General features: G+C 46.4%; 52 protein-coding genes and 2 other annotated features. Of the genes, 7 read left to right on the forward strand and 45 right to left on the reverse strand.

Going from position 1 to position 50686, the window contains the following annotated elements; translation table 11 throughout:
- Positions 1 to 204: 204 nt before the first annotated feature.
- The 34 genes from RTV33_RS04110 to RTV33_RS04275 all read right to left on the reverse strand — a co-directional run bounded on the left by RTV33_RS04110 (position 205) and on the right by RTV33_RS04275 (position 30996).
- Positions 205 to 780: a hypothetical protein gene (locus RTV33_RS04110; protein WP_312641840.1), complete on the reverse strand. Its 576-nt coding sequence runs from the start codon at positions 778 to 780 to the stop codon at positions 205 to 207.
- A gap of 28 nt (positions 781 to 808) precedes the next feature.
- Positions 809 to 1057, reverse strand: a complete 249-nt coding sequence (locus RTV33_RS04115; protein WP_312641842.1) for a TIGR03905 family TSCPD domain-containing protein — start codon at positions 1055 to 1057, stop codon at positions 809 to 811.
- 23 nt (positions 1058 to 1080) lie between these two features.
- Positions 1081 to 2250: an NADP-dependent malic enzyme gene (locus RTV33_RS04120; protein WP_312641844.1), complete on the reverse strand. Its 1170-nt coding sequence runs from the start codon at positions 2248 to 2250 to the stop codon at positions 1081 to 1083.
- 40 nt (positions 2251 to 2290) lie between these two features.
- Positions 2291 to 3127, reverse strand: coding sequence for a PHP domain-containing protein (locus RTV33_RS04125; RefSeq protein WP_312641847.1), 837 nt, complete (start codon positions 3125 to 3127; stop codon positions 2291 to 2293).
- 244 nt (positions 3128 to 3371) lie between these two features.
- On the reverse strand, positions 3372 to 4589 hold the full coding sequence (gene tyrS / locus RTV33_RS04130) for a tyrosine--tRNA ligase (protein ID WP_312641849.1): 1218 nt from the start codon (positions 4587 to 4589) through the stop codon (positions 3372 to 3374).
- 69 nt (positions 4590 to 4658) lie between these two features.
- Positions 4659 to 4892: a binding site (T-box leader), on the reverse strand.
- Positions 4893 to 4921: 29 nt separating this feature from the next.
- Positions 4922 to 6598: a DNA repair protein RecN gene (recN, locus tag RTV33_RS04135; protein WP_312641851.1), complete on the reverse strand. Its 1677-nt coding sequence runs from the start codon at positions 6596 to 6598 to the stop codon at positions 4922 to 4924.
- 8 nt (positions 6599 to 6606) lie between these two features.
- Positions 6607 to 7062: an arginine repressor gene (argR, locus tag RTV33_RS04140; RefSeq protein ID WP_312641853.1), complete on the reverse strand. Its 456-nt coding sequence runs from the start codon at positions 7060 to 7062 to the stop codon at positions 6607 to 6609.
- Positions 7043 to 7921: an NAD(+)/NADH kinase gene (locus RTV33_RS04145; protein WP_312641855.1), complete on the reverse strand. Its 879-nt coding sequence runs from the start codon at positions 7919 to 7921 to the stop codon at positions 7043 to 7045. The genes argR and RTV33_RS04145 overlap by 20 nt, the downstream gene beginning before the upstream one ends.
- 44 nt (positions 7922 to 7965) lie before the next feature.
- Complete coding sequence (locus RTV33_RS04150) at positions 7966 to 8769, reverse strand: TlyA family RNA methyltransferase (protein WP_312641857.1); 804 nt, start codon at positions 8767 to 8769, stop codon at positions 7966 to 7968.
- Between the two features lie 26 nt (positions 8770 to 8795).
- Positions 8796 to 10664 (reverse strand): 1-deoxy-D-xylulose-5-phosphate synthase, encoded by a 1869-nt coding sequence (gene dxs / locus RTV33_RS04155; RefSeq protein WP_312641859.1) that lies wholly within the window; start codon positions 10662 to 10664, stop codon positions 8796 to 8798.
- A gap of 52 nt (positions 10665 to 10716) precedes the next feature.
- On the reverse strand, positions 10717 to 11214 hold the full coding sequence (locus tag RTV33_RS04160; RefSeq protein ID WP_312641861.1) for a divergent PAP2 family protein: 498 nt from the start codon (positions 11212 to 11214) through the stop codon (positions 10717 to 10719).
- Between the two features lie 18 nt (positions 11215 to 11232).
- Positions 11233 to 12114: a farnesyl diphosphate synthase gene (locus RTV33_RS04165; RefSeq protein WP_312641863.1), complete on the reverse strand. Its 882-nt coding sequence runs from the start codon at positions 12112 to 12114 to the stop codon at positions 11233 to 11235.
- A 10-nt stretch (positions 12115 to 12124) separates the two neighbouring features.
- Positions 12125 to 12343, reverse strand: coding sequence for an exodeoxyribonuclease VII small subunit (xseB, locus tag RTV33_RS04170; RefSeq protein WP_312641865.1), 219 nt, complete (start codon positions 12341 to 12343; stop codon positions 12125 to 12127).
- A complete protein-coding gene (xseA, locus tag RTV33_RS04175) occupies positions 12340 to 13551 on the reverse strand; it encodes an exodeoxyribonuclease VII large subunit (protein WP_312641867.1) in 1212 nt (403 codons plus the stop codon). The genes xseB and xseA overlap by 4 nt, the downstream gene beginning before the upstream one ends.
- Entirely contained in the window at positions 13545 to 14492 is a 948-nt protein-coding gene (locus RTV33_RS04180; RefSeq protein ID WP_312641869.1) for a peptidase M22, read from the reverse strand. Before RTV33_RS04180 ends, xseA begins: the two co-directional genes overlap by 7 nt.
- A gap of 41 nt (positions 14493 to 14533) precedes the next feature.
- Positions 14534 to 14998: a transcription antitermination factor NusB gene (gene nusB / locus RTV33_RS04185; RefSeq protein WP_312641870.1), complete on the reverse strand. Its 465-nt coding sequence runs from the start codon at positions 14996 to 14998 to the stop codon at positions 14534 to 14536.
- 93 nt (positions 14999 to 15091) lie between these two features.
- Complete coding sequence (locus tag RTV33_RS04190; RefSeq protein WP_312641872.1) at positions 15092 to 15448, reverse strand: Asp23/Gls24 family envelope stress response protein; 357 nt, start codon at positions 15446 to 15448, stop codon at positions 15092 to 15094.
- Positions 15449 to 15589: 141 nt separating this feature from the next.
- On the reverse strand, positions 15590 to 16141 hold the full coding sequence (locus tag RTV33_RS04195; protein WP_312641874.1) for a SpoIIIAH-like family protein: 552 nt from the start codon (positions 16139 to 16141) through the stop codon (positions 15590 to 15592).
- A gap of 21 nt (positions 16142 to 16162) precedes the next feature.
- Complete coding sequence (locus tag RTV33_RS04200) at positions 16163 to 16750, reverse strand: stage III sporulation protein AG (protein ID WP_312641876.1); 588 nt, start codon at positions 16748 to 16750, stop codon at positions 16163 to 16165.
- On the reverse strand, positions 16725 to 17246 hold the full coding sequence (locus RTV33_RS04205) for a stage III sporulation protein AF (RefSeq protein ID WP_312641878.1): 522 nt from the start codon (positions 17244 to 17246) through the stop codon (positions 16725 to 16727). The genes RTV33_RS04200 and RTV33_RS04205 overlap by 26 nt, the downstream gene beginning before the upstream one ends.
- A 16-nt stretch (positions 17247 to 17262) precedes the next feature.
- The gene (locus RTV33_RS04210) at positions 17263 to 18402 is read right to left on the reverse strand and encodes a stage III sporulation protein AE (RefSeq protein WP_312641879.1); all 1140 of its coding nucleotides are present in this window, start codon (positions 18400 to 18402) and stop codon (positions 17263 to 17265) included.
- Positions 18403 to 18413: 11 nt separating this feature from the next.
- Complete coding sequence (locus tag RTV33_RS04215) at positions 18414 to 18803, reverse strand: SpoIIIAC/SpoIIIAD family protein (protein ID WP_312641880.1); 390 nt, start codon at positions 18801 to 18803, stop codon at positions 18414 to 18416.
- An 11-nt stretch (positions 18804 to 18814) separates the two neighbouring features.
- A complete protein-coding gene (gene spoIIIAC / locus RTV33_RS04220) occupies positions 18815 to 19009 on the reverse strand; it encodes a stage III sporulation protein AC (RefSeq protein ID WP_312641882.1) in 195 nt (64 codons plus the stop codon).
- 56 nt (positions 19010 to 19065) lie between these two features.
- On the reverse strand, positions 19066 to 19506 hold the full coding sequence (locus RTV33_RS04225; protein ID WP_312641884.1) for a stage III sporulation protein AB: 441 nt from the start codon (positions 19504 to 19506) through the stop codon (positions 19066 to 19068).
- Positions 19433 to 20515, reverse strand: coding sequence for a stage III sporulation protein AA (locus RTV33_RS04230; protein WP_312641886.1), 1083 nt, complete (start codon positions 20513 to 20515; stop codon positions 19433 to 19435). Before RTV33_RS04230 ends, RTV33_RS04225 begins: the two co-directional genes overlap by 74 nt.
- Before the next feature lie 110 nt (positions 20516 to 20625).
- Positions 20626 to 22068 carry an Asp-tRNA(Asn)/Glu-tRNA(Gln) amidotransferase subunit GatB gene (gene gatB / locus RTV33_RS04235; RefSeq protein ID WP_312641888.1) on the reverse strand — a complete coding sequence of 481 codons (1443 nt, stop codon included), beginning with the start codon at positions 22066 to 22068 and terminating at the stop codon, positions 20626 to 20628.
- 15 nt (positions 22069 to 22083) lie between these two features.
- Positions 22084 to 23544: an Asp-tRNA(Asn)/Glu-tRNA(Gln) amidotransferase subunit GatA gene (gene gatA / locus RTV33_RS04240; protein WP_312641890.1), complete on the reverse strand. Its 1461-nt coding sequence runs from the start codon at positions 23542 to 23544 to the stop codon at positions 22084 to 22086.
- Positions 23545 to 23558: 14 nt separating this feature from the next.
- Entirely contained in the window at positions 23559 to 23828 is a 270-nt protein-coding gene (gatC, locus tag RTV33_RS04245; protein ID WP_312641892.1) for an Asp-tRNA(Asn)/Glu-tRNA(Gln) amidotransferase subunit GatC, read from the reverse strand.
- Between the two features lie 51 nt (positions 23829 to 23879).
- Positions 23880 to 25859, reverse strand: coding sequence for an NAD-dependent DNA ligase LigA (ligA, locus tag RTV33_RS04250; protein ID WP_312641893.1), 1980 nt, complete (start codon positions 25857 to 25859; stop codon positions 23880 to 23882).
- 94 nt (positions 25860 to 25953) lie between these two features.
- A complete protein-coding gene (gene yunB, locus RTV33_RS04255) occupies positions 25954 to 26646 on the reverse strand; it encodes a sporulation protein YunB (RefSeq protein ID WP_312641895.1) in 693 nt (230 codons plus the stop codon).
- Positions 26647 to 26770: 124 nt separating this feature from the next.
- Positions 26771 to 27652: an MBL fold metallo-hydrolase gene (locus RTV33_RS04260; RefSeq protein ID WP_312641897.1), complete on the reverse strand. Its 882-nt coding sequence runs from the start codon at positions 27650 to 27652 to the stop codon at positions 26771 to 26773.
- Positions 27653 to 27757: 105 nt separating this feature from the next.
- On the reverse strand, positions 27758 to 29410 hold the full coding sequence (locus RTV33_RS04265) for an AMP-binding protein (RefSeq protein ID WP_396327218.1): 1653 nt from the start codon (positions 29408 to 29410) through the stop codon (positions 27758 to 27760).
- A 9-nt stretch (positions 29411 to 29419) separates the two neighbouring features.
- A complete protein-coding gene (locus RTV33_RS04270; protein ID WP_312641900.1) occupies positions 29420 to 29992 on the reverse strand; it encodes an XRE family transcriptional regulator in 573 nt (190 codons plus the stop codon).
- Between the two features lie 56 nt (positions 29993 to 30048).
- Positions 30049 to 30287, reverse strand: a binding site (T-box leader).
- Positions 30288 to 30336: 49 nt separating this feature from the next.
- Entirely contained in the window at positions 30337 to 30996 is a 660-nt protein-coding gene (locus RTV33_RS04275; RefSeq protein ID WP_312641902.1) for an HAD family hydrolase, read from the reverse strand.
- Positions 30997 to 31455: 459 nt separating this feature from the next.
- Here RTV33_RS04275 and RTV33_RS04280 point away from each other — a divergent pair, with 459 nt between their 5' ends.
- A complete protein-coding gene (locus RTV33_RS04280) occupies positions 31456 to 31671 on the forward strand; it encodes a hypothetical protein (RefSeq protein WP_312641904.1) in 216 nt (71 codons plus the stop codon).
- Positions 31672 to 31687: 16 nt separating this feature from the next.
- On the forward strand, positions 31688 to 34585 hold the full coding sequence (locus RTV33_RS04285; protein WP_312641906.1) for an N-acetylmuramoyl-L-alanine amidase: 2898 nt from the start codon (positions 31688 to 31690) through the stop codon (positions 34583 to 34585).
- Between the two features lie 75 nt (positions 34586 to 34660).
- On the opposite strand, the gene RTV33_RS04290 is transcribed toward RTV33_RS04285, so the two are convergent.
- The 8 genes from RTV33_RS04290 to RTV33_RS04325 form a co-directional block, all read right to left on the reverse strand.
- Complete coding sequence (locus RTV33_RS04290; protein ID WP_312641908.1) at positions 34661 to 35488, reverse strand: ABC transporter ATP-binding protein; 828 nt, start codon at positions 35486 to 35488, stop codon at positions 34661 to 34663.
- Positions 35489 to 35490: 2 nt separating this feature from the next.
- A complete protein-coding gene (locus RTV33_RS04295) occupies positions 35491 to 36348 on the reverse strand; it encodes an ABC transporter ATP-binding protein (protein ID WP_312641910.1) in 858 nt (285 codons plus the stop codon).
- The gene (locus RTV33_RS04300; RefSeq protein ID WP_312641912.1) at positions 36336 to 37142 is read right to left on the reverse strand and encodes an energy-coupling factor transporter transmembrane component T; all 807 of its coding nucleotides are present in this window, start codon (positions 37140 to 37142) and stop codon (positions 36336 to 36338) included. Before RTV33_RS04300 ends, RTV33_RS04295 begins: the two co-directional genes overlap by 13 nt.
- A 107-nt stretch (positions 37143 to 37249) precedes the next feature.
- Positions 37250 to 37873: an ECF transporter S component gene (locus tag RTV33_RS04305; protein ID WP_312641914.1), complete on the reverse strand. Its 624-nt coding sequence runs from the start codon at positions 37871 to 37873 to the stop codon at positions 37250 to 37252.
- A 112-nt stretch (positions 37874 to 37985) separates the two neighbouring features.
- Positions 37986 to 39158: an MFS transporter gene (locus RTV33_RS04310; protein ID WP_312641998.1), complete on the reverse strand. Its 1173-nt coding sequence runs from the start codon at positions 39156 to 39158 to the stop codon at positions 37986 to 37988.
- A 42-nt stretch (positions 39159 to 39200) separates the two neighbouring features.
- On the reverse strand, positions 39201 to 40148 hold the full coding sequence (locus tag RTV33_RS04315; protein WP_312641916.1) for a nucleoside hydrolase: 948 nt from the start codon (positions 40146 to 40148) through the stop codon (positions 39201 to 39203).
- 28 nt (positions 40149 to 40176) lie between these two features.
- Entirely contained in the window at positions 40177 to 40962 is a 786-nt protein-coding gene (gene udp, locus RTV33_RS04320; RefSeq protein ID WP_312641918.1) for a uridine phosphorylase, read from the reverse strand.
- Positions 40963 to 41007: 45 nt separating this feature from the next.
- Positions 41008 to 42081 carry a uroporphyrinogen decarboxylase family protein gene (locus tag RTV33_RS04325; protein WP_312641920.1) on the reverse strand — a complete coding sequence of 358 codons (1074 nt, stop codon included), beginning with the start codon at positions 42079 to 42081 and terminating at the stop codon, positions 41008 to 41010.
- Positions 42082 to 42518: 437 nt separating this feature from the next.
- On the opposite strand from RTV33_RS04325, the gene RTV33_RS04330 reads away from it, so the two are divergent.
- The 5 genes from RTV33_RS04330 to RTV33_RS04350 all read left to right on the forward strand — a co-directional run bounded on the left by RTV33_RS04330 (position 42519) and on the right by RTV33_RS04350 (position 46213).
- Positions 42519 to 43484, forward strand: a complete 966-nt coding sequence (locus RTV33_RS04330) for a sugar-binding domain-containing protein (protein ID WP_312641922.1) — start codon at positions 42519 to 42521, stop codon at positions 43482 to 43484.
- Between the two features lie 241 nt (positions 43485 to 43725).
- Entirely contained in the window at positions 43726 to 44232 is a 507-nt protein-coding gene (locus RTV33_RS04335) for an RNA polymerase sigma factor (protein WP_312641924.1), read from the forward strand.
- Entirely contained in the window at positions 44229 to 44699 is a 471-nt protein-coding gene (locus tag RTV33_RS04340) for a hypothetical protein (protein WP_312641926.1), read from the forward strand. The genes RTV33_RS04335 and RTV33_RS04340 overlap by 4 nt, the downstream gene beginning before the upstream one ends.
- Positions 44686 to 45246 (forward strand): hypothetical protein, encoded by a 561-nt coding sequence (locus RTV33_RS04345; protein ID WP_312641928.1) that lies wholly within the window; start codon positions 44686 to 44688, stop codon positions 45244 to 45246. The genes RTV33_RS04340 and RTV33_RS04345 overlap by 14 nt, the downstream gene beginning before the upstream one ends.
- A complete protein-coding gene (locus RTV33_RS04350; protein ID WP_312641930.1) occupies positions 45239 to 46213 on the forward strand; it encodes a hypothetical protein in 975 nt (324 codons plus the stop codon). The genes RTV33_RS04345 and RTV33_RS04350 overlap by 8 nt, the downstream gene beginning before the upstream one ends.
- Positions 46214 to 46323: 110 nt before the next feature.
- Here RTV33_RS04350 and RTV33_RS04355 read toward each other — a convergent pair whose 3' ends face one another.
- The 3 genes from RTV33_RS04355 to RTV33_RS04365 are packed head-to-tail and all read right to left on the reverse strand — an operon-like array spanning position 46324 to position 50343.
- On the reverse strand, positions 46324 to 48141 hold the full coding sequence (locus RTV33_RS04355; protein ID WP_396327217.1) for an ABC transporter ATP-binding protein: 1818 nt from the start codon (positions 48139 to 48141) through the stop codon (positions 46324 to 46326).
- Between the two features lies 1 nt (position 48142).
- Complete coding sequence (locus RTV33_RS04360) at positions 48143 to 49885, reverse strand: ABC transporter ATP-binding protein (RefSeq protein WP_312641934.1); 1743 nt, start codon at positions 49883 to 49885, stop codon at positions 48143 to 48145.
- Positions 49886 to 49896: 11 nt separating this feature from the next.
- The gene (locus tag RTV33_RS04365; protein WP_312641936.1) at positions 49897 to 50343 is read right to left on the reverse strand and encodes a MarR family transcriptional regulator; all 447 of its coding nucleotides are present in this window, start codon (positions 50341 to 50343) and stop codon (positions 49897 to 49899) included.
- Positions 50344 to 50686 lie beyond the last annotated feature (343 nt).

Genomic DNA, 50686 nt, shown 5'->3' on the forward strand with positions numbered 1-50686 from the left:
ACAATGACTGCGGTTGCGGCAACAACTGTGGCGGTTGCGGCGGTGGCTGCGGCTGCGGTGGTGGCTGTGGCGGTTGCAACAACAACTGTGGCAATGATTGCTGCTGATCCTAACTTAGATGCTACGACTAATGGATAAGTGACGAGCAAAAAAAAGAAAACCGGAGGGCAATCGCCCTTCGGTTTTCTTTTTCTACAGTAAGCGCTATTTTATAAATTTTGCATTTTGCAGCTCTTTGCTGCAAATATGAAAATAGGTGTTATAAAGGTCGTCACCAAGCCTTACCACCGCTGCATCCTGCTCCATATCACAGCCATCTGCAAAAGCGTTGCCAATGCAGGATTGCGACATTTTTTCGTCCCTGCTACACAACAGGTAAAGGGAAAATGCACCGCTTTCTACAATTGTCTGGTAGCTCTCAGGAGATTTTTCGCGAACCTGCTCATGAAAATAATTAAGGGCAGTCTGCGCCGTCACCGAATTGGGGCAACCATGCTCCAGCACCTTATCCACGATAAAGGCAAACAGCACCTGTGCATTGCTTTTGACAATTTCATTGGCAGCATATTTTTTACAGCAGTGTGCCGCAAGAATATCATCTGTTGTAAAAAGTAATTCGGAAAGACGCTTGCCGAGTGTATATGCTTTTTCAATGTTGCCGTTTTGTTTTTGCTCATTAAATTCCATTGCGGCAAGTTCGCCATCATCGAGTGCTTTTTCATTGACAACTCCTGCAATTTTAATATCACTATCCTCAAACAGTTTATTTTGATCGTTCAACACTGCAAACCCCTTCCTCTATTTAAACTTATTTTTGCTTGATTGCTTCCAGCGCACAGGCAAGCTGATCGGGACAGGATGTTGCTTTCATTCCACAGCAAATTCCTTTGAGCAGCACAATCACTTCATCGACGGGTCTGCCCTGAACGAGAGCTGAAACTCCTTTTGCATTGCCTGCACATCCACCTAAAAATTCCACTGATTTAATTATATTATCTTCCACATCCAGCTTAATGAGCTGACTGCACACTCCCTTTGGTCTGTATGTACTAATCATCAATAACTACCTTTCTATATCCTTTATATTCTCGCAATGCCTTCTTTCACTGCCTGTTCCGCCACGGCCTGTGCAACACCGGCTGCTGTTTTGGGGTCGAGCGGATCGGGTAAAATAAATTCTGCATTCAGCTTATCATCGGGTACCATAGCGGCAATGGCATATGCCGCAGCAACCTTCATACCCTCGGTAATGTCGCGCGCACGAACCTGTAATGCACCTTTGAATATTCCAGGGAACGCAAGCACATTGTTGATCTGATTGGGAAAATCGGAACGGCCGGTACCCACTACCGCCGCCCCGCCGCGTTTTGCCTCGTCCGGCATAATTTCAGGGGTGGGGTTTGCCAAGGCAAACACAATGCCGTTATTCATAGATGCAACCATATCGGCCGTAAGTAAACCGCCTCGCGACACACCAATGAAAACATCGGCATTGGCAACGATATCCTTTAAGGCACCCTGTTCCCCATTTTGATTAGTAATTTGTGACATTTCATTTTGTGCGGCATTTAGCCATGGGGCACCATTAAAGATGGCACCCTCTTTATCGCACATAACTACCTCGCCAAGATTTAATTGAATGAGCAGCTTTGCAATTGCAATACCGGCAGCACCTGCACCGTTTACAACAATTTTAATCTTCCCTATTTTTTTGCCTGTTACTTTAACCGCATTGATTAAAGCCGCTGCAACTACGATTGCGGTGCCGTGCTGATCATCGTGAAAAACGGGAATGTCACAGCGTTTCTTGAGTTTAGCCTCAACCTCAAAACAGCGGGGAGCAGCAATGTCCTCCAAATTGATGCCGCCAAAGCTTTTTGAAATGTTGGCAATTGTTTCTACAATTGTATCTACATCCTTGCTGTCTACGCAAATTGGGAATGCGTCAACGTCGGCAAATGCCTTAAATAATGCACATTTCCCCTCCATTACTGGCATTGCTGCAGAAGGGCCGATATCACCTAGGCCAAGCACCGCAGAACCATCCGTGATAACAGCCACAAGATTGTTTTTTCGGGTTAGTTCATATGCTTTTGTTTCATCCTGCGCAATTACAAGGCATGGCTCTGCTACGCCCGGGGTATATGCAAGAGAGAGATCCTCGCGCGAACGAATTGGCGCGCGGGAAATTACCTCAATTTTTCCGTTCCATTCATAATGCTTTTGCAGTGCTGCTTTTTTTACGTCCATGCTTAATTCCATCGCTCCTATTTATTTGCAGACCGATTGCCTAAACGCTCTGCTTTTTTTGCTTAAATATTTGGTTCAGGGTTTCATGCGGCGTTACACAGGTTGCAAGCGGGCTGTAGCTCTTCGTATAAAAGCCGTGAAAATCGGTTCCTCCAAACTTGAGTACACCGTATCGGTCAGCCAACTGTTCGAGCTTTTTCGTGTCTTCCTCGGTGTTTCTGGGATGATACACCTCGATACCGTCAAGTATTTCTTTTTCAAGCAGCTCATTGAGCAACTCTAAAGAATCGTATTCATGCGGATGTGCAAGCACGGCGATACCGCCTGCAAGGTGGATGAGATCCAAAACCTCATAGGTATCCGGATATTCGACATCAACACAAATTAAGCCTTTTTCGCTGTCGAACAACTGGGTAAACACGTCGCCGAAAATACGGTCGGTGTAACCGAGATCCATAAGTGCATTCATAATATGCTGCTTATAAATAGATTTGCTGCCTGCATAATAGCGTGCTACAAAATCAGCAGTGATGGGATAAAACCGTGAAACACGCTTTATCATTTCAAGCCCGGCTTTGGTGCGCCCATCCAAAATCTTGTTACACAAACCCTCTAACCGGTCGGGCTTTTGGGGCAGGTAGCACAGAATATGCACCTTACGCCCCCGCTGGTTATCGATGCAGGAAAACTCTACACCCGGTATCACATTAATGCCGTAGCGTTTGCCTAAAACCACTGCACGTGTAATCCCTGCCATGGTGTCATGATCGGTGATGGAAACAAAATCCAGCCCTGCACGTTTTGCAAAGTAGATAACATCCTCCAGCCCCATAGAACCATCGGACAACTTTGTGTGGCAATGTAAATCGCCTATCATGGTACTACACCCCTATTCTGTTTGACTTCTGACACAGGGCCGTTCTTGCGCCTTGGGCTGCAACGCGCAATTTTTCCCTTCCATTATACAACGTCTTAATATCTATATGCAACTAAAAATGTAGGAAGAACCTATGCAGGCAGGTTGTACGCAAACTTTGGCGTACCTCTTCCAACCAAATAAAATGTCCTTAAAAAGACGAAAACAGAACAAAAAGGGACGGAAAAATTTCCGTCCCTTTGCATTATAGCGTCACTTTATGAAACACTTTTTTGCCTTTTTTAATGATTTTATGGTTTGCATCAAACTCAGATACAGGAAATGTTATCATTGGATCGGAAACTTTTACATCATCAATCGAAATACCACCCTGCTGTACCAAGCGGCGCGCCTCTGCTTTGGAGGGGGCAAGACCGGTTTTCACAAGGAGATCCAGCATATTGATGCTGCCATCGGTAAAATCGTCTGTAGAAAGCTGTGTGGTGGGCATGTTCTCACTGTGTGCACCGGTACCGAATACAGCCCGAGCTGCTTCCAGTGCTTTGTCTGCATCTTCTTTGCTGTGAACCATCTTTGTCAGCTCGTAAGCAAGCAGTTCTTTTGCTTTGTTCAGTTCACTGCCCTGCCAGCTCTCCATTGCCTCAATTTCTTCAATGGGTACAAAAGTGAGCAGCTTTAAGCAGTTGATAACATCACCGTCATCGACATTTCTCCAGTATTGGAAGAAGTCGTACGGGGTGGTTTTTTCGGGGTTGAGCCAGATTGCACCGTTCTCGGTTTTACCCATTTTTTTGCCTTCTTTGGTGGTGAGCAAGGTAAAGGTCATACCGCACACCTCTGCCTGCTCTTTACGGCGAACAAGGTCAACACCGCCGAGAATATTGCTCCACTGGTCGTCTCCGCCAAGCTCCATACGGCAATTATGGGTTCTGTACAGGTGCAGAAAGTCGTAGCTTTGCATGATCATGTAGTTAAACTCAATAAATGACAGACCCACTGCAAGGCGGGATTTAAAGCATTCTGCGGTAAGCATTTTGTTCACCGAGAAGCAAGCACCCACATCGCGCAGCATTTCAAGGTATTTTAGCTCACACAGCCAGTCGCCGTTTTGCTCCACAATGGCATTGTCCATATCCACAAACTTAGACATCTGCTGCACAAAGCAATCTGCATTGTAGTCGATCTGTTCTTTGGTAAGCATGGGGCGCATATCGGTTTTGCCGGTAGGGTCGCCAACCATGGTAGTACCGGTACCCAAAAGCAGAATGGGCGTATGCCCGGCACGCTGCATATGCTGAATAACGATCAGCTGCAAAAAATGCCCCACATGCAGGCTGTCTGCCGTTGCATCAAAACCGATGTAAAAGGTTGTTTTTTCATTCTCCAGCATATCTTTAATTTTGTCTTCATGTGTCATTTGCGCAATTAGGCCACGGCGTTTTAGTTCTTCGAATACGGTCATTGATCTTTCTCCTTTAAATTTGTATATTGCTGCGGATATAAAGAAAAGCCCTCTATCCGCATACTGCAGATAGAGGGCGTCGTAAACGCTGTACCACCTCTAATTCGTTATGACCTCACGACCATAACCTCATCAGGTACTATCATACCTTAACGCTGTAACGGGCGCCCCCGACAAAAACTACTGCTCATTCGCCTTTGCAGCTCCGAGATGTATTCACCGCACCGCTCATGCTTTTTTGCACCAACCAAAAGCTCTCTGTAATGAACCTGCACGGCTACTCGTTCTCTTCATAGCCATTACTGGGACTATATCACATTAAAAAATATTTGTCAAGCCTGTTTTTCCGCCAGCCTGAGCATTTCTTCAGCATTTTTCAGTACCGTATCGGTGATATCGGCGCCGCCTATGATACGGGCTATTTCATGGATGCGCTCTGCTTTATCGAGCGAATGAACTTCGGTATATGTTCGGGCATTGCGTATGTTTTTTTCAATCAGCAGGTGATTGTCCGCATAGGATGCGACCTGAGCAAGATGAGTAACGCAGATAATTTGACGCCCCTTAGATACCTGCGCCAGCTTTTGCCCGATTTTCTGCGCAGCCCGCCCGCTTACGCCGGTGTCAATTTCATCAAAAATAAGCGTACCAACTTGATCTTTGTCTGCAATTACATTTTTAAGGCTAAGCATAATGCGTGAAAGCTCGCCGCCCGAGGCAATTTTAGAAAGCGGCTTTGGCGGCTCACCGGGGTTGGTAGAAATCATAAATTCCATATTGTCGATGCCATCTGCCGACAATGCACCAATCTCATTCTTTACCTCAAGGCGAACAAACGGCATATCCAAAAACTTCAGCTCTTCTCCTACAGCATCGGTAAACAGTATTGCTGCCTGTTGCCTACGCTCAGAAAGTTCCTCCGCCATTTTTTGCGCATTGTAGGTCACCTGTGCAAGCTGGGCGTTCAGTTTCTGCTGAAGCTCCTCAGAGTGGTTGATAGAGGAAAGCTCCTCGGTGGATTTTTCGAGATAACTGAGGATTTCCTCAACAGAAGAGCCATATTTGTGTTTCAGTTTATAAATAGTATCCAGACGCAGCTCAATGCGGTCGATATCTCCCTCATCAAAATCAAGGTCGGTGGTGTAGTTTCGAATATCCGAAGCATATTCACGCAGCTCATAGTAAATCTCGTCTACGCGTGCCGCCATCTCCTCAAGGTTGGTAAAATACCGGCCAGCCATAGCAATCGCGTCTTTTGCGGTACCCAGCATGGCAACAAGCCCTTCGCTTTCATCATCGCCATTGAGTGCGGCATCTGCCTGTGTAATGCTTTCAACTATTTTAGCAGAGTTTCCAATCCTCTTTTTTTGTACGATAAGCTCTTCTTCTTCACCAGGTTTGAGGTCTGCGTCGGAAATTTCATCAATTTGATAAGTTAGCAGGTCGATGCGATATGCTTTTTCCGCTTCATCAACATTCAGTTTTTCGAGTTGCTTTCTGATATCCTGCAGTTGTGCGTATTGCTGCCTGTAAGATGCGAGAAGATTTTCGGTATCGGCAAAGCTATCGATAAATTTGATGTGCTTGTCCGGCGCCATCAACGCCTGGTTGTCGTGCTGGCCATGAATGTTGATGAGTGTTTGCGCTACCTCCCGCAGAATAGAAACGGTGGCGGGCCTTCCGCCGATTTTACAGGTGTTTTTACCCTCGGCAGAAAACTCGCGCGAAAGCAAAAGCGAACCGTCTTCTTCTGGCTCATAGCCAAATTCGGCAAGCGCATCGACAGTGTCCTGCGATAAGCGATCGAACAGTGCGGTTACAATTGCCTTATCTGCACCGGTACGGATAAGGTCACGCGAGGTTCGAAAGCCCAAAACAGCGCTGATAGCATCGATTAGAATCGATTTACCGGCGCCTGTTTCACCCGTAAAGATATTGAACCCCGGCTGAAATTCAATCGAGGTCTTTTCAATTACGGCAATATTTTGAATGTAAAGTTGTGTCAGCATGATGTCACCTACCTTGCAATATAGGTCTGCAACTCTTGTACTAATTTTTGAGCGTCGGTAGTTTCACGGGTGAGAATGAAAAAAGTATCATCACCCGAAAGTGTACCAACAATATTATCCAGCTTAAGCAGGTCAAGTGCCGCACAAGCGGCATTTGCCATACCGGGGTGGCATTTTACCACAACAGTGTGCCCTGCATAATCCACCGAGATAACCGTCTCGGTAAAAATGGCGCGAAACCGTGTGGAAACATTGGCTGTTTTTTCAGGCGTGACAAAGGTATAGCGGTAGCGCCCATCGGAAGACAGTGTTTTAATCAACCGTAAATCCTTGATATCGCGAGAAACCGTTGCCTGCGTCACATGGTAGCCTTCCTTTTTCAAAAGGCGCAGAAGTTCATCCTGGGTATCAATAACATTATCGAGTATCAATTCCAGTATCTTTTCATGTCTCTTCGATTTCATTCTTCTGCCCTCTTCCCAGTATTTTCAAGTTTAGTATCTCATAAAAATCCCGTTCACCAAAGTTGATAAGCCTTACGGTAAGGTCTGATTTCTTAATAATTACCTGACTGTCCTGCCGTATTTTAATGGGACGCTCTCCATCCGCAGATAGGTACAGGTCATTTTGATTGTTGATGTATTTGGCATGCACGGTAAGTATCTTTTCGGGCGAAAAAAGTACCGAACGAGAAAACAGCGAATGGGGACAGATTGGCGTCATTGCAATGGAGTCAATGCTCGGGTCAACAATAGGCCCACCTGCGGACATTGCATATGCGGTAGAGCCTGTAGGAGTAGAAAAAATAACACCATCCGCACGGTATTCACTCACCAGCTTATCTGCGCAAACCACATCAATATCAACGATACGCGAGAACACACCCTTTGTAATGGCAATATCATTCAGTGCAACGCATACCAGCTGTTCGGAATCGGTTTGGATTTTCGCCTCAATCAGCATATGATTTTGAACGGTATATCTGCCTTCCGCCAAACGAGAGAGCTTATAAAGCTCATCGCACTCCAATTGTGCGAGAAAGCCCAGCCGCCCAACATTAATGCCCAGTATGGGCAGATTGTGTTTGATGCCGTACTTGGCGCTGTGGATGATGGTACCGTCACCGCCAATGGCAATGATAACATCCATATGACTGACAGCGTTAATAAACTCACAAAAAACGACGCGCTCACTGCGTACATACTGCCGATACGAGCTGTCGAGGTATGCCTCAATGCCGATTTTATACAGCACATCAAGAGTTTCGTTCAGGCACCTTACAGCATGTTCTTTTTGAAAGTTTGGAATAATAATTGCCTTCATCGTTGTTTCATTCCTTTGCCCCTAGTGCGGTATGATACCCGCCTTTATTGCAAGTTGCTATGAGAGCTTTCTACTGTATTTTGTATTGTCTCTTTGTCGACATTGTGAACGGAACCATCATCGTTTTTGATATAAAGCAGATATTCGATATTCCCCTCCGGTCCTGTGATGGGAGAGTAATCGACATCGAGCACCGAAAAGCCGATGGAGTAGGCAAAATCTGCAATTTTGGCAATGACCTCACAATGGATTTCAGGTTCTTTCACCACACCCTTTTTGCCCACTCTGCCTTTGCCTGCTTCAAACTGGGGCTTTACAAGGCAAACCATCTCACCGTTTTGTTTAAGCAAAGTTTTGGCGACCGGCAAAATCAGCCTTAGCGAGATAAACGACACGTCTACACTGGCAAAGTCGATTTTATCGGGTACCTCTTTCTCGGTAACATAGCGGAAATTGGTGCGCTCAAGGTTCACCACACGGTCGTCTGTTCGCAGCTTCCATGCCAGTTGCCCATAACCTACATCAATTGCATACACCTTAACTGCGCCATTTTGTAGCATGCAGTCGGTAAAGCCACCGGTTGATGCCCCGATATCCATACAGACAGCACCTTCAAGGTTGAGGCGGTAGCGCGGTATGGATTTTTCCAGCTTTAGCCCCCCGCGGCTAACATAGCGCATGGTTTCCCCGCGCAGTTCTATTTTATCGGTATCCGAAATTGCCATGCCGGGTTTATCCGCCTTTTGATTATTGACGTAGACAAGCCCTGACATAATCAGGCTTTTGGCTTTTTCTCGGCTGTCAATCAGCCCGTTTTCTGTGACTGCAATATCTAGTCTTTTTTTCACGTTATCCACCATATATCCAGAAATTTTTATTGCTCAGGGTACAGAGATGCGATCAAGTCGCAAAGGCTTTGTGCATCGAGCCCCAACTTTTTGAGCGAAGATACCACTGTTGCCTGCGGGACAAATTTTCCATCAACCGCTCTAACAGCATAACTGCCGCGGTAACCGCACCGTTGCAGGCGCAGCCCGAAATGCTCTGCAATTCCCCCCTGCAAAATGCCCTCCTCTGCAAAGAGAATAGCATCGTATTGAGAAGCAAGTTCAACACAAACCTCCTCAATAGGGTTAATCTTATTAAGCTTCATGAGTGCCACCGGTAAATCGCGCTGTGAAAGCATTTGCGCGGCATGATAAGCCTGTTCAAACTCCTTACCGTAGGAGATGACAAGGGTTTTTGCTTTACGTTCATCCAACAGGAGATAATCCTGCTCGGTAGAACTATTTTCAGGCAGTACAGGCTCTTTGCCGCGCGGGTAACGAAGCGCTACCGGCCCCTTGCATTCGTAGAGAGCCTTGCGTGTAAAATAACGCAGCTCGGCGTAAGTCGTCGGAGAATAAATGATCATGTTGGGGATATTTGATAGATACGCCGCGTCAAACAACCCCTGATGCGTTTCGCCGTCTTCGCCAACGATGCCAGCACGGTCTACTGCAAACAGCACATGCTGCTGTTCAATTGCGGTATCGTGCAGAATCTGGTCGTAGCCGCGCTGCAAAAAGGTGGAGTACACAGCAAAAACAGGCTTGAGCCCGTTGCGTGCAAGCCCTGCGGAAAAGGTGACACCATGCCCTTCTGCAATACCAATATCAAAAAAGCGTTGCGGAAAAGCAGTTGCAAATCCGGCAAGGCCTGTTCCGTATTTCATCGCGGCCGTGATTGCACAGATACTTTCATCCTGCTTTGCAAACTCGGTGAGTGCATCGCCAAAAACGGTGGAAAAGCTGTCTGCCGGGGCAATATCAGAGCTGCCTGTTTTTACATCAAACTTCGAAACGCCATGGTAGGCGCCGGGGTTTTCTTCAGCAAACGGGTAGCCTTTCCCTTTTTGTGTTTCAATATGCAGCAGCACAGGGCGGTTTAGGCTCTTGGCACGCTGCATTACCTCACACAAGTTTTTTATATCATGCCCGTTAACGGGGCCCAAATAGGCAAATCCAAAATCTTCAAACAAATTACTGTTGTACAGCATATCCTTCACTGCAGCCTTGGATGCGGCAGCCGCCTTGTGCAGCGAATTTCCAACCACAGGGATGGATTTTAACCCTTTTTCAATGATATCCTTCGCATCGAAGTATTCACGTTTCGAACGTATTTTGGCAAGATAACGGGCAAATGCCCCTACATTCTTGGAAATAGACATTTCATTGTCGTTGAGAATTACAATCATTCGGTCTTTATAGCGGCCGACATTGTTCATCGCCTCATAAACCATACCATTGGTAAAGGCACCGTCTCCGATTACGGAGATAACATGCCCTTCCTCATGCAAAAGTGTTTTGGCTCGCGCAAGCCCGCTTGCTACCGAAAGTGAGGTACTGCTGTGCCCCGCAAGAAAAACATCATGGATGCTTTCACCCGCTTTGGGAAAACCCGAAATCCCGTCCTCCTGGCGCAAGGTATCAAACCGGTCTCGGCGGCCGGTTAGCAGCTTGTGGGCATAGGCCTGATGGCCGACATCCCACATGATTTGATCGGTGGGCGACGAAAACACCTTGTGCAATGCAACGGTAATTTCAACAACGCCGAGATTGGACGCCAAATGCCCACCGGTTTGGGAAATGGTATGAATCAGCCGGCTGCGTATTTCTTCGCAAAGCTGTTCCATTTGAATATAGTTTAATTTTTTTACATCATAGGGGGAATGAATCCCGTCGAGAAGTGTTTGTTTTTGCAAGGCCAAATCTCCTTTTGCGGTTATGCAGCTCCCGTATAGGGGCATTGCCCTGTTAAACGGGGAATGAGATGGCAATCAGAATGCCGAGCAGTGCACCGCCTAAAACCTCTAAAGGGGTATGCCCGATGAACTCTTTCAGCGCTTTATCAGGGATGTCATCCACAATTTCTGCTGTCTTCTCATCGTCATTATCCTCATCGCCACTCCAATTCCATGACTTAAAACCGAATACAATTTTATTGAGTACCTTTGCCTGTTCACCCGCGGCGCGGCGAACACCCATTGCATCGTACATAACAATACCGGCAAGTGCCAGTGACAATGCAAACACCGATGAATCGAAGCCCAGTTTGCGCGCAAATGCAACCGTCAGCGAACAAACCAGCGCCGAATGTGAACTGGGCATTCCGCCCGCACCAACCAGACGCTCAGGTACAAACTTTTTGGTGGCGATAAGCGTAAACAGTGTTTTCAGAAACTGCGCTGAAATCCAGGCCAAAAACGCCACATTGATGTAATAGTTCCCGATAAATTGTCGAAGCACTCCCATAAGCTCATCCATTCTCTATCAGTTTTCTCTGACAGCCAGTCTGTCGGTCAGTTCATATAAAAATTCATCTTCCATGGTAAATTCATTTAAGATTTCCCTGGCCTCTTTGGTCAGACGCAGTGCCTTATTTCTTGCATATTCCAAATCATGCAGGGTGGCAAACGTCGTCTTTTCGCTCTGCACGTCACTGCCAATGGGTTTACCGAGGGTTTCTTGATCCCCTGCAACATCCAGTATATCATCAACAATCTGAAATGCCAACCCAATTTTTTCTGCATATCGGTGTGCAAGATTAATTTTTTCTTCACCAACGCCTGCGAGAATACAACCGATTTTTGCCGCCGCATTGATGAGCGCACCTGTTTTCATCGAATACATCTGCAAAAGATGCACTTCATCCACAGGTTTTCCCTCACCCTCAAGGTCGATTACCTGCCCACCTAGCATTCCACCCGTGCCTGCATTTTGCGCAAGTTCCAATGTGGCGCGCAGTGCGCATTCGGCAGGTGCCGTGCTGCCGGCAGCTGCTTCAAATGCTTTGGTCAGCAGCCCATCGCCTGCCAGCAGCGCAGTGGTTTCGCCAAATGCTTTCCAGCAGGAAGGTTTGCCACGGCGCAATTCATCATTGTCCATACAAGGTAAATCATCATGAATCAGCGAGTAGGCGTGAATCATCTCCAATGCGCAGGCAAACGGCATTGCAAGCTGTTCTGTGCCGCCGCATGCCTTGCAGAACTCTATTAAAAGAATCGCCCTCACCCGTTTGCCTGCGCCCAACGCACTGTAGCGCATAGCCGATATTACGCTTTGGTATGCGGTATCTGTTTCGTTTAGGTACCCGTCAAGCGCGCAATCGATTTGAGTGAGATAGCGTTTGTATTTTTCATCGTAACCGAGCATAGTTTTCCTCCTAGACCAGAGTATCTTCCCGCTTTATGAGAAGTTCTTTTGAGAGAATCTCCACCTTGAGTTGTGCGTCCTGCATTTTACCGTTGCACACGCGCACCAATGCAATTCCCTCTTCAAACAGTTTTAATGCTGCATCCAGCGGCAAACCGCCGTCATCCAGCTGTGTAACAATATTGTCAAGGCGCTCCAGCGCCTGCTCCAGTGCCAGTTCCTTTTTCATCTGTATTCCTCCGTAATTGCGGTAACCTGTGCCTGTAAACTGCCGCTTGCAAGCTGGATACGCAATTCATCGCCGATTGAAGCCTTGCTGCTATCGGTAAGCAGCTGATCGCCGTCAAATGCAATGGCATAGCCTCGCGCCAATACCTGAAGCGGGCTGAGTGAGCCAAGCAGCTTTGCCTGCTGCGAAAGTTTTTGCTGCTGCACGTTGAGGCGGTTCCGCATTGCCGTAAGCAGGTTTTGTCTGCTTTGGGTGAGATGATTCCGATACTGCTCTAACAGGTTTTGCGGGCTTTGCAGCGCCCTGTGGTGCCGGTAATATGCAAGCTTTGAATTCAGCACACCCAACTTGCTGTACATATTCTCAGTCAGCTTGCGCTGAATAGAATCCAGCCCGTACTGTACTTCTTGTAAATCAGGTGCGGCAAGTTCAGCCGCTGCCGAAGGTGTTGGTGCCCGCAGGTCGGCAACAAAGTCTACAATCGTAAAATCGGTTTCATGCCCCACCGCCGAGATGATAGGGATGTGCGACGCATAGATGGTACGCGCAAGCTGCTCGCTGTTGAAAGCCCATAAGTCCTCCGCCGAGCCGCCGCCCCTGCCAAGAATGATAACATCACAGGCATTGTTTTCATTCAAATACTGCAGTGCCTGAACCATGTCGCCAGCCGCATTTTCTCCCTGTACTAGTACGGGTGCAACTACAACCGTCGCGATGGGATAACGTCTGCCGAGAATATTGAGAATATCCTGCAGGGCAGCGCCTGTCTGCGAGGTAACCACACCAATCTTTTGCGGCATACGCGGTATAGGCTTTTTATGCTCGGGGCCAAACAGCCCCTCTTTGCCGAGCTTTTCTTTCAGCTGTTCATATGCCAGTGCCAGTGCGCCTGCACCATCCGGCTGAATATCGTAAACATACAGCTGGTAAATGCCGTCACGTTCAAAAACAGACACCGAGCAGGAAAGCAGTACCTTTTGCCCGTTCTGCGGACGAAATTTTAACTGCTGCGCATAGCTTTTGAACATGACTGCCTTTACAGACGCCCCGGCATCTTTGAGTGAAAAATAAAGATGACCCGAACTAAAATGGTCGGAAAGATTGGAAATTTCGCCCTTGATCATGAGGCTAGAAAGCTGCTTGTTATCGTCAAAAATTGCCTTGATGTAACGGTTTAGCTGAGAGACCGTAAGTATGTTGTTTAACATAGTCTTGACCCCTGTGCCTTGAGATAAGCAAGCAACGCGACACCCACAGCATTATCGGACGACAATTCGGGTGTTGCAAACACCCCCCCAAGCCATTGCGAAACGCGGCTGCGAATTAAACTGTTGCTGGTAACACCGCCCGCGTAAACACGGGGAATATCGCCGCTTTCAAGCATAACCGCCTCGCTCATCGCCTGAACCGTGGCACAAATGGTATCGAGGCAATATTTTGCAACCTCGTTTTTCTTAGCACCCTTTGCAAGCATGTCGCGGCACTGGTTTTCCACACCGGAAAGGCAACAGTTCATACCTTTAAGCTTGATACGGATCGGAAAATCAGTTTCACAGGTAAGCGCCAGCTTTTCCAGTTCTTTGCCCGCAGGAAAAGCAAGGCCGAGCATACCGCCCACACGGTCGACCACCTGCCCCGCATTGAGATCAAGTGTACCCGAGATCTGCTGAAGCTCCATAATGCGTTCACGGTGCGGCCTTACCAATAAGCCCTCGGTAGTGCCCCCCGAAAAATGAAACGCTACAAATTCACGTCTTAACAAATCAAGCCGGTTGGCAGAATAAAGCGCCGCCGCAACATGCCCTGCCTGATGAGAAAAGTCGTAAAGTGGTGCGCTGCTCTGGTTGGCAAGCACTTTGGCGAGCATTTCCCCTACAAGAAAGCAAGGCATATAAGAGCCCTCTACATCGCGCGGGCGGGCAGAGTAGCCTACGCCGTCAAATTTATACTGCTTGTCCCCCAACAGGCTGTTAATCACTTCAGGAAGCTGCTTTACATGGGCAAATACAGCGTCACTTTGGCGCAAGCCAAGCTCGCCTTCGCGTACAGGCAGCAGCTTACGGCTGTGTGTTACCGTATCGTTGGAGCTATCGTAAAGCGCAGTGGATGTAGTATAGTTGCTGGTGTCAATCCCTAAAAACAAGCCCATGAAACAAACCTCCGTTTCATTCAAATTGAAGTAAGCTGGTTTTATTCATCTAAAATTTTTTCCGCAATCTCCTGCGCTAGGGCATCTGCCGCAGCGTCGGCTTTATCGCTTGTTTTGCCGCGCACCACCGCACCCAGCACACCGTTGACAAAGGAGGAATCTTCGCCTGTGCCAAACTTTTTGGCGAGCTCAACCGCCTCGTTGATCGACACCTTGTCCGGAATCTCTTCAGAAAAAAGAAGCTCATAAATAGAAAGACGCAGTATCGAAAGCGCCACTCGGGAGATACGGTTCATCTTCCACTTGGTTGAATGCTTTTCAATCTGCTTGTCAATCTCGTCCACATGGGACGTCCATCCGGAAGCGAGCTGATGAGCAAACGAGTCGACCTCGATACTTCTTCCCTCGGCCGCATTTTTGATGATATCCTCAAGAGAATCATCCTTATTAAACGATTTTTCGAATATGAGTACGAATGCCTGTTCCCTGGCATCTCTACGTGTCATAGCTCTACCTCCGCGATTTTTATTTTTAAAGGTACAAAATATCCTTGTACGCAACAAAACACACCCTCCCATAAAGGAGGGTATGTTCCATTATTATTTGCCTTCAAATACAATTCCCGATACAAATACATTTACTTTCGATACAACAATACCGGTCATGGTTTGAACTGCTTCTTTGACGCTTTTCTGAATATTCTCAGATACCACGGGTATTTTTGCACCATATTTCAGATTAACATAAACGTCAATCATGGCAATATCATCATTGAGCAAGATACTGATTGATTTTGCATTGGAGCCTTTTACCAAAAATTTTTTAATTGTTGCAGGGCAGGTTGCCATGCCCGCAACACCGTCAATCTCTTTTGTGGCAACGCTCGCAATGGTGGCAATGACCTCCTGTGAAATCTTTAAACTGCCGATGGTCTCGTTTGCTTTTTTCTCTTCCACAACTTTGGCCTCCCTTTACTATATAAAGAATACACATTCATGCACATTTTTACATGGATATACTCTATATATTATACCATAAAAAGCAAAAGACACAACTGCAAGAAGAGATTATTTTATTTTATATGTTTCATAATAATTTTATTTCGTTTCGGTAATCGAGATATTCTCTACCGCAACATCTGTCTGTGAAAGAACGATGTCTTTTATTTTAGCGACGTCTTCTTTTTGCAGCCCGCTCGCTTTCACAATGATGTCGGCCTTATCGTCGGAAAGATAGACCATACAATCTTCAAAACCCTTCGCCTTAATTAGGCTTTCTACCGTTCCCTCCGTTTCAATTGCCTGTGCAAGGGTAGTTGCCTGTACTGCCAAAGCTGCTTTTTCGGTTTCGGTCAGTTCGGCGTCTTTAAACATTTTTTTGATACTGTCAATGGCTTTATCACGGGTTTTCGTACGGTTAACGCGTGCTTCGTTAAAATACTTGGTATTTGCTACAACCTGTACCTGCTCACCGTCAAGGCTGACATACTTGCTGTCGCCATAGTTTTTGGTTTCGGTTGCGGTTGCCGTTTCGGTTGCAACAAAATCTTCTCCGCTGGCGGAATACACCCAGTTGAGGTAAACCGCAATGCCAAGGCTTAGTACCAGCGCCGCCAGTATAATATGCCTTTTCCCTAAAATCATGTTCATATGGAATCCTCCTATGTAAAATTATTTTTCTTTGGCCATCTTTGTGATACAAACCTGTGTAGATGAAAGATCAAGCGCGGTTTTTACCGCATTGATAATTCGTTCTTCCACCACGATACTTTCCGCGCCCTCGCAGACTACCACAACGCCCTTGACCTTTGGTTCAATCTGAGTTTTTATCAGCGCCTCCTTACCGTTTCCGTTATCAACCAGGATATAACTGTTTTCACTGTTATCTTTTTCGTGAAGTTTTTTTATTCCATTTTCGGAATAATCCTGTGTGACATCGGTGTTCTTCTTTTCTGCATTGGCATAGACATACTCCACACCGCTTTCCAGAGTGACCAGTACCCTCGCCTTGCCCACACCCTCAATGCTTGTGACCAGTGCATAAATTTTTTCTTCAAGCTGTATGGCATAGGTTTCGTTTGTTTGGCTGGCCTGTGGCTGCGGAGCTTGCTTTTTGCTCTGCTTCGGCAGAAACTCAGAGAGCAATATAAGCGCAATACCGCAAAGGCCGAGCAGTACAATCAATTTGATTCTGCCTTCGCTGTGAAGCAGCCCTTTTAATTTTTCTTTGATATTATCCATCGTTTGCCTTTGTTCCATCTTGTGATTGCACCTCCTGCCGGAACTGTATCACCGGCTTTAGTCCGAGCTTTTGGGTAATCCTGCTTTCGATTTCAGCTTGTTTATTTTGATCTTCCGCGTGAAGCGAAAGGATGATCTCTGTAATAAATATGCCGCTTTCATCGTTTGTATTAACGTTTATAGAAATTTCTTGCGGTTGTACACCAATTGCGATAAGTTCTTCCCGTGCAAGGTCTTGTATTGAGGCGGCAAAGCTGTCCTGCACCTGTTTTTCCATCGTATCCTTTAGGGCATCCGTACGGTATTCCGTCTGTGGCTGAGTACCCATTTCAATCTGGAACTCCCCGTTAAAAGCGCCTGTCATGATTGGTGAGAGAATACAACAGAGGAAAAACAAACTGATGGTAATTTTATAGATTCGCTGCGTTCCGCCACTGGGTAATGCGAGATGTGCAAGGCTGCCCGCAACTGCCGCAACGCAAACCGCAAGCGCCCAGTTCTTGATTGCTTCCAACGGGTTTCACCTCACTTCATAAGCTCATGCCTACAATAAGCATAATCGTAGTTGATATGATAAACAGCAGCGCCACAAATGAAATGATGGCAAGCAGCAGACTGAGTGCCGTTGCGCAGGCTTTGAGCACTTTACCAATTTGCTGGGCACCCAAAATATCACTGACCGCCGAGCCAAGGTTTACCGCGAAGTACCAGATTACCGTTTGCAGCAAGGACGGCAAAAAGGTAAGTGAAGCCACCGCCACAGCGTATGCCCCTACCGTGGTTTTAAGCAGCTTAACACAGCTTTGCGCGGTTGTCAGGGCGTCTGAAAGGGCCTTGCCCACAACGGGTACAAAGCTACCAAGCAAGAACTTACCGGTTTTCATGGCAACGGTATCGGCACCTGCCGCAACAAGGCTTTGGATGCCGAGTAAGCCGACAAACACCGTAACCAGAAGACCCAGTGCCCATATTACCACCGATTTTGCTGTGCTCGCCGCACCGGAAAGATTCATAGAAGGAGTGAGCGCGCCTACAATGCAGAAAGCAAGGTAAATAGTAACAAGCGGTACAAGCTGATTGGCGGTGATTTTCGATATAACCTCGGATGTAAGCAGTAAAAACGTGTTGTAGGTAGTTGCGGAAACAGGCTGCCCCCCGACAGCAACAAGGCTGACAAATACTGGTATAAACGAGAGAATAAAATCGGAACAGCTTTGGATGGCAGAAGCTGCCGAACGAATACACTCTACAATAGGGTTTACCACCGCAGTGCAGATGCAGAGAATTGCAACCACATTAAAAACAGTATCGAGGCTGCGTTCACCGATGCTGACGTTGAGCCCCTCTACCAGCGAGCATAGTACCGCAACCCCTGAAATGGATGCAAGAATCACCAACGGCTTGCGCAGCTGTTCAAGCAAAATCTCCCACAGTGCCTTGAAAAAATCGGTGGGCGAAAGTGTAAGCAACATCTTATAGTCAATTTCATCCACACCAAGGTTATCCAGTATTCCTTTTGCCTCCTCTGGTGTTTTGTCGTAAAGCTCGTTTGCTCCGCTTGATTCAAATTGCTGTTGCAGTTGTTCTTCGGGTAGCTCGGCATCAAGCGCATAGCAAGGTGTTACGAAAAGCAGAACTGCCGCAATGATGCATAAAAATCGTTTTATCATTGTATCACCGCCTAAGCTGCCAGCAGAGTGGTAATGATAGACAGCAGTGCCTGGAACAAGGGCAGGCTGAGCAGCAGAATAGAAAGCTTACCTGCAATTTCAAGCTTTGATGCAATCGCACTCTGCCCTGCGTCCTTACAGGTATCGCAGGCTATTTGGGTAATAAAACAAATGCCGAGAGATTTAATTAGTATTTCTATGTATTCACGGGGCATTTGAGTGTTATCGAGCAGCAGGTTCAGTTGGTCGAGTACAGGGGTAAGGTTCTCGGCAACCAGAGCAAAAATAATAACGCCGACGATAAGCGAAACTGCCAGGCTGTATTCAGGCTTGTACTGCTTAAGCAGCACCGCCAGTGATACACCGATAATGCCCACACCAACAATCGTAATTATATCCATTGTTTTCACCGCTAAAACCCAAACACTGATTTTGCGGTGTCGAACAGAAAGCTGATTTCATTGATGATGATCATCAGTACTACAATGAGGCCCGCAAGCGTAGTCAGCATTGCCTGCTCCTCTCTGCCCGAGCGAATCAGTACCTGGTTAAGCACTGCCACAATAATTCCAATGGCTGCCACCTTGAAAATTAAATCAACCTCCACCTGTTGTTCCTCCCTGCTTTTAGTTGTCTTTGCTTTTAAACACAACCTAACCCGAATTAAAAAACCACAATAACGAAAGCAACACCCGCGAGTACGCCAAGTGTTTGGTATAACCCTCCCAGTTGCTTTTGACGTGCCTTTGCCTCCTTATGCCGCTCTTTGAGCACAAACTGAGCATAATCAATTTCGCTGAGAGCGCCGTCAAGGTCTACTGCACCGAGCACCGAGCCAAGATGATAGAGTATTCTGAGATCCTCATCATCCATACTTGTAGGGGTTTCGGCAAGTGCCTTTCGCCATGCGTTTGGGAATGCAACCCCCATTTTACACTGGTTTGCACAGGCTTTGACAAACGGCAACGTGCCGGAAAGCGGGCATAGCCGCGACATGACGTCCTGCATGGGAGACATTGTATATTTTAAGTCACTCGCCAGAAGGCTCATCAGGCTGATCGCATCCTCGAGCTGCGTCACCCGCTTTTTCAGCCCTAACGACATCGTCAGACCCACCAGTGAGCTGCAGGCTATCATCAGCAGAAAACCCATTATCCTTATCATACTGTTCCTCCAAACGCAGCACCTGTTTTATCTTCCCTACACGGCTTCTGCCCTCAAGCAAAACAACTGTTTCAAATGCATCCATATCTGCAAGTTCTTTTACAAAGGGTTTTCGCAGCACCTCATTCATAGAGGAGGCATGCACCGACGCAACCAACTTAACACCGCAGGTTGCCCCCGTTTTCAGCGCGTCAATATCCGCCTCTCGGCCAATTTCGTCGCAGATGATGATTTCGGGTGAAAGGGTACGCACCGCCATCAAAATGCCATCGCGTTTGCTGTATCCGCTGAGCACGTCGGTAGTAATACCGATATCATTTTGGGGAATCCCCTGCCACATCGCCGCAAGCTCTCCCCGTTCATCGATAAGCGAAACCTTTTTTACGAGGCAGGCATCCCCATTCGACAGCTGGCGAGCCAAATCACGCAAAATAGTTGTTTTACCCGAGCTCGGAGGTCCGGCAAGCAAAATCCCTTTACGCCCGAAGTTTGTATATTTCAGCACTTCATCGGCACAGCCGAAAATCTGCTTGGCAATTCGGATGTTAAGCGATGAAATATCGCGCATGCCCTCTACTGCACCATCGTTTATCACCGCTGTACCGCACAAACCCACGCGGTGCCCTCCGTTAAATGCAACAAACCCCTGTGCAATTTCAGCCTGATGACTATGTACCGAGTAACCGCACACCGCCCGGAATATTTCACGCAGTTCGTCTGCAGTAACCGCAATACAGTCAGGCTGAAGTTCCCTTGTAATTCTGCCCTTTGCGGTAATAAACAAGTTGTCCGCTCCGCAGCAGATATGGATTGGACGGTTTACCCGCAACCGAATCTCTTGAGCAGTGCGCTGCACCGATTCATCGAGCACCAGTAAAATCCGCTGAATTTGATCGGGAAATAGGCTGCATAGTTTTTCAAAGCGCTGGATGGACTGATCCTTTTCCATTGCAATCACCCCTTGCTCTAATAGTTATTACACTTTGTCCACTTTTAGAACCACCCTATAAAAAAACAGGGGCATTCGCTCAAAACGAATGCCCCTGTAAAAACTGTATTTTATTTGGATTCGATAATCTTTAGGATAATATCTTTGAGGATAGCAGGATTCCCCTGCCCCTTGGACTGACGCATACACTGACCGACCAGGAAGCCGATTACATTGGTTTTACCACCCTTGTAGTCATCTACGGTCTTAGGGTTAGCATCAATAATATCGTTTGCCAGCTTTTCGAGTACAGAAGTATCAGAAACCTGTGCGAGGCCCTTTTCATCCACCACTTCTTTCGGCTGTTTGTCCGAGAAGATGATTTCCTCCAGCACGGTTTTGCCCGCCGTGTTGGAAATGGTACCTTGGTCGATGAGTACGATCATGTCGGCAAGCTTCTTCGGGGTAAGCTTGCTTTCGGTAATTTCGATATTCTTCTCACGAAGAATGCGGGTGACATCGCCCAGCAGCCAATTTGAGATGAGCTTGGGCTGGCACATGCCGAGCTCAACGCATTCCTCAAAGAAGCGACCTGTACTCATGTTTTCCACCAGCAGGTTGGAATCAAAGTGAGGCAAGCTGTACTGCGCCATGTAGCGTTTAATCTTTTTATTGGGCAGCTCAGGCAGCTCGGCTTTCAGCTGATCCACAAACTCTTGCTCCAGCACGATAGTGAGAAGATCCGGCTCGGGAAAATAGCGGTAGTCGTGTGCATCCTCTTTGCTGCGAAGAAGCACGTTGCAGCCGTTCGGGTCATCCCAACGGCGGGTCTCCTGTGTAATTGTGCCGCCGTTTTCGAGAACCTCAATCTGACGTTTTGCCTCATACTCAATTGCACGCACCGCGCCGGAAAACGAGTTGACGTTTTTCATCTCAACGCGCGTACCAAATTCCTTTTGCCCCACGGGACGCACAGATACGTTAACGTCACAGCGAATCGAGCCCTCCTGCATTTTGCAGTCGGATATATCGATGTATTGCAGAATGGATTTGACGGTATCTAAGTAGGCCTTCGCCTCGGCTGAACTGCGAATATCCGGTTCAGAAACAATTTCGATAAGCGGAACACCGCAGCGGTTGAAGTCAACCAAGCTGCCCGCAAAGCTGTCATCATGAATCAGCTTGCCTGCGTCCTCCTCAATGTGGATACGAGTGACGCCGATGCGTTTGGTTGCGCCCGATTCATCGATAATGACATCAAGATAGCCATTTTCGCACAGTGGAATATCAAACTGGGATATTTGATATGCTTTGGGTAGGTCGGGGTAAAAATAATTTTTACGGTCTTGCTTGCAGATGCGGTTGATGCTGCAATTGGTCGCATGCCCCATTTTAACCGCATACTCCACAACCTTTTCGTTCAGTGTGGGCAGCGTACCGGGCATACCGAGACAGATGGGGCAGCAGTTGGAGTTGACCTCGCTGCCAAACTCGTTTCTACACCCGCAATATATTTTGGTTTTGGTCGAAAGCTCCGCATGAACCTCCAGACCAACAATAATCTCATATTCCATTTCAGTCACCTCCGATTACAGTGTGGGTATTGTATGAAAGCCGCCATAAATATTCTCATAGAAGCGTGCGGTTTTAAAAAGCAGCTGTTCAGAGAATTTGGGGCCGATGAGCTGCATACCAATAGGCAAGCCCTTTTCGTCACTGCCACAGGGAATGGACATTGCCGGAAGCCCCGCAATGTTAACGGTGACGGTACACATATCGCCCGCATACATCTTCAAGATATCGTTCACACGCTCACCGATTTTATAGGCGGTAGTGGGCGTTGTGGGGGTAATGATAACATCACAGTCCTTAAACGCTGCATCGTACTCCGCCATAATGCGCTGCTGCAAGCGCTTTGCGCGCTTATAGTATGCATCGTAGTAACCCGAGCTGAGCACAAAGGTGCCGAGCATAATGCGGCGTTTTACTTCGTTACCGAAGCCTTCACTGCGCGTTTTCTCGTACATATCGGTAAGGCCCGAAAAGTTTTCGGCGCGGTAGCCGTATTTGACGCCATCAAAGCGTGCCAAATTGGAGGAAGCCTCAGCAGAGGAAATGATGTAGTAAGCGGAAATGGCGAAATCGGTGGAAGCGAGCGATACCTCTTTGATAACAGCGCCCGCATTTTTCAGCTCATCAATCGCCTTGTAAACCGCTGTTTTGACACTTTCATCCACACCGTCACCAAAATATTCTTTCGGCACACCGATGCGCAGCCCACGTACATCGCCATCGAGCCCCTTTGTGAAGTCATTCTGCGAAAGGGAGACAGAGGTTGCGTCCATGTTATCTTTGCCGCAGATCGCGCTGTAAAGGGCTGCAACATCTTCAACCGAACGCCCCATGGGACCGATTTGGTCGAGCGAGGAAGCAAACGCTACCAAACCATATCGTGATACCGAGCCGTAAGTGGGTTTCAAGCCAACAAGTCCGCAAAATGCCGATGGCTGACGGATTGAACCGCCGGTGTCGGAACCAAGGGACAAGATGGCTTCACCCGCCGCAACGCTTGCAGCGGAACCGCCGGAAGAACCGCCGGGCACGCAGGAAAGATCGTAGGGGTTGGCGGTTTTCATAAAGGCGGAGTTCTCACACGAGCCGCCCATAGCGAATTCATCGAGGTTGGCCTTGCCCACCATGATAAAATCGTTTGCCTTTAGGCGTTCAATAACGGTTGCGTCGTACGGAGGTATAAAATCACCAAGAATTTTTGATGCACAGGTGGTTTTTACACCCTTCGTGCAGATATTATCTTTAATTGCGATGGGAATACCCGCAAGAGCAGGTAGCGTTTCACCCGCTGCAAGCTTTGTATCCACCTCGGCGGCTTTTTTCAGCGCCGAATCTTTTTCGGTTGTAAGATATGCCTTAACCTTGCCTTCGACAGCGTCTATTCTGTCAAAAACAGAGTTGGTAATTTCAACCGCGCTGCACTGTTTTTCACGCAGCATTTTTGCAAGCTCGGTTGCGGTTTTGCAATAAAGCTCCATTTGTCCGTTCTCTCCTATTCAACAGTCTTTGGTACAACCACGCAGCCTGCCTGTACAAGCGGTGCGTTGCTTAGCAGCTCCTCACGTTTTACAGAGGGGCGAATTTCATCCTTGCGAAGCTCCATAGGGTGTGCAGGGTCAACGTCTTTGTAATCATCTGCCATTTCGGGAATCTGCTCCACCATAGCAATGATGTCGTGCATCTCGCCTTCAAATTTTACAACTTCATCTTCGTCTATTTTGAGTCTGGCAAGCTTGGCAATATGCATAATATCAATTTTCATTTCTAACACCTCTTTTGTCTTACTATGAGCTACTGAAAGCCCTAATATAAATCAATCGATCAACTGTTTAAACTCATCCTCGGTGAGGATAGGAACGCCCAGCCCCTGAGCCTTCGTAAGTTTGCTTCCCGCATCCTCACCTGCAAGCACATAGCTGGTTTTTTTCGAGACCGACGAGGAGGTTTTTCCGCCAAGACTTTCGATCATTTGGGAAGCCTCGTCGCGGGTCATGGTGGGCAGAGTGCCGGTAAGAACAAAGGTAAGCCCTATCAGCTTATCGCCTGCCTTTGCAGTATCTGCCTGCATGTTCACCCCTGCTGCCTTTAGCCGCTCAATTAGATGCTGTGACTGCGGCTGTGCAAAAAACTCATGCACATACTGCGCCATAACAGCACCCATTCCGTCAATTGCAGAGATCTCCTCCTGCGAGGCAGCAGCGAGGGTATCCATATTGCCAAAGCGCTGCGCGAGCAGCTTTGCCGCTTTTTGACCAATGTTTTTAATACCAAGTGCAAAAATCAACTTACCCAGATCGTTGGATTTTGACCTTTCGATAGCAGAAATAAGATTGTTGGCGCTTTTTTCACCCATACGCTCAAGGCAAGCGACATCTTGTACGTTTAGCTCATATAGGTCGGCGGCGGACTTCACAATCCCCTCATTTACCAGAGATTCTACAATGGCAGGCCCAAGCCCGTCAATATCCATTGCATCGCGCGATGCAAAATGGATGAGGTTGCGCAGCAGCTGCGCAGGACAATCGGGGTTGACGCAAACCACCGCCGCTACGTCTTGCTCGCGGACGGTATGAGACCCGCACGCCGGGCAAACCGACGGAATCTGGTATACAGGCTCATTGCCGGCATGCTCTACAACCGATAACACCTCGGGTATAATCTCCCCTGCTTTACGTACCAGTACAGTGTCACCAATGGAGATACCTTTTTCGTTGATATAGTCCTGATTGTGCAGCGTTGCCCTGCTGACCGTTGTGCCCGCCAAAGTGATTGGCTCGAAGATTGCAGTTGGGGTAAGAACGCCTGTTCTGCCTACATTGATTTCGATTGCAAGCAGCTTTGTGGCTTTTTCTTCAGGCGGATATTTAAATGCCACCGCCCAGCGCGGATATTTTGCAGTGGCACCCAACCGTTCGCGGTCGGCAAGGTTGTCCACCTTTACAACAGCGCCATCGATATCAAAGCCAAAGGCATTGCGCTGCTCGCCGATGCGGTTAATTTCGGCGATAACGTCCTCGATATTCGTATAGCGCTGGTAGGATGGCGACACGGGAAAGCCAAGGCTTTTCATATAGTCAAGGCTTTCGCTGTGTGCGGTAATCTTTTTGCCCTGTATTTGTTGAAGATTAAAGACAAAGATATTCAGCTTGCGGGTGGCGGTGATTTTAGGGTTTTTCTGGCGCAAGCTGCCTGCCGCCGCATTGCGCGGGTTTTTAAATGGCTTTTCTTCGTTTAGCTCCTGTGCTTTTACAACCGCCTCAAAGCTTTCGTGCGGCATAAAAACCTCACCGCGAACTTCAACAAACGGCAGAGGTTCGGTTAATTTCAGGGGGATTGAGCGGATGGTGCGAAGATTGGCGGAGACATCCTCACCGACGAGCCCGTCACCGCGGGTGGAACCTCGCACAAATACACCGTCACGATACTCCAACGAAACAGAAAGCCCGTCTATTTTAGGTTCTACCACATAAGCCGGATTGAGGAGGCTATCTCGTACGCGTCTGTCAAAGTCGCGCAGCTGCTGCGCGCTGAATACGTCTTGCAAGCTGCCCATTTGAACCTCGTGTACAACACGCTCAAACTGACCCAGTGCCTTGCCGCCCACGCGCGAGGTTGGCGAGTTCGGATGATGCAGCTCGGGGTATTGTTCTTCCAGCTCGATTAGCTCATGCAGCAGTTTGTCGTACTCGTAATCCTCAATTTCGGGGTCATCCAACACGTAGTAGCGATTGCTGTGATATTCCAGTGTGGAGGTTAACTCCTCCACACGCTTTTTTGCTTCTTGCAGATTCATTGCGTAATTGCCTCCGTTCTTGTACAAGCAATACTGATACATTATAGCATATTCTTGGCAAAAACGATAGAACTAATTCTGCTAGAATTCGCAATTATTCGAGCGCGTTATCCGCACGATAATCGTTCAATTTCGAAATTGTGCTGCCGTTGTCACCTGTCACCTTTGTAAAAGCATCGGGCACAGTACCAACAATAATGGTTTCAGCAATGCACATATTGGTAGTAACCTCTGTATCCGCACTGTACCCCGGTATCAGAGCGTTAATATTGATCGAAATGCGCAGCATAATCTGGTGGCGGGTTTGATTGATGCCCGCAGAGTCAAATTGATTGATAATTTCACTTTGTACGTACCCCACATGCAAAATACGAAAGCCCATCAAGGGGCCTCGGCCTGTAAACATTTGCCCGCCAAACAGGGTACCCATCGGCACTTTAAGATCAGCTGTTTCCAACTTCTTTAGTTCCTGCGCAACCGAATTGGTGATTCCCACCTTAAGCCGGTTAAGTGCGAGCATATCTGTTTCAACGGCGGTAACCATACCGTCCGCAGAGGTGCTCAACTTCACCATAGAATCGTATGTTACTTTTTCTGCGTCCAACTCTTTTGCAACTGCATCGTTAATGGTTTGTATTGCATACAATCGAGCCTGATAAGCAGTCATAGTTTCCACGGAGGGACGCATTTTCATATCGATCAGCACAACCAGCAGCAAAACGGCGGTTATCACAATCATAATCTTTACCAGTTCTATTCTCCTATGCCTGCGTTTGTAGCTTTGCACCACTTTCCCTCCCTCTGCAAAAAATATCGGTGATATAGCATGATATTCAGAAAAGAAGAAAAAAGTGTATTTTGCGCAAAAAAGAACATCCTTTGAGATGTTCTTTTGTTTTCCGCATTAAATTTTATTCAACTGTTTTCCATAGCAGTTTGTTTTGGACAAAGTTCGCATCTAATCTCTTTTCGTCGTGCAGATACGATAAATAAGAGCGCACCGTGCTTCCCACAAGCACATACTGCCCAAAATCCATGTTCAGAGAATAGCGGTCAAAGATTTCTTTTAGAATATCTTCAAAGCATAACGGTGTTTTGCAAATTTCTAAAAGTACATCAATAATCTCGTAAACTTTATCGCGGTTAACCTGCACCAGCGGTCTGATATCCTCTGCCGCTTCTGCATGGGCGGGAACAAACAGCCTGCACTCCAATTGCTCCACCATATCCAAAGTGTTTAAAAACTCTCTTACGTCATAAATAAAGGATAAGTGGTATTTGCTGATGATGTTTTCACCGAATACACAGTCTCCAAGAAAGCAGACGTTATCCGAAGTGCGTATACCAATCATATCAAAGAAGTGCCCACCCAGCCGAATGTATTCCAACCCTTTCGGCAAAGCGGTTTCTACCGTGCCTGTTGGCGCACTTGGTTCTGCCATCAAAAATTTGTTGCGCAGCTCTTTGCACGGATACCCTCCATATAAAAACGATGGCTCCAAAACAGGATATTGAGCAAAGGCATTTTCAATGCCTGTAGAAATGATTTTACAGCCTGTCCGCTCTTGTAAAAGGCGGTTGCCGCCGACATGGTCAGCGTTTGAGTGAGTATTGACTATCGCAAGCAGCTCCCAGTTGTTTTCGTTTATTATTTTTAGCAGTTTTTTACCCGCTTCTTTGTCATTGCCGCTGTCAATTAAGTAAACACCATTTCCATCCGTGCGGTAAATTCCCATTTTCGCCGGACAATTGATGTAATAGGTTCGTTCCCCCGCTTGGATTAGTTCATACACAACTGCTCTCTCCTTTTACAAAAAATATCTATTTGCTTTTTATGATATCATAAAAAGCAACACACAAGAACAGACGCGCAGAAAACTGCGCGTCTGCCTGGGGTGCTATTTATTATTGTCGCTGTTGCGGATATCAACGCGCTTAATTTTGCCGCTGATGGTTTTGGGTAGTTCCGTTACAAATTCTACAATACGCGGGTATTTGTAAGGTGCAGTCTGCTTTTTCACATACTCCTGCAGCTCCTTAACCAACGCATCGGACGGCTGATAAGCCTTGGTGAGCACTATGGTAGCTTTCACCACCTGGCCGCGGACAGGATCGGGGGCACCGGTGACCGCGCATTCCAAAACTGCTGCATGCTCCATCAGCACGCTTTCAATTTCAAAGGGGCCAATGCGGTATCCGGATGCCTTAATGACATCATCGGTTCTGCCAACGTACCAAAAGAACCCGTCCTCATCCCTCCAAGCTGTGTCTCCGGTATGGTAGAGGTTATCATGCCACGCGTCATTCGTAAGCTTTTCGTTGCGGTAGTAGCCCATAAACAAACCGGGCTGTCTTACGCCGTCCCTCGTACGCAGGACGATTTCGCCGGTAACACCCGGCTCTACGCTGTTGCCGTTTTCATCCACAAGATCGACATGGTACATGGGGGATGGCTTACCCATAGAGCCTACTTTTGGTGTAGTGCCTACAAGGTTGTTAAGCACGAGAGTGGTTTCTGTCTGGCCAAAGCCCTCCATCAGTTTAAGCCCGGTATATTCCAGAAAACGGTTGTAAACCTCGGGGTTGAGCGCCTCGCCCGCGGTGGTGGCATACTTCAGGCACGAAAGATCGTAGCCCTCCATACCCTCTTTGATAAAGAAGCGGTACATGGTTGGCGGGGCACAAAAGGTTGTAATGCGATATTTTTCGATCATTGCCAAAATGTCACCGGGTACAAATTTGTTAAAGTCGTAGACAAATACCGTGGTGCCACAGATCCATTGACCATACAGCTTACCCCAAGCCGCTTTGCCCCAGCCTGTATCGGAGATTGAGAGATGGATGCCGTCGGGGTTGACATTATGCCAGTACTTTGCAGTGATGATGTGACCGAGTGAATAAGTGTGATCATGGATGACCATTTTTGGGTAGCCTGTAGTGCCGGAAGTGAAATACAGCAGCATTGGCTCGTGAGCCTCGGTTTCAACGCGCTCAAACTCTTCGGAAGCCTTCTCCACCTCATCGGTGAAATAATCCCAGCCTTCGCGCCTACCGTTGACAATAATTTTCGCACAAAGGCTCTTATACTCTTCGCATGCCATATCCACATGGTCAGCCACCTCGCCGTCAGCGGTACAAAGAATCGCCTTAACACCGGCAGCCTCAAAACGGTATTCAAAGTCTTTTTTCGTGAGCAGATTGGTCGCGGGAATTGCAACTGCTCCAAGCTTATGAAGAGCCAAAATGGTGAACCAAAACTCAAAATGGCGTTTGAGCACCAGCATAACCATATCACCCTTTTGCACACCGTGCGAACGCAGCATATTGGCGGTTTTATCGCTCATGCGCTTGAGGTCTGCAAAGGAGTAGGTATGCTCTTCGCCTGCTTCGTTGCACCAAATCATAGCTCGGCGGTTAGGCTGCAAGCGGGCAATTTCATCCATGACATCGTAAGCAAAGTTATAGTTCTGCTCATATTTTATTGAAAAATCACATAAAACGCCGCGTTTTGTAAATTTCTCATCACAAAAGCGTTCGTAAAAGTTTTCCATATCCATCGATTATTCCTCCTCCTTCAAAACCACCGCTAAAAACGTGCAGTCTTCACCGCCGGTTGCGATCATACCGTGCCCTTTTCCGGAATCGTAGTAGATGGCGTCGCCTTCATGCAAGATCTCAGTGTGACCTTCCATCGCGCATTTCAGCGAGCCTTTGAGCACCAAGTCGAACTCCTGCCCCTTGTGGTAGGAAAGATGGATCGGCTGGTTCTGTTCCTCTTCGCTATACGGTGCGGTAACCAGAAACGGCTCGGCAACTTTATCTTTAAACAGATACGCGAGGTGTTGGTAGGTAAAGCCCTTTCTGCGCTTGATGGGCAACCCCGTGCCTTTACGCACAATAGAGTAAAAAGAAAGCTTTGGCTTTTCTCCGGTGACAATCTCCATAAGGTCTACACCAAAAATCTTGGAGCATTCATACAGAAAGGTAAACGAAAAATCGTTTTCGCCGCTCTCCATATTACTGTATTCTTCTACAGAAACACCTGTTTTTTGTGCCATTTCCTCTACCGGAATTTCGAGAATATCCCTTAAGGTTCTAATGCGCTGCGCAATTTCTTGCAAACGTGCTTCCATTGTTATACCCCCTGTTTGAATTTTAATTTTTTAAACGCAAAAATAGCCCATCCCAAAATTGGGACGAGCTACTAAATAAACCCGTGGTACCACCCAAATTGCACAATTACTTGTGCACTCAGCAGAATTCTAACAAATTCCCGACCATAACGCAGTCATACGAGGTTACTCTACTCAAAATTTTTCAAGACCCAGCTCAAGAGTGATAAGTTTTACCTGCCATTACCGGACTCGCACCAACCGCCGGCTCTCTGAAAATGATGTACGACAAAACAATCTCTATCATCGCTTTTAAATGGTGTATTAAATTGTTGTTCCTATCATATTGCAATTCTCTGAAATTGTCAACCATTTTTTTCAGCGATAGAAAGAATATCTTCAACTTTGTCAATAACGGTATATGCCCCTGCTTTTTCCAGTTCCTCTTTTGTGCGATATCCCCACAAAACACCAATGCCCCTAACGTCTGCATTCTTTGCAACAAGCATATCTACATCTGAATCGCCGAAGTACAAAGTTTCGTCCTTCGAAAAGCCCGATTGTTCTATTACCATATTGACACAGGTTGGGTCCGGCTTATGAGGAATACCGTCGCGCTGGCCAAACACCTGCATAAAGTTGATTTTTGGGAAAAAGTCTTTTACCAGCTGCTGCGCAGGCTCATTTGGCTTATTGGTGACAACTGCAAGCGCATAGCCTTTATTTTGCAGCTCTTCCAGCACCTCGGAGATACCTGCAAAAGGCTTGGTGCTGTCGAGCATATGTTCGTTATAGTAAGCAACCTGCTCCGTTTTCAGCTGTGCAATTATTTCGGGGATACGGGCTTCTTCCGGTAAGGCGCGAGTAATTAACATCAGCACACCGTCACCCACAAAATAGTGATATGCTTTGGTGGGGTGTGTAGGGTAACCATGTCGTTCCAGCACCCAGTTGGTGGCGGCGGCAAGGTCGTGAATGGTATCGAGCAGAGTGCCGTCCAAATCAAATATCATCAGTTTCGTCATATTTAAAGTCCTCCCGATTGTTTTCTTCTATTACTACCCTACCCCATTTTCATGTAATTTGCAAGCGGCGTGCTACAGAAATTTCCTGTGCAAAAAACTATTATTTTTGTAAGTTTCAAGACTTTTTTCTGCAAATTTGATATAATAAAACAAGCATTTAGCCTTCGGGCTGAATATCGCTCGCAGCGCGATATTTGCCGTTTGGCAAATGTGTTTTATCACATCGGAAACGGTCTTTACGCAACTTAGCACGAAAATTTGCTCCTGGTGCAAGTAGAAACCTGCGTTTGAGACCGTTTTATGATACAATCGCTGCCTTGCAACTATTCTGTTTTATTTTAATACCTTTGGCTCGCCTTTTACAGGGCAACCGCCAAAACGATAATTATATTTATAAAAGCTACGTTTTTTATCATATAATGTTACTCGTATTTTCATACAAATAAAGGGGGTGCCGCTATGAAATCGAAGTTGTTTTCTAATAAGATTGAGCCTTCATGCAGCTACTGCAGCCATGGGGAGCTTTCAAAGGATAATTTAATGATTCTTTGTGAAAAAAAGGGGATTGTTGACCCATACTTTAAATGCAGGGCATTCCGTTATTCCCCGCTCAAACGTATTCCCAAAAAGCCAAACAAGCTGCCCGCCTTTGACAAAAGCGATTTTGAACTGTGATATAGGAGAGATAACATTGAAACCAAACATCAAACGTGCCTGTGCTCTGATGCTCGCCCTTGTTCTGGCAGCATCGCTTTTGCCGGTACCTGCCTTTGCGGTGTCTCCGCTGAAATACAGCACATCGGATAAGGTAAATGGACTTTACGTGGCAACAGGCCATAACATTGATTTTCCGTCTGCCCCCAATCTTTCAAAGAAAGATCAAAAACTTGAGCTGGACCGCATTGTAGCATTTGCCACACAGTACGGCTTTAATAATATTTTTTTTGAAGCTGTTACCGGCAGCGGAGCAATGTATCATTCCAAGGCATACGAATACAGTGAATACCTGACCACAAAAAAGACAAGCTTTCTTTTTAACTGGGATCGCCTTGACCCGCTTGATTATCTGGTAACGCAAGCCGCCAAGCATAATATTAAAGTTACCGCCGTGGTTGATCCGTTTTTGGTTGCGGATACCGGCAAGCTGCCTGCAAGCAAAAAGAATATTGCGGTAAAAAACAGCGAGTATGTGGTTTCTGCAAATGGCAAGCTGTATCTCAACCCCAGTGAGCCGTTTACGCAGGAGCTTGTGGTTTCCGCCGTAGGGGAGCTCGCCAAAAACTATGACTTAAATGGTATTCTGCTTAAAAACTATGCCTACCCTACTCCGGATTTTGAAATCCGCACTACACAGGAGGAAAAGATACAGCTTCTAACCAACCTAATCAGTAATATCCATAGCACGGTAAAGAGTGCGCGCCCCACCGTAAAGCTCGGTGTTATGACCGACAAGCCTTTTGACACGGAAGCTTTTAGCGGTTATGCAGACCACACAGCATGGGCACAGCAGAAGCTGCTGGACTTTGTGGTGCCGAATATTAATGCCCAAACCGATAGCGGTGGCTATGCCCTGCAGCTTGCCGGATGGAAGCAGTTTGCAGATGAAAACCAGGTTGCCCTTTATACCGGCAATGCCGCAAACCGCATTTTTTCACCCGTTGCCGACAATGGCTACTTTGACAGCGCGCAAGAGCTAAACCTGCAGCTTTTTGTGAACAATCAGAATGATGTAGACGGCTGTGTGATACACAGCTATTCGTCCATCAAGGATAACTTTTTTGATGTGGCGAGCAGCCTTTCCGCGGTATTTAACCCCTTAACCGCAGCCGAAGAACAGGCACATCTTACTGTCGATTTGAGTATTCCACAGGAATTTAACATCACACGCCCTATAAACAAGATTAATACAAGCTACAAAACCTACTATATTATGGGTACTTCCGACCCCAGCTTGTCCGTCACGATGAACGGGAATGAGGTGCCGCAGGCACCCGGAGGCACCTTTGGCACCCTGGTGAATCTGAATTTAGGTGAAAACAGTTTCCGTTTTGTACAGGGTGAAAAATCCCAAACGGTTACCATCTCCCGTTATGACCCTAATATGGTTTCGCCAAGTAAAATTTCCGAGATGCGACAGAGCAGTATCTTTCCGAAATATGATGAGGGAGTACGAGTCGGCGAAGAGTTTACCATCACCTGCACCGCACCTTCAGGTGCTTCGGTATCGGTTCAGGTAGATGGGCGCACCGTACCACTCAAACAATATGCGGCGGCCGCTACAGGGGTTCCTGCTGTTTTTTCAGCAAAGGTAACACTGCTCGGCAACTACCCTGCTGAGGAAACAACCCGCATTGGCAAGCTCACCTACGCCATGAGTTACGGCGGTAAAAACACAACCTATACATCGAGCGGGGAACTGCTGGCAGTTGGCAAAAACTCTAAGTTTGCGCTGGAAATTACCGATATGCGCGGAGATACCAGTTCCGTCAACGATACGAATCAATTCCGTGGCAAGATGATTACCTCAGTGGAAAAAGGTGCAACCGATTATATCGTAGAAAGCAGCGACGATTATTATAAGCTGAGCTGCGGCGGCTACATCCACAAGGAAGATGTCAAAGTGCTGGAGGGTAAAATTGACATCAATACTACTGTAAACAGTATAACCTTTACAGAGGATTCTATTGGCGAAACCTACACCATGCAGGCCAACGGAAAGCCATATTACATCTCAGAATACGGCGAAGATGCGCTGAAAATAAAGTTTTACAATACCACGCTAAACACAGGGCTATCGTTTAATTCACAGCCTAGCAAGCTGTTCGGTTCTGTGAAAGCCGAGTATGACAGTGCAGAGAATTCCACTACTGTAACGTTTGAAGTAAAAGATAACAAACGCCTTTGGGGTTACAATGTGGAGTTTGCCGATGATAGTGTTTTGATTCGTGCAAAGAACACACCAAAGCTTTCAGACAACCCTGCTAAGCCACTGGAGGGTGTCACCATTATTGTGGACGCAGGGCATGGCGGCAACGACCCCGGCGCGCTTGGGGTTGCGGGGCAAACCGGCCCTACTGAGAGCCAGCTTAACTATATGAATGCATATGCCGCGTACCTGAGACTAAAAGCGATGGGGGCTACCGTTCATATGACCCAGACAAACGATGAACGTTTGAGCTACGAGCAGCGAATGGACATTGCACGTGATCTACGCGCTGACTTCTACCTGTCGTTTCACCTTAACTCTACGGCAGAAAGCACCGACAGTACCAATGCAAAGGGCATTGAGATTTACTACAACGAAGAATTGGCCATTCCGTTTGGCGAAGCTATTTCCGATAAGCTCAGCAAAGCCACCGGGCGTAGGAACCGCGGTGTTCTGCCTGCCACCTTCCGTGTTACGCAAATGACGCACACGCCCTCTTTGCTTTGTGAGCTCGGCTATATGGTAAGCCCTGAGGAGTATGAGCAGCTTTGCGACCCCCTCAATATTTACAAAGCTGCACTGGGGATTTCAGACGGAATCGTTCAGGCAATCCGTCAGGCAAATGCACCTATTCAGAATGCAGCACCAACTACCAAACAATAGCATAAATCAGAAAAGCCCGCCATATGGCGGGCTTTTCTGATTTATACATTGGTGAGGGTTAGGATAGGCTTTTTGTTAGGGAACAGCCACTTGCCCTTGTGCCACAGCACAGATTGCATCAATTGCGTCATCAAGCTTAATGACACCATCGCCAATCGCTAGCTGCCTGCACAAACGGCTGATATATGGCTGCTTCAACATTGCTTCTTTCAGGGCCTCCATGTTCCAAAAAATTTCTTGTGGGCTACCCGAAACAACAACTTTTTTATTTGCCATAACGATTACACGCTTGAAATTCTGCACTACAAACTCCATATCGTGGGTAATGGTGATGACGGTCTTTCCGCTTTCATGAAGTGTTTTCAGAATGGACGAAAGACGTCTTGTTCCCGTCAAATCTTGCCCTGCCGTAGGTTCATCAAAAATCATAACCTCATCATCCATAGCGATAATGGAAGCAATGGTGACAAACTTACGCACGGAAAGCGGCAGATTGTAAGGGTTCTCATCCTTAAATTGCGTCAAGCCCGTCAGCTCTAGAGCGTAATCAATGAGCTTATTTTTCTTTTCCTCGTCAAACTTTAGGGTTTTCGGGCCAAACTCAACCTCCGACAATACAGTGGAGTGAAAGATCTGATCGTCCGGGTTTTGAAAAACATACCCTACTACCCGAGAAACCTGCGCAGTAGTATGATCTTTTGTGTTCATATCACCGATTAGCACATCGCCTTTGGTGGGTTTGTGCAAGCCATTGAGCATTTTAACAGTTGTTGTTTTGCCTGCACCGTTCTGCCCGACAATGGCTACGTTCTCACCCTTTTCAATTTCCAAACTGATGTTGTCGACCGCCAAAAACCCACCGGGATATTCAAAGCTTACATCTTTAAGCGATATATATGCCATTGTTACGCCTCCCTGCTTATCAACTTGCCGATAACATCTTTCGCCTGCTGTTCGGTAATGGGGATATAGTCAAGCTTTAACCCGCGTTGGATTAGTTTATCGCCCAAAATTGCCATTTGCGGCAGCTGTACCCCATGCTCCATTAAAGAAATATCCGTCAGCACATCCTGTTTAGCGCCGCTTCGGATGAGCTCCCCATTGCTGAATACAAAGACCTCATCGGCATATTCGGCGATTAGGTCAACCTTATGCTCAACAAGAATGACGGTTTTTTTCGCTTCTTTCATAGCAGCAATAATTTCAAAAACGCTTTCGGTTCCTTCCGGGTCAAGCTGTGAGGTCGGCTCGTCAATTACAATGATGTCGGGTTCCAGCACAATAATAGAAGCCAGTGCAGCCCTCTGTTGCTGCCCGCCGGAAAGCTCAAACGGGTTTTTCTCGGCAAGATGCTCGATTTTCGTCAGCTTCATAACCGCATTGACACGCGCTTCGATCTCATCGACCGGGACTCCGAAATTTTCGAGCCCAAATGCAACCTCTTCAAACACCGTCTCTTTTACGCCCGAAATTTGATTAAACGGGTTTTGAAAAACATATCCGATGCGAAGCGCTAAATCTCCCTCGCTGTATTCTACGGTCGGCTTTCCATCAATCAGAACCTGCCCCTCCAGCTCGCCTTTAAAAAAGCTGGGAGCAAACCCGCGGATTAAGCTGCAAAGTGTAGTTTTGCCCGAACCGTTTTCGCCGATTATTCCGTAAAATTTACCTTGCTCAATAGCAAAGTTCACATTTTTTATGGCGGGTACGGTCGTCAATGGATAACTGTAGGTAACATCCTTGAACTCAATTACAACACCCACATCAGCACCCTCCAGACAATTACTAAAGTCGTTATAATAATCGCAACGATAATTGCTTTTTTCTCGTTGCCGCTTGGTGTCACATCAAAAATATGTGTCTTTTGACACTGCACCGAAAACCCTTTGGACTCCAGCGTTAACACCCGTTCCTCCGTATTTGAAATTGAGCCTAAGATGAGAGGAATCATAGATGGAATAAACGCTTTTGTACGAACCAGCAGATTCCCTTGTGTTTCTACACCGCGCGCCTGCTGTGCATTCATAATCACCTTGGAGTTTTGCTGCAGTACGGTAATCATTTGCAGTGTGGAAAGTAGAACATAAGCCGCTTTGGGAGACATTCCCTTCTTTTCACAGGCGCAAATCAGTTCTTTATTTTCGGTACACTGGAAAAACCATGCAAAAATACCGCCGATGTTAAAGATTGTAAACATTAGGTTGAGCCCTGTCTGAAGCCCAATTTTATAAACCGTAAGGTCAAACAGGCCAAAAACACTCATGCTCCACACAATTTCGTTACCCTTTACGAGCAGTGCTTGAACAACCACGATAAATACACAAAGAAAAACAATTTTTTTGAATACGGTAATAAATTTATTCCAAATGCCAGTAGCTAATACAATTATCGGAACAACAATGAATGCACCCATCATATACACCGGATATCCATCGACTTTAACTGTACCCAGTATCATACTGCAAACAGAGTACAAAGCCAAAATCCATAGTTTTGCAAACGGATATAAGTCGGCTATTGCATTGTTTTTATGTATCCGGAGCTTCTCTTGCCACATATCTGAAGCACTCCTTTTCATTTTTCGGTAATTCCGCCCTCCATTGCCAGAGGGCGGAATCTGGCATTTTATTAGATTTCTTCTAAAATTAGTATTTTCGGAACTCCCTAGCCTACTTTACTCTCTTTTGCTTTTTTAATGTAATGTTCACCGCAGGAGAATTTGATCAGTGTTCTGGCAGGAATAACGCGTATAATGAGATAAGTTATGACGAAAGAGATGATACGGTCGGTAACTGTGAAAACAAGCTCGGTGGAGAATACAGCTTTCCAGATATTGGAGCCTGTCGCCATCAAGGTTGCTGTAATCAGCGAGGTGCCGGAAGCCGTAACACCGCCAAAGGCGAGTACAACGATTGGTGCCGCAATAATGAGAGAGGTAATTGCCATTAAGAACATAGAGATAAGCCATTTCCACCACACAGAAAAACCATTCCATCTTGCGCAGAAACCCGTTACGATACCGACGGATACGTTGACGATTGCAAATATAAAGAAGGTGGGGTTGGAGATGCCGAGAACCAGATTGGTAACCAGGCCCGCAAGACCGCCTACCCACGGCCCACACAGCATTGCAACCAAAATGGTGCCGATGCAATCGAGATACAGGGGAATTTTCAGTGCCACTGCAAGCTGCCCGCCGACGAAGTTAACAGCAACTGCAATAGGGATGAGAAGCAGGGCAAGCATGCTAAAGTCCGACTGAAACGAGTACTTTTTCTTTTCTGACATGGTAGTTCCTCCTCATAATCCTTTAATTTTTAAAGGTTCTATTGATAAATACAGCAATTTTGCATTTATATAGCTGGCAACTTGCTGCATTTACTAGACACACAAAGCCTTTCTATCTTTCTGTTTTTTGCTCTTCACCAATTGTATTATGCCGAGACGCTTTGCCTCCAAGAACAACTAAGCCCGCAAGTATCACCATTATAACAGAGATTGCAGTATAGACTACGGTGATAGACGCTGCCCTTGAGACTGCACCGATGATAGGCTGTGCTATGGTTCCACCCAACCCGCACGAAAAAACCATTAGAGAGAATGCCGCTGCTGAGTTCTTGGGAAACAGCCTGCCGCCCAGCGTGCTGATGCTTGGATATACCGGCGCAAGTGCAATTCCGATAATCAACACACCGAACAGTTTGAGCAAGGGGCTTGGCAACACCAGCAGAACGATAATTCCGACACTGCAAAGTAGAAAGCATAGCTTTAAGAAATTGCTCTGATTATAAATTCTTGAGCCCAATACCCTGCCCGGAATGCTGGCAAACCAGTACAGCGACAAACCAAATGCACCTAAACTTACAGCCCCCAGTAAGTCAAAGTAATTCACCAGCCAGTAGGTAACCGCCGTTTCGCAGCCAATGGCTATCATCAGTATCAGCATATAAAGGAACATTGCGGGGTTGCGCGCAAGCTTAAAGATGGTAAGCCCGCCACTCGCGCCTTTACTGCTCTTCACAGAGAAACTATCGATAGAGCGGGAGCACAGGAACACGATTGCAAGAATACCCATAAACAACCACATAACACTGTACACCACTTTGTAGCTGACTACTGTGAGCAGACGGTCGATTACAATAGGCCCAAAAACCGCACCGATGCTGAATACTGCCTGGGTAAGGTTCATATGCTTATTGGTTTCCTCCCCGTTGTAGTCTCCGATGAGAGAGAACATTACACCTTCCAAACCGCCTGAGCCGCAGCCAAAAAGAAAGAAGGATAGCACCGACATTTTTAGGTTTCCCGAAAGGGCGATGAACAAGGCCCCGATGGAATAAGATATTGCAGCAATTATAACACCGAACCGTTTTCCAATCCGTTCGGACAGCTCGCCCAGAAGCAGTACCATTAGCATAGACCCGACATAAAGTGCGCTGATGATCATGCTAAGCTGTATTTCTGTTGCGCCGAAAGATGCACTGACGTAATGTACCATCAATTGGTTTCCGGCGAAAAAGCAGCCCATAAAAAGGAACAAGACGTAAGTAAACGGGTTGAAACAGTTTTTCATTTTCACTGTACTATTAATCTCCCTTTTGAATATTGCTGTACATTAGCGTTGTGATTCACAAAGCGTTCTGTACAGGTATTCCTTAAATCTTTCACCAATCAGGGCACTGCACACTGCTGCGTTTGGCTTATTGGGCATATCATGACAGCGGTCAACCAGAACCGCACCGTAGCTGATGCCTTTTGAGATGTCTACATCACAATAGTAATCGTCGCATTCTCGAATGCATTCAGGATAAAGAATCGCCGCCATTGCTGCCGGGTCTGCCATATCCAAAACAGGCTCACCAAAACGCTTTGTATTCAGCTCCATCAGCTGGCGGTTACAGTCGATCGAAAATCTTCCAAGATCGCTGCCTGTACGAATTTTTTCAATATCGTCTTTGTGGAGCATAGCCTCACCAAGACAGGCATCCCACCCCACAAACAACAGCGGAACACCAAAGTCCAAAACGATTTTTGCAGACTCGGCATCCTGCCAGATGTTGAACTCTGCCACAGGTGAGACATTTCCGTAGCCCAGACCGGCACTGCCCATCATCGAAATGCGTTTTACTTTTCTCATCGCGTCGGGGTCAAGCATCATCGCGACTGCAATATTGGTCAAGGTGCCAAGTGTAATAATTTCTATCTCACCAGCTTCAGAATCGCGAAGTGCATCAAGTATTTTCAGCACACCATTGCCTTCGGCTATTGAAAGTTTTTTTACCTTTAGCCCAATATCGCCCATACCGTCTTTTCCGTGGGTTTCGTAAGCAAAAACCGATTCACGCAGGAGCGGTTTTTGGCAGCCAAGGTAAACAGACGGTTCATAGCTGCCTGAATGTTCAATGGTAATAAGAGTATTGATGGCAGCCTGCTCTGCCGATACATTTCCGTGTACGGTTGTAAAAAAGAGTATTTCGACGCTGGGATCATTGAGTGCCATCGCTATTGCCATAGCATCATCTGAACCACAATCTGTATCTATAATAATTTTTCGTTTATCCATTTGTACACCATCTTCCAATTGTTTTGTTTTATCTTGCTGCCTTTTCCTTATCCGCTTTAATCAAGTTGCGAAGCGCTTGAATCGCAACATCGATTGCGATTTCGGTGTCGGACGAACGAGGATTGTCAAGCCCTGCTTTCTCTCTCTCCTGATTTCCGCAGACCAACAAAACCGAGCCAACGCGCACTCTGAGGCAGCTGCCGACAATAAACAGTGTCGCTGATTCCATTTCAGAGGTGAGCGCACCGCCTTTTACCCATGCCTGCCATTTGTTCATCAGCTCATAACCAATGGGTTTTACTTCCGGTTCGTGCTGCCCGTAATAAGAATCTTTGCACTCAACAACGCCTACGTGATAGGTTTTTCCCTGCTGCTCGGCAGCTTTGACAAGTGCGTTTACCACTTCATGGTTTGCAACAGCGGGGAATTCAACAGGTATGTACTCCTTGCCGGTACCATCCATACGGATAGCCCCGGAAGCTACAACAACATCGCCACCTTTAACCTCCATTGCCATACCACCCGAGGTGCCGATTCTCACAAAAGTATCTGCGCCGACTCTCACCAGTTCTTCCATAGCAATTGCGGCGGATGGGCCGCCAATGCCGGTGGAGGTGACACTAACTTTTTCACCGTCCAGGTAGCCGGTATAGGTGACATATTCGCGATTGTCTGCCACAAAAACGGCATGATCAAAATGTTTCGCAATCTTTTCGCAGCGTTTGGGATCCCCCGGTAGAATGACATACTTGCCTACATCCCCTGCTTTTAAATGGACATGATACTGAAGTTCTTCGTTATGATGATCGCTCATAATAAATCGCCCCTTACCCCAAAAATGATTTTATGTCTGATGCTCCTATGCTTCTTGCGGAGGTAGGCTTTGTGCCGTTTCAAACATCGTAATAATATTTTCTACCGGTGTGTCTGCCTGAATATAATGGGCACTGGTTAAGATATAGCCCCCGCCTTTTCCCAACGCCTTGGTTACACGCTTTACTGCCTCTTCAACGTCCTGCTTTGTGCCCTTTGGCAGAGTAAACTGGATATCAATTCCGCCGTGGAAGCAAAGCCTGTCCCCATAGTTTTTCTTAATCTTGTCCATATCCATACCGGCCGCGTTGGGCTGTATTGGGTTGAGAACATCGATGGGGAGCTCTGCCAAATCCTCAATCATATCGTAAATTGCACCGCAGGAGTGATACATCACGGTTTTTCCATAGCTTTTGATAACCCGATTGAGCTGCTGATGGTAAGGCCTAACGAATTCGGCCCACATCGCTTTGGACATCAGCAAGGTGTTTTGCGCCGCTATGTCGTCGTAGGTATAGACCATGTCGTATTTTTCACCAGCGTTATCCATGGTACGGCGAACATATTCGCAGTAGAAATCGGTCAACCGACCTATGATATCATGTGCAATTTCCGGTTCCAGCACCATGTCCATCATAAACTGTTCATACCCTCTAAGTGCCCATGCCAGCTCAAACAATCCGCCTGTTTCAACCTTTATGTAGTAGGTTTTATGCGCGTCACCAATTTTGTTTGAGAGCGCTTTAAAATCCCAGTTGTCGATATTGGGCCACTTATCGTACTTTTCGAGATCTTCTACTGTTTCGGCAAAACCCAGCGGAGAACTTGCATATTCCTCATACTCACAAAACTCATTTTTAACAACGCGCCTATGAACACCCATGGCATCAAAATAACTGTTGTCTTGCATCTTTACAAGTTCCGGGCCAATATAATCCGGTTGAAATTGGCGGACATCGATGCTGAGGTTTTTGAGAATTTGCTCCTCACTGTCTGTACAAAAATAACACTTCAGCTTCTCCCACACCTCGGGCACCGCCCAAAAGTCGAGCGGAACGCGATCTGTAACCTGATGTGCCAGTGCTGCCAGTACCCTTTCTCTGGGTAACATTGCTCTCATTAGCCTACACTCCTTTTTCGCTTGTTGTATGTAAAAGTGAAACGTTAACAAAATCTGATTCGCATGAAGTGACAGTCGGCAAGGTACTCTAAAGCAAAACACAACTGAAAGCTTACGGTAAATACCTGTAAATTTATATCGCATTATTTTTCTTACGACATTATTTCGACACAATTCGCTATTTCGTTGTTATTTTTAATACAATTTAGTATGTACATGTAAAATTAATGTTCAATTTGTATTGGTTTTCTTCATTATATGTATAAACTATAAACAAGTCAATAGTTATTGAAAAAAATTTCAAGTAATTATTAATTTTTTACATTTTTTTGCTATTAGACTATATGCAAATTGCAATCGGTTTGTTATAATAAAAACAAATTGAGATTTATGGCTGCTTTGTTCAATAAAGATCGGCAAAAGGAGGCACACTGCTTTTGAAAAAAGAAAATCTTAAACGGATGATTGATATCTCAAAAATGTACTATGAGCAAAATTTGAACCAAGAGGAAATTGCGAGGCGCATCAATACCTCTGTTGCCCAGATTTCAAGAATCATCAGCAATGCTAAAAAAGACGGATACATCAAAATTTCTGTAATTGACCCGTTTGAAGAAGGAAATGATTTGCGCGATAAAGTGCTCTCCTACTTTCATTTAAAAGATGTTCGGATTGTTGAAAGCCGCGATGAGGACCAACGGATTACTGAGAAAAATGTCGCACAGGCCGGAGCAGATTTTCTGCTCGAGATTGTGCAGGCGAATGATATTGTGGGCTTCGCCTTCAGCGATTTGATGTCCAAAATTCCAAGCCTACTGCCCGTTCGGCACATTGAAAATCTTGCCTTTGTGCAGCTAAACGGTGCACTAACCGAGCATGTAAAGGGCTTTCAGTACGATACCATCCGGCAGACAGCCGGCAAATTGGATGCGTTTTACTACTACTTCCCCGCCCCTGCTGTTGTCAACAACCGCTATGTAAAAGACGCGCTGCATCAGGATTCCAGTATTCAATGGGTTATTGAAACAGCAAAAAAAGCTAATATTGCAATGTACAGTATTGGCGCACCTTCAGAGAGCAATATCTATGTTACCAGCGGTTATTTTAGCCACGATGAAATCAGAAAAATTCGTGAAGGTGGTGCCGTAGGCGAAATTTTCGGGCATTTTCTCAATCGCGAGGGTAAAATTAACGACCCCTTGTTGGAGGCGCGTATTCTCGGCATGGATATTTCAGAACTGTGTACCAAAGATTTTTCGGTTTGTGTGGCTGCCGGTGAGCATTTGGCTGAGGCAATTTATGCCGCATTGCAAGGCAATTACTGCAATGTATTAATTACCGATGCGCGTACCGCCAAAAAGCTATTAGCTATAAAAGATCTGCAAACCTTTTATGGCCGCTGAGTACTTGAAAATGCATGCTATTTTAGCAAGAAGCAGGGAGTAAATCTCTGCTTCTTGCTTTTGCCGCAATTAATTCACCCGTTCTGAAGAATGGTTCGTTAAGTTCCTACTACCTGTTTGGCAACAAAGAAGCTATAATATAAAAAATAGGGTAAAATATTTTTAAAATTTGAAGACTATACGCTCTGCACGTCGTTATATTAACTGTACGACGTATGAAGGTGGTGAACACGAGCAAACAATGACAAATGAAGAATTTGCACAGCTGATTGAACGCTACGAAAAGCTTGTGTTTACCATCTGTTACCAGATGGTGCGCGATTACCATGAAGCACAAAATCTTGCGCAAGACACTTTTTTCTCTGCCTATCAACACATTGATAGCTGCCCGCCGGAAAGCTACAAGCCATGGCTCGCAAGAATCGCAACCAACAAAGCGAAGGATTATCTCAAAAGCGCTTATATGCGAAGAGTAATCGTCAGCGGAGATGAACAGTTTTCAGACATCCCTGTAAAAGAGACTCCCGATCAAATTTATATTGCAAGCGAAACCGAGCAGAACATTCGGGATAAAATTGAGGCATTAAAGGAGCCGTACCTCAAGGTCTCCGTACTGTATTTTATTGAGGAAAAGAATGTGGAAGAAATATCACAGCTGCTAAGCAGACCTAAAAAGACGGTGCAAACGCAAATCTACCGTGCAAAGGTACTGCTGCAACAGCTGATAAAGGAGGAAAGACAGACGTGAAAGAGTATTTTAATGAAGACGGGCATTTAACCGATATTGCGCTGTATGATCTGCTCGATGAACTACCCGATGAGCTCGAACGTTTAGAAATTGCGGAGCATTTAAGCTTTTGCGACCACTGCACCGAACGTTACACCGCCCTGCTCTGCGATGACGCTCTGCTTTCTTCGCCGGAACCGCTGAAAACAAATGTGCTGCAGCGTATAAGGCAGCGGGCGCGGGTAATCTTCTTAAACCGATATGTTGCAGCGGGTGCTGCTGCATGCTTTACTATGATCTTATGGACGAGTGGTGCATTTCGTGTGGATATGCAAATCAGCGACGACAGGCCTTTTGAAAAACTTACTGTAATGACTGAGAATTTTACCGAAAAAACTGCTGAGTTTGGACAGAACGTTTCTGATGAGATTAATAAATTTTTTACCAGCTTCGACTTGAAGGGAGTTTTGAATCATGAGAAAAAGTAGCTTCTTAACCTTTATTTTTGCGTTTATTCCGGGGGCGGGGCAAATGTACCTTGGCATGATGAAAAAGGGAATTTCAATTATGCTTTCTTTTGCAATGATTACCGCAGTTTCCGGGTTTCTAAACATGCCTTTTTTCGCAATTGTACTGCCTGTGATTTGGTTCTATTCGTTCTTCGATACCTTTAACATCAAGGGGATGACCTACGAACAACGCCTAAATTATGAGGACAAGTTTATGTTCGATCTGGACGATATGCTGAAAAAAGATTGGATGCAGATTCTAAAAAAACGCCATTCGCTGGTTGGAGGCATCTGCATTGTACTTGGTATTTATATGCTGTTCCAAAATTTTGTCAGCCCTTATTTATACTTGGTCTATGAAGTAGCACCATGGTTGCATGCAATGATTCGAAACATTCCTACGCTGATTGTGTCGGTTGCAATCATTGCACTGGGCATTCATCTGGTATTTGGCGGCAATAAAAAGCGTCTTGCCCCCCCGCAGGATGAGGACTATGTAGAATATGGAGGAAAAGATCATGAATAATGAACTAGATACCGAACAGTTCGAGCATATACCCGAGTCGGAGCCTACCTCTGACACCGCCCCCGACGGTACACAGCAGCAGGGCGCTAAACCACAAGCACCGTACTATTCTTTTAAAGATACTGTACAGCCGCAAAAGGTACGGCGCGTAGGCACCTTGACAATGGGGCTTGCGCTGATTGCTACCGGCGTAGTAGCCATCGCCGTACTCTTTAACCCAAGCCTTGATGTTATTACGATTGCAAAGCTTGCCCCTGTTGTATTGATTTTTCTCGGCATTGAAATTTTGATCAATCACTTTTTTCATCGCGGAGATAAGCTGAAGTACGACTTTTTAAGCGGATTCGTCTGCTTCGTGCTAATCTGTGCAAGCGTTAGTGCTATTATAATTCCCCCTCTATACGAGCAGTACGGCCCCCACCGCTATGAGAGCGGATACCGTATTGGCTCTGAAATCGAGACAATGTGCTTTCAGGCACTTAGCGGAACCCCTGTTTCTTCTTTATCGGCCCGTGTACACCTTGAGGGGCCTCTTAATTCCAAGCAAGAGCTTACTTATCAGGACTTACGCCCGATGGACTATGTGGAGCTTGATATTCAGCTGATGGGCAGCTACACCGATAAAGCACAGTTTGCACAGGACTGTAAAAAGGTTTTGGAAAAACTCACCGCGGCGGGAATTCCTTTTCGTAATATCAGATTTAGATACAGCGCGGATGAAGGAGTTCAATACTACCTGAATATCGATGATAAGTTTGAAGCGGCTTTGGACGCCGAAAAACTGGCTCAGCTTGTGGGGGATAACACAGAGGAGCTTGCATGGGAATCGACCCAGGCACAGCTGGAAACTGAGAGTGAAGAAATGAATTCTGAGCTAGAGCAGCAGCGCGCAGAGCTGGAACAACAACGAGAAGAGCTTGCTGCCGAGCGCCAAGCATTTGAAGAACAACAGGCAAATGCCGCATAAAATCTGTGGGCTCAATCGCCTTGGCAGGCGTTGATATACAATAACCCTAAACACAAAGAACCCGTCAGCATTACGCTGACGGGTTCTTTGTGTTTAGGGTTATAACAATATTATGCAACATTGTTGCTTGCAAACTGGCTATTGTAAAGCTGAGCGTAAAAACCATTCTGTGCAATCAGCTCATCGTGTGTGCCTATTTCGACAATATCGCCGTCGCGAAGCACCATAATCATATTAGCATCTTTGATGGTGGAGAGCCTGTGTGCAATTACAAAGCTGGTTCTCCCCTTCATCAGGTTTTTCATACCGCGCTGAATACGCTGTTCGGTACGGGTATCGACTGAGCTTGTCGCCTCATCCAGTATGAGAATCTTAGGCTCAGAGAGAATTGCGCGAGCAATGGTAAGCAGCTGGCGCTGACCCTGCGAAATATTGGATGCATCTTCGTTGAGTACAAAGTCGTAACCATCGGGTAGCTGCATAATAAATTTGTGGGCATGGGCAGATTTTGCTGCCGCCTCAATCTCATCAAAGCTAGCGCCCAACCTGCCGTATTCAATATTCTCTCGAATTGTCCCTTTGAACAGCCATGTATCTTGTAAAACCATGCCAAACAGGTCGCGTAAATCTGAGCGTTTCATATCCATAATATCCACGCCGTCAATTTTAATGCTGCCCCCGTTAATATCATAAAAACGCATGAGCAGGTTGACGATGGTGGTTTTGCCTGCACCTGTGGGGCCGACGATTGCCACCTGTTCGCCGCTTTTTACATGAATGTTAAGGTCATGAATTAGGGGGCTTTCAGGGTTATAGCCGAATCTCACATGAGAGAAATCCACGTTCCCGTGTACCTCGGCAATTTTGGATGCAGATTCTTTTTCAGGGATCTCTTCTGCTTCATCGAGCAGCTCGAAAATGCGTTCTGCGGCCGCACCAGTGGATTGCAGCAGGTTCATAATTTGCGAGGTTTGCACAATGGGCATTGTAAACTGACGCATATACTGAATAAACGACTGAATACTGCCGACGTACATACGGCCGGAAATAACTGCTAGGCCGCCGATAATGGCAATGAGCGCATAGCCGATGTTTCCGATGAGGCTGATACAGGGCATCATCACACTGGACATAAACTGAGCTTTCCAGCCGTAATGATACAAACGATCGTTGATCTCATCAAATTTTTCGATTACCTCATCCTCACGGTTGAATACTTTGATTACATTGTGACCGGTGTACATTTCTTCAATATGGCCGTTGATGTCACCAATTGCCTTTTGTTGACCGCGGAACAAGCCCTGTGATTTTTTTACCACCCCGATCGAAATGAGAAACGAGAACGGTAAAGTACACAGTGCAATACCGGTAAGCACTGGGCTGATGGTGATCATCATAATAAAGATACCCACAATAGTGGTGGCGGAGGTAATAATCTGTGTGATACCCTGCTGCAACGACTGCTGTACCGTGTCGACATCGTTTGTAACGCGGCTGAGTACATCGCCGAAGGTACGGGTATCAAAATAGTTGAGCGGCAGTTTGCTTATTTTTTCATCCACAGCTTTACGCAATGAATACATTGTTTTTTGGGAAACACCTGCCATAATATACTGCTCAAAATATTTAAATACCGCCGAGCAGACATACAGGGCGCCTAGTGTAATCAAAATCTTTTTCAGCAGCTCAAAGTTGATTCCTGCGCCGCCGTTTGCGGCATCGATAAGACCGCGGTGCAGCTCGTTCGTGGTAAGCCCCAGCACCAATGGTGCAAGTACAGTTGCCACTGTGGAAAGAATTGCAAAAATAACAACAAAAATAAAGCCTTTCTTGTATTTTCCGATATATCCAAAAAGGCGTTTATAGGTGCCTTTCATATCTTTCATCTTGGCGTCAGATACGTTTTTACCATGTCCCATAGGTCCCATATCAGGCATTGCCCCCTTTCTCAATCTCCTCAGCAGAAAGCTGCGAAGATACAATTTCTTTGTAAACATCACAGGTTTTCAGCAACTCTCGGTGTGTACCTTCCCCTGCAATACTGCCTTCATCTAGCACCAAAATGCGGTCTGCATCCATAATCGTGCTAACACGCTGTGCCACGATGATGACCGTCGCCTCTTTGGTTTCGGGCTTTAGCGATTTTCTTAGCTGTGCATCGGTTTTAAAATCCAATGCAGAAAAGCTGTCGTCAAAAATATAAATTTCAGGCCTTTTTGCAATTGCACGCGCAATAGCAAGACGCTGCTTTTGTCCGCCGGAAACATTGGTGCCGCCCTGTGCAATATGTTCGTCAAGCTTATGCGGCTTTTCGCTGATAAAATCCCACGCTTGTGCGATTTCCGCGGCTTTCTTCAAATCATCTGAAGTCGCATTTTCATCTCCGTAGCGAATGTTTTCGGCGATAGAGCCAGTAAACAGCACTGCTTTTTGCGGCACATAGCCGATTTTATCGCGCAGAACCGTCTGGTCATATTCACGCACATCAATTCCATCTACCAGCACCTGGCCCTCGGTTGCATCATAAAGGCGAGGGATCAGGTTGACCAGTGTTGTTTTTCCGCTGCCGGTGCTACCGATAATCGCGGTAGTTTCACCCGGCTTTGCTGAAAATGTAATGTGTGAAAGCGCCGCCTCCTCGGCATGATCAAAGCTAAAGCTGACATCTTTAAACTCCACATATCCCTTCTTGCCGCTGTCCTGAGCAGGTTGCTCTGGGTTTTGTATCGAGAGCTCCATGTTCAGCACTTCGTTGATACGGTCTGCAGAAGCAGAGGCTCTGGGCAGCATGACAAAAATCATAGAGAGCATGGTAAGAGACATCATAATCTGCATAACATATTGAATAACAGCAACGACATCGCCGTCGAGCAGAGTTCCCTGCCCTACCCACTTTGCGCCAATGGCGACGATAGCAATGGTAGTCGCATTCATTATAAGCATTACCGCGGGCATCATGGCGGTCATAATCCGCTGCATTTTCATTGCTGTTGCGGTAAGGTCAATATTTGCAGCATCAAACCGTTTATGCTCGTGCTCGTCGGTGTTAAACGCACGAATAACACGGATACCGGTAAGCTTTTCGCGCAATACACGGTTGATGGTGTCGAGCTTTTTCTGCATCGATTTCGAAAGCGGCATTGCCTTGCTGGCCACTACCACCACTACGGTTACCAGAACCAAAATAGATGCAAAGATGATTGCCGAAAGCCCTGCATTTTTGCTGACCGCCATAAAAATACCGCCTATGGCCATGACAGGGGCTTGCAGCACAATCCGCATAAACATCATCATAAAGGTTTGTACTTGTGTAATGTCGTTGGTGGTACGCGTAATGAGCGACGCCGTACCAATCTGATCAAACTCATGCAAAGAAAAGCTTTCTACCTTTACAAATACCTTGCGGCGCAGGTTGCGCCCAAGCCCGGTGGATATGCGCGAGGAAAGAAAACCGTTAATTAGGTTGCAGATAGCACTGAGAACTGCAAACGCAATCATCATAAGCCCGATTCGGATGATGTATGGATTATCGCCTGTAACAATGCCCTTGTTGATAATATTCGATAACAGGTTTGGCAGCTGAAGATCTGCCAAAACGCCACAAAATGTGAGTATAACAACGCCAAGCACCGCTATTTTAAAAGACTTTAGTTCTTTGAAAACGGTACGCATAGGGGTCCTCCTTAGTCATTGGTTTTTGAATTGTAGAATTGCAGTAATCTGTTGGTGATACGTAATAGCTCCATGCTGTCCGTTTCGCCGAGAAAGTCTGTCAACTCCGTAACATTTGCTTTCAGTTCATCGATTGTTTTCTCCAGTGCCTGCTTGCCCGGCTCTGTAAGAGAGATTATGATAACGCGTCGGTCTTTCGAATCGGCGCTGCGCCTAATATAGCCTTTTTTCTCAAGACGATTGAGGATAGGCGTGATGCCAGGCGCCGCAACCCCCAGCGCAGTTGCAATATCAGTCGATTTCATCTCCTTTTCTTTCGAGCCCTGAACACAGAACAGAACTGCCCGTTCCCCATGCTTTAACAAGTCGGTTCGTCTAGTTTTTGAAAGGCTGAGCCTTTTCATCTGTGCAAAGGTAGTAAGCATTTCTTCCACCAACTTGCCCTGGTCATATTTCAAACTTTTCACCTGCCTGCAAATATACTTAACACCATTAATTATTAACGTTATTAAGTATATTCCAATATAGCCAAAAAATCAATGAACTAATTGTTAATAATAAATAAAATTTAGTTAAAAAAACCCGATAGAGTCTAGTTCTCTACCGGGTTTTGCGAAGACATAGTTATTTTATGCGAGATTCTTGATGATATGCACCGAGCACAATAGACGCAGGCATTGCAGCCGGTATATTTTGCAAGTTATACAGCGCCAAGCGAAAAACTGCAACAACAAGCACTATGGTCGGTTTTAGAATTCCTTCTACCAATGAGAAGTGCGGTGACGTTATAAAACGCCACCG

The organism is Hydrogenoanaerobacterium sp. (assembly GCF_032017025.1).
Classification (GTDB): Bacteria; Bacillota; Clostridia; order Oscillospirales; family Ruminococcaceae; genus Hydrogenoanaerobacterium.

What these genes read in the sequence shown, in the direction of transcription:
- RTV33_RS04115 (WP_312641842.1), bottom strand. Translation starts at nt 1,057, where the DNA reads ATGATTAGTACATACAGACCAAAGGGAGTGTGCAGTCAGCTCATTAAG.
- RTV33_RS04120 (WP_312641844.1), bottom strand. Translation starts at nt 2,250, where the DNA reads ATGGACGTAAAAAAAGCAGCACTGCAAAAGCATTATGAATGGAACGGA.
- RTV33_RS04125 (WP_312641847.1), bottom strand. Translation starts at nt 3,127, where the DNA reads ATGATAGGCGATTTACATTGCCACACAAAGTTGTCCGATGGTTCTATG.
- tyrS (WP_312641849.1), bottom strand. Translation starts at nt 4,589, where the DNA reads ATGACCGTATTCGAAGAACTAAAACGCCGTGGCCTAATTGCGCAAATG.
- recN (WP_312641851.1), bottom strand. Translation starts at nt 6,598, where the DNA reads ATGCTGACACAACTTTACATTCAAAATATTGCCGTAATTGAAAAGACC.
- argR (WP_312641853.1), bottom strand. Translation starts at nt 7,062, where the DNA reads ATGAAATCGAAGAGACATGAAAAGATACTGGAATTGATACTCGATAAT.
- RTV33_RS04145 (WP_312641855.1), bottom strand. Translation starts at nt 7,921, where the DNA reads ATGAAGGCAATTATTATTCCAAACTTTCAAAAAGAACATGCTGTAAGG.
- RTV33_RS04160 (WP_312641861.1), bottom strand. Translation starts at nt 11,214, where the DNA reads ATGGGAGTGCTTCGACAATTTATCGGGAACTATTACATCAATGTGGCG.
- RTV33_RS04165 (WP_312641863.1), bottom strand. Translation starts at nt 12,114, where the DNA reads ATGCTCGGTTACGATGAAAAATACAAACGCTATCTCACTCAAATCGAT.
- xseB (WP_312641865.1), bottom strand. Translation starts at nt 12,343, where the DNA reads ATGAAAAAGGAACTGGCACTGGAGCAGGCGCTGGAGCGCCTTGACAAT.
- xseA (WP_312641867.1), bottom strand. Translation starts at nt 13,551, where the DNA reads ATGTTAAACAACATACTTACGGTCTCTCAGCTAAACCGTTACATCAAG.
- RTV33_RS04180 (WP_312641869.1), bottom strand. Translation starts at nt 14,492, where the DNA reads ATGGGCTTGTTTTTAGGGATTGACACCAGCAACTATACTACATCCACT.
- nusB (WP_312641870.1), bottom strand. Translation starts at nt 14,998, where the DNA reads ATGACACGTAGAGATGCCAGGGAACAGGCATTCGTACTCATATTCGAA.
- RTV33_RS04195 (WP_312641874.1), bottom strand. Translation starts at nt 16,141, where the DNA reads ATGAACATGATTTTAGGGAAAAGGCATATTATACTGGCGGCGCTGGTA.
- RTV33_RS04200 (WP_312641876.1), bottom strand. Translation starts at nt 16,750, where the DNA reads ATGGAACAAAGGCAAACGATGGATAATATCAAAGAAAAATTAAAAGGG.
- RTV33_RS04210 (WP_312641879.1), bottom strand. Translation starts at nt 18,402, where the DNA reads ATGATAAAACGATTTTTATGCATCATTGCGGCAGTTCTGCTTTTCGTA.
- RTV33_RS04215 (WP_312641880.1), bottom strand. Translation starts at nt 18,803, where the DNA reads ATGGATATAATTACGATTGTTGGTGTGGGCATTATCGGTGTATCACTG.
- RTV33_RS04225 (WP_312641884.1), bottom strand. Translation starts at nt 19,506, where the DNA reads ATGTCGTTAGGGCTGAAAAAGCGGGTGACGCAGCTCGAGGATGCGATC.
- RTV33_RS04230 (WP_312641886.1), bottom strand. Translation starts at nt 20,515, where the DNA reads ATGGAAAAGGATCAGTCCATCCAGCGCTTTGAAAAACTATGCAGCCTA.
- gatB (WP_312641888.1), bottom strand. Translation starts at nt 22,068, where the DNA reads ATGGAATATGAGATTATTGTTGGTCTGGAGGTTCATGCGGAGCTTTCG.
- gatA (WP_312641890.1), bottom strand. Translation starts at nt 23,544, where the DNA reads ATGGAGCTTTATTGCAAAACCGCAACCGAGCTTGCAAAAATGCTGCGT.
- gatC (WP_312641892.1), bottom strand. Translation starts at nt 23,828, where the DNA reads ATGAAAATTGATATTATGCATATTGCCAAGCTTGCCAGACTCAAAATA.
- ligA (WP_312641893.1), bottom strand. Translation starts at nt 25,859, where the DNA reads ATGAATCTGCAAGAAGCAAAAAAGCGTGTGGAGGAGTTAACCTCCACA.
- RTV33_RS04265 (WP_396327218.1), bottom strand. Translation starts at nt 29,410, where the DNA reads ATGGAAAACTTTTACGAACGCTTTTGTGATGAGAAATTTACAAAACGC.
- RTV33_RS04270 (WP_312641900.1), bottom strand. Translation starts at nt 29,992, where the DNA reads ATGGAAGCACGTTTGCAAGAAATTGCGCAGCGCATTAGAACCTTAAGG.
- RTV33_RS04275 (WP_312641902.1), bottom strand. Translation starts at nt 30,996, where the DNA reads ATGACGAAACTGATGATATTTGATTTGGACGGCACTCTGCTCGATACC.
- RTV33_RS04280 (WP_312641904.1), top strand. Translation starts at nt 31,456, where the DNA reads ATGAAATCGAAGTTGTTTTCTAATAAGATTGAGCCTTCATGCAGCTAC.
- RTV33_RS04290 (WP_312641908.1), bottom strand. Translation starts at nt 35,488, where the DNA reads ATGGCATATATATCGCTTAAAGATGTAAGCTTTGAATATCCCGGTGGG.
- RTV33_RS04300 (WP_312641912.1), bottom strand. Translation starts at nt 37,142, where the DNA reads ATGTGGCAAGAGAAGCTCCGGATACATAAAAACAATGCAATAGCCGAC.
- RTV33_RS04305 (WP_312641914.1), bottom strand. Translation starts at nt 37,873, where the DNA reads ATGTCAGAAAAGAAAAAGTACTCGTTTCAGTCGGACTTTAGCATGCTT.
- RTV33_RS04310 (WP_312641998.1), bottom strand. Translation starts at nt 39,158, where the DNA reads ATGAAAAACTGTTTCAACCCGTTTACTTACGTCTTGTTCCTTTTTATG.
- RTV33_RS04315 (WP_312641916.1), bottom strand. Translation starts at nt 40,148, where the DNA reads ATGGATAAACGAAAAATTATTATAGATACAGATTGTGGTTCAGATGAT.
- udp (WP_312641918.1), bottom strand. Translation starts at nt 40,962, where the DNA reads ATGAGCGATCATCATAACGAAGAACTTCAGTATCATGTCCATTTAAAA.
- RTV33_RS04325 (WP_312641920.1), bottom strand. Translation starts at nt 42,081, where the DNA reads ATGAGAGCAATGTTACCCAGAGAAAGGGTACTGGCAGCACTGGCACAT.
- RTV33_RS04335 (WP_312641924.1), top strand. Translation starts at nt 43,726, where the DNA reads ATGACAAATGAAGAATTTGCACAGCTGATTGAACGCTACGAAAAGCTT.
- RTV33_RS04345 (WP_312641928.1), top strand. Translation starts at nt 44,686, where the DNA reads ATGAGAAAAAGTAGCTTCTTAACCTTTATTTTTGCGTTTATTCCGGGG.
- RTV33_RS04350 (WP_312641930.1), top strand. Translation starts at nt 45,239, where the DNA reads ATGAATAATGAACTAGATACCGAACAGTTCGAGCATATACCCGAGTCG.
- RTV33_RS04355 (WP_396327217.1), bottom strand. Translation starts at nt 48,141, where the DNA reads ATGGGACCTATGGGACATGGTAAAAACGTATCTGACGCCAAGATGAAA.
- RTV33_RS04360 (WP_312641934.1), bottom strand. Translation starts at nt 49,885, where the DNA reads ATGCGTACCGTTTTCAAAGAACTAAAGTCTTTTAAAATAGCGGTGCTT.